Origin of the sequence: Mycolicibacterium llatzerense, assembly GCF_000878195.1 — a bacterium.
GTDB lineage: Bacteria > Actinomycetota > Actinomycetes > Mycobacteriales > Mycobacteriaceae > Mycobacterium > Mycobacterium llatzerense.
This window is the reverse complement of record NZ_JXST01000025.1, coordinates 56,015-97,514: the sequence shown is the minus strand read 5'-3', so window position 1 is coordinate 97,514 and position 41,500 is coordinate 56,015. Positions and strand designations below refer to the sequence as shown.

Sequence of the window (41,500 nt, the reverse complement as noted above, 5' to 3'; positions counted from 1 at the left end):
ACCTGGCGCACGGCACCCCGGTGCTGGCGGCGGGCGGCATCGGCGACGGCCGCGGCCTGGCGGCGGCGCTGACTCTCGGCGCCGCGGGCGCCATGATCGGCACCCGGTTCGAAGCCACTCACGAGTCGCTGCTCAGTGCCGCCGAGTCGAAGGTCATGCTGAAGGCGACGGCCGAAGACACCACCACCGGCCGCGCCATCGACATCGCTGCCCGGCCCCTCGAAACGCGGTGGCCGGCTACGTATCCGGCGCGGACGCTGCGCAGCGTCTTCACCGACCAGTGGCAGGACCGGGACGCCGAACTGGACGCGGATCCCAAGGCGCAAGAGGAGTTCCGCGACCGGGCGGCCAAGATGGATCTGGACTACGTCCCTATCTGGGCCGGCGAAGCCCTCGACCTGATCGATGAGCTCGAACTGGCCGCTCCCCTGGTACAGAAGATCGCCCATGATGCCGAACAAGCTCTGACCCGAGCCCACACCTACATCCGCTGATGCCCGAAGGCGACACCGTCTGGCATACCGCAGCAGTGCTCCGCGAGGCACTGCAGGGAAAGACGCTGACGCGCTGCGACATTCGCGTCCCGAAGTTCGCGACCGTCGACCTCAGCGGACAACAGGTCGACGAAGTGCTCAGCCGCGGCAAGCACCTGTTCATCCGCACCACCGGGGCCAGCATCCACTCGCACCTCAAGATGGAGGGCAAGTGGCAGGTCAACACCAGGCCCAGAAGGCCGGATCATCGGACGAGAATCATCCTGGAAAACAACGACATTCAAGCGGTGGGCACCGAGCTCGGCACCTTGGAGATTCTCGAAAGAGACCACGACCAAGACGTCGTCAAACACCTCGGACCGGATCTCCTTGGCCCGGACTGGGATCCACACAGAGCAGCACAGAACCTCACCCAGGACCCGGAACGTCCACTGCACGAAGTGCTGCTCGACCAACGCAACCTGGCCGGCGTCGGCAACGTCTATGCCAACGAGCTGTGTTTCATCGTCGGCCGCCGCCCCACGGCCTTGGTCAGCACAGTGAAAGACCCGCTGCGACTGGCGCAGCGGGCCCGGGACATGTTGTGGTTGAACAGGAACAGGTGGAACCGGACTACAACGGGCGATACCCGACCCGGCCGTCAACTCTGGGTGTACGGCCGGGCCGGGCAAGCGTGTCGCAGGTGCGGGACGCTGATCGAATCAGGCGACCGAGACCGGCTCGCGAACCTCGGGAACCTCGCTGACCGGATCACCTTCTGGTGCCCGCTTTGTCAGCCATGAGTCCGGCAGGGCCAGGCGGCAGATCTTCTTGACCACCGAGAAGAACTGCGTGTGGAGCGGGCCGGAGTTGTAGGGCAGGTCGTACTTCTCGCACAGCGCCTTGACCTCCGGGGAGATTTCCGCGTAGCGGTGCGCCGGGACGTCGGGGAACAGATGGTGCTCGATCTGGAACGACAGGTTGCCGCTGAAGATGTGGAACCACTTGCCGCCGGACAGGTTTGCCGAACCCAGCAGCTGGCGGTAGTACCACTGGCCGCGGGTCTCCGCCTTGGTCTCCTCGATGGTGAACTCGTAGGTGCCCTCGGGGAAGTGACCGCAGAAGATGATGGCGTACGACCACACGTTGCGCATCAGGTTGGCGGTCATGTTGCCGGCGAACACGAACGGCAGGAACGGTCCGGCGAGCAGCGGGAAGGCGACGTAGTCCTTCAGCGTCTGGCGACTGACCTTGGCCCACATCTCACGCAGCATGTCCTTCTTGTCCCGCAGCTTGATCTCGCCGGAGCGGATCCGCTCGGTCTCCAGCTCGTGCAGCGCGACGCCGTACTGGAAGAACACCATCAGCAGGAAGGCGTAGACCGGGTTGCCCAGGTAGTACGGGGTCCACTTCTGGTCTTCGCTCATCCGCAGCACGCCGTAGCCGATGTCGCGGTCCAGGTCGACGACGTTGGTGTAGGTGTGGTGCATGTAGTTGTGCGAGTGCCGCCACTGGTTGGACGGGCAGGCCGAATCCCACTCGAAATTCTGGCCGCGCAGCGCCGGGTCGCCCATCCAGTCGTACTGGCCGTGCATGACGTTGTGGCCGATCTCCATGTTGTCGAGGATTTTCGACAGGCCGAGCATCACGGTGCCGACGGGCCACGCCGGGGGCAGGAACAGCAGCGCACGGCCACCGATCTCCAGCTTGCGCTGCATGGCGATGATGCTGCGGATGTAGTCGGAGTCACGGTCGCCGAGGTCGGCGAGGTGGCGCTCACGGATGGCGTCGAGCGCGCGACCGAAGTCGTCGAACTGCTCGGCGGTCAGGGTGTTGGGACGTTGAGCCATGGGTTCGTCTCCTTGAGTGCGTGGGCTGGTGGGGTGGTTCAGAGATCGATCTGGACGTCGCCGCACGGGGCGGTCACGCAGATTTCGATGATTTCGTCGGGGGCGGTCGAGACCGCGCCGGTGATCAGGTTCTTCACGGGGCCGCTGATCTTCGTGCGGGTGCAGGTGTGGCAGATACCCATCCGGCAGCCGCTGGTCGGGTTCAGGCCGGCGGCTTCAGCCTGCTCGAGGATGGAGCGACCGTCGTCGACGATGTCGACGTTGCTCTCGGTGAAGGCGATGTTGCCACCCGACGCCTCTGTCGGGACGGCGATGACCGGGGGCACGAAGCTCTCGGACTGGGCACCCGGCAGCAGGTCCTTGACCGCGTCGACCAGGGCCGGCGGGCCACAGACGAACACGGCATCGGGGTCGGGCATTGCGGCCGCCAGGTGGTCCGACCCGAAGTGGCCGCTCAGGTCACCGCGGTTCGACCGGGTGAAGCTGTGCAGCACCTTCACGCCCGGGGTGGCCGCCAGCTCGGTGGCGTAGGCAGCCTCTTCGGGGTTGCGGGCGTAGTGGATGAACGCGACCTCGCCGTCGTAGTTCTCCTCGCGCAGGGTGCGCAGCATCGACAGCACCGGCGTGATGCCGCTGCCGCCCGAAACCAGCAGGATGCGACGCGGTCGAACGGTCGGCATCACGAAGTCGCCGCCGACGGAGTCGAGGTGGACGACCATGCCGGGCTCGGCGTGCTCGTACAGGTGGGTGGAGACCAGGCCGCCGTCGTGCAGGCCGACGGTCAGCTCGATGACCGGGCTGCCCTCGGAGTTGGCCGGCGAGTAGCACCGGGTGCGGCGGCGGCCGTCGATCTCGACGGTCAGGTTGATGTGCTGGCCGGCTTTGAAGCCCTGCCAGGCGTCGTTGGGCTGCAGCGTCAGGGTCACGCTGCGCGGCGTCTGCCGACGGACCGCGACCACCTTGGCGCGGGCATCGTTGACAGTCCAGGTGCGGTCGAAAACCTCGGTGTACCGGTCCACGCCGTGCGGGCCGGTGAGGATGCCAACCAGGGCGGAGCGCCGAACTCGGCGGCTCAAAGTTTCGGTGAACATGTGTACACAGTGACCGATTCCAAGCGTTCGCGTCAAGACTTAAAGCGCAGTTTGTTGCTGGGATCACACAGTGAACATCTGTATGCTTGTGCCATACACAAGCGTTTCAATCTGCGGCAATGCCACGCTGTGTAAACTTTGTTCGGTGAACAGTCGTACCCCTGGTTCACGCGACCGGAGGTCGAGCCGCTCATCAAGCTCTCGCGTCCAGGACAACCTGTCGCGCGAAGAGCGCAAAGAAGCAACCCGCCGCGCCATCATCACGGCTGCCCTCACACTGCTCGAAGAGGACAGCTTCAGCGCGCTCAGCCTGCGTGAGGTCACCCGCGAGGCCGGCATCGTGCCCGCCGCCTTCTACCGGCACTTCGAGACGATGGATGCGCTCGGCCTGGTGCTCATCGACGAGTCCTTCCGCGCTCTCCGCGAGATGCTCCGCGGTGGCCGCGCCGGCCAGCTCGACCCCAAGCGCTTCATCGAGTCCTCCGTCGACATCCTCTTCAACAGCGTTGCCGAACGACCCGAGCATTGGCGCTTCATCAGCCGGGAACGCAACAGCGGCGTCACCGCGCTGCGCTACGCCATCCGCACGGAAATCCGGTTGATCACCTCGGAGCTCGCGATCGATCTGGGTCGGCTGCCGGGACTCACCACCTGGAGCGCCGAGGACCTGAACATCGTGGCCGGACTGTTCGTCAACACGATGATGACCACCGCCGAGTCCATCGACGACGCCAATGACGCGAAGGCGCTGGACGACGTCAAGCGGACCGCACGCAAGCAGCTGCGAATGATCGCCGTCGGCGTGGCCGGGTGGCACAGCGCCTGAACAAGGCCGCAAACTCGCTCGACGAAAGTGTGGGAATCACCCTCGCTGGTTGCTCCTAGTTGTTGGGAAAGCCATGATGAGATTCCTGCCATTCGCCAGGAGTCAGCTGGGAGCTCGATGTGACCACTGCATATGCGAGGTCGGCGGCAGCCGACGATGACGCCACGCTGGCGCTCGCCGCCGCATCGGGCGACCGGATGGCATTCGCGGCAATCTACGACCGTTACGCCAATCGCTTGTACGACTTCTGCGTCGGCATGTTGCGCGATCGCGACGCCGCCGCGGACTGCGTCCAGGACGTCTTCGTCACTGCCGCCAGTCGGCTCGATCAACTCCGCGAGCCCGACCGGCTGCGGTCGTGGCTGTATGCCGTCGCCCGCAATGAGGCACTGTCGCGAATCCGGGACCGCCGCCGCGAACAGCCCAGCGACGAGCTGCCCGAGATCGTCAGTGGGGAACCGGATCCGGCGACCCTTGCCGCGCGCAGCGAGCTGGCGAATCTGATCAGCGACGCCTGCGGCGGGCTGACCGATCGCGATCAGCTGGTGCTGGAACTGTCCTACCGCCAAGGGCTGAGCGGGCCCGAACTTGCTGACGCACTGGGAGTTTCACCGAGAAACGCCAACACATTGGTCGAGCGGTTGCGCGACACCATCGCGCGGTCTCTCGGCGCGCTGCTAATCTGCCGGCAGGTGCGTACCGACCCGTCCCGGTGTCCCGAACTCGCCGCGATCCTCGCTGATTGGGACGGCCAATTCACCGTACTGACGCGCAAGCGCGCTGCCCGCCATATCGACGGTTGCGCAGTCTGCGAAGAGCAGCGCGCCAAGATGGTCAGCCCCGCCACACTCCTCGGCAGCGCTCCGCTGCTCATCCCAGCGCCCGAGTGGCTCCGCGAGGCCACGTTGGCCCACGCCGGCAACGTTTTGCCCACGACGCCCCGCTCGGCAGCCGGGCCACCCCAAACGGGCAATTCGTGGTGGCCCCCGCATGACGTGGACGTCTCCGACCTGCCGCCGACGTCCGTTGAGAAACCCTCGGCGACAACAAATTCGAGGCCGGGTTATCTGCGGCGCCATGCGATGGCGGTGACCGGGGTGGCCGCCATCGTGGCGGCCGGCGGTGCGGTCTATCTCAGCATGCCCCAGGTCTTCAACGTCGACCCGATGAGCGTCACCGGCCACTCGACTTCATCGTCACCGACATTCCCATCAGTGCCGAACACTCCGTTTGACGCACCGCTCAAGACTGCTCCTCCCAGCCCGACGGGCCCGTCGGGCAACCCCGAGCGGACCGCGCCTCCGGGCAATCCGACGGGACCGATTGAGCCTCCGCCCGTTGAGACTGAACCATCCACTCCCCCAAACAACCCCGCTGCACCGGTAGTGCCTCCGCACCACTCCGGCAACCCAGCTGGACCGGTGCAACCCCCGAGCACCGCGCCGGGCCCGGTCATTCCGCCGCCCAACTCCGGCGGCCCTGTCACGCCCCCGGGCAATTCCGGCGGGTCGACGGCGCCCTCGGGCGGTGACGAGGGGCCGGTCACGCCGCCGAAGTCCGGTCCGGTCGTCGATCCCGGCCCGCCCAAAGGGCCGGTGACTCCGCCGAAATCGTCGAACGGACGGGCGCCTGCTCCCGGCCACGTCCCGCCGCGACAGGAAGGCGGGTCGAACAGCTGCACACCGCCCGCGTGCATCCAGCCCAGCGGTCCACTCGGATAACCCGAAAGCGGCCCGCCATCAGCGATGGCGGGCCGCTTTCGGTTCGGATCTTTCAGTTGACGGTCACCATCGGATGGGGCACGCCGACTGGGTTCTGGAGGTAGACCTGCCTGGTGTAGTCGCCCAGCCAATTGCCGTTGGGGTGGAAACCCGGCGCACCGTACAGCGAGCAGATCTGGTCCATCTCCTTTCCTGGCACGACCTCCAGCCGGTATGCGCCGCGGACCGCGCCCGCCGCGTATGCCCCCGGGTTCGTGAGGCAGGACTGCTTGAAGGCGTCGAACTGGGCGTCCGCCTGTGCCAGCGGGGACAGTGCTGTCGCGCCGGCAGCGATGATGCCGGACGCAATGACGAACTTGGCGGTCGCGACGAGGGCGCGCCTCTGGGTTGATGCGGTGCTGGCCATGATGGTCTCCTTCGACTTACCCGGCCCCGGTGGGCCGCGTTCACCTACTAGGAGCGCGGGGCTGCCGGAATTCCCACACTTTTTCGGGGAGACCTTTGGACGCCGCGAGCGGTCATGAAAAAAGTGTGGGAATCGTCGCGACACCGTCCTCCTACCAGTGAACACAGGCCACGAGGCCAGACAACACAGCTGGAGGAAGCCATGCCACACAACAACACCCACGCACGAAAGCTGCCGCTGATGGCAGTCGCACTGCTGATCGCGACACTGGGGCTCGAGACCGCAGCGACCGCCGGGGCAGTCGACAACAATCAGGGCGAGGGCGGCTTCCTCACCTGCTACAAGGAGATGATCAGCCACGCGCCCCACGATCCGCCCACCCAAGACGATGCCGACGTGGCCACACACGACTGCTGCATCAACACCGGTGGAACGTGGAGTACGGGCGACTATCACCACGGCTTCTGCATCTGGCCGCCCGCCGACTCGCAATCCGGCCACCAAACCAAGCCCCGCCCGACTCCCCTCCCCCGCAGCGCGCCGATGCCGACCCGACAGCTGTCGTGACGGCGCGACGGGGTTAACGTCAGGAACATGCCGCCGCTGTCACTCACCTACCCCCGCCCCGATATCGCTGTGCTGACGCTGGACCGTCCAGAGAAACTCAACGCGCTGAGCTTCGAACTCGTCGAAGCCCTGCACAGCACCCTCGACGACATCCACCGGAACAACGAGTGCCGCGTCGTCGTACTCACCGGCGCCGGCCGCGGATTCTGTTCGGGCCTGGACCTTTCCGACCCCAACCCGTCGGAAGCCGGTGGCGGACTGGAATTTCCGCGTTCGGGCATGCGCTGGCAGGAACGTATCGCCGAGCTGACCACCCGTATCCAGAATCTGCGCCAGCCGGTGATCGCCGCGGTCAACGGGCCCGCGTACGGCGGTGGCTTCGCCATCGCACTGGCCGCCGACATCCGGATCGCCGGGCCGGGCGCACGGTTCTGCACCCAGTTCATCAAGCTGGGCATCGGCGGCTGCGACATCGGGGTGAGCTACACGCTCCCCCGGATCGTCGGTGCCGGGCAGGCGTTCGACCTGATCCTGACCGCCCGGACGGTGGCGGCCGACGAAGCACTGCGCCTGGGGCTGGTCTCACGGCTGTCCGCGGACGACGTCGTCGCCGACGCCCTGGCCATCGCCGAAACCCTCTGCAGCTACGGCAAGTTCGGCGTCGAGTCCACCAAGCAGGTGCTGTGGGCCAACCTCGAAGCCCCCAGCCTGCAGGCCGCGCTGCACGTGGAGAACCGCAGCCAGATTCTCGCCGCCTCAGCCCAGATCGATTTGGCGGCAAAGGCGTTCGGCGACCGATAGGCGGCTATGCCACCAGCGCGGGACTCGCGGGCACGCGCTTCTTCAGTCGCGCCACCCGGTGCAGCTGACCGAAGATGTTCAGCGAGGTCAGCATCGGGATGCCCCCGATGAAGGTGCGAAACGAGGGATGGCCGCCGTGGACCTGCAGCTCGTAGAGGCACCCGACGACGTAGAAGAAGCCCATGGTGAACAGAAGCGCTGGTATCGCGTAAGCGAGCGGTGAGCCGGCGTCGGATACCAGTTCCTTTGCGTAGTCGATCTCGTCCTGCGACATCGGTTGACCTTTACGCACTTTGGCCAGTACCGCTTTGTGAGCACCCACCTGTTCGCCCAATGCAGCAGGTGGGCGCCGCTCCAGACGGCGGACGTACACGAAGACACACGCGAGGAGGATCAGCGCCAGCAGCCCCGCAAGGATGGTGAGACCGCCCCACAGCTCGATGCCCGTCATGCGTCTCCTCCGTGGCTTCGCGCGCCTGCACTTGATCCACTGACCGCGGGGTCCCCGTCCTCCCACAGCAGCAGCTGACGCACCGCCTGGCGTGACCCGTAGGGCTGCAGCATCTGACTGGCCGGGCGTGGCCGCACTTTCAGCGGCCACCAGAACCACCGCCCGAGCAGCACCGCGATGGACGGCGTCATGAACGACCGCACGATCAATGTGTCGAACAGCAGGCCCAGGGCGATCGTGGTGCCGATCTGGCCGAGCACCCGTAGGTCCGCGAACACGAACGACGCCATGGTGGCGGCGAACACCAGCCCGGCCGAGGTCACCACCGCACCCGAGCCGGCCATCGAGCGGATGATGCCGGTGTTGATGCCGGCGTGGATCTCTTCTTTGAACCGCGAGACGAGCAACAGGTTGTAGTCCGATCCCACCGCCAACAGCAGGATGACCGCCAGCGCCAAGACAATCCAGTACAGCTCGATACCGAAGATGTCCTGCCAGATCAGTACGGACAGCCCGAAGGAGGCCCCCAGCGACAGCGCCACGGTGCCCACGATGACCAGGGCGGCGACGATGCTTCGGGTGATGAACATCATGACCAGCAGAATCAAGCTCAGCGCCGCGATGCCGGCGATCATCAGGTCGTACTTGGCGCCCTCCTGAATGTCCTTGTAGGTGGCCGCGGTACCGGCAAGGTAGATCTTCGAGCCACCCAGCGGCGTGCCTTTGACAGCCTGTGCCGCGGCGTGCCTGATGGCGGCGATATGCGAAATACCTGCCGGCGTAGCGGGATCACCTTCGTGGGTGATGATCATGCGGGCGGCCTTGCCGTCCGGGGACATGAACAGCTTCATCCCGCGCTGGAACTCGGGGTTGGTGAATGCCTCCGGTGGAAGATAGAACGAGTCGTCAGTTTTCGACGCGTCGTACGCCTGGCCCAGCGCGGTCGCGTTCTCCAGCGACGCGGCGGCCTGATTGTTCAGACCTGAGTTCGTGGCGTAGTTCGTCATCGTCAGTTCGCGGTTGGTCTGCTGACTGGCGATCTGCGGCGGGATCAACGCAAGCAGTTTCGGTTGCAGCGCATCGAGTTTGGCGATGCTGCCCGCGACATCACCCAGTTGATCGGTCAGGTCGTCGATACCGTCGAGAGAGTCGAACACCGACCGCAACGCCGCACAGACCGGGATGTCGTAGCAATGCGGCTCCCAGTAGAAATAGTTGCGCAGCGGCCGGAAGAAGTCGTCGAAGTTGGCGATCTTGTCGCGTAAATCCTTGGCGGTCGCGACGGTCTGCTGGAATGCCTGGGCCTGTTCGTGGGTGATACCACTGGATTGCTGTTGCAGCGAATACTGTTGGCGCAGAATGTCGATCGACTTGTTGATCACGTCGACCTGCTTGAGCAGGTCGGCGCTGCGAGCCTGCTGAAAGGGCAGGTTGTTGATCTGACCAGCGTTACCGGCGCTGATCAGGAACGGTATCGACGAGTGGTCCAGGGGCGTCCCGAGCGGCCGGGTGATCGACTGCACCTGCGCGACGCCGTCGGTGTGGAAGACGGCTTTCGCCACGCGCTCCAACAGGATCATGTCGGTGGAATTGCGCAGATCGTGGTCGGCTTCGATCATCAGCAATTCGGGATTGAGTCGGGCCTGCGAGAAATGGCGTTCGGCGGCGGCGTAACCGATGTTGGCGGGCGCACTGGCCGGCATGTAGGGCCGGGTGTCGTAGCTGGTCTTGTACCCGGGCAGGGCGATCAGGCCGATGAGGGCCACGGCGACGGTCACCACCAGGATGGGGCCGGGCCAGCGCACGATGGCCGTGCCGATGCGCCGCCAGCCCTGGGTCTGCAGCTGGCGCACGGGTTCGAAGAGACCGAAATGCCGGCCGATGCACAGCATCGCGGGCGCGAGCGTCAACGCGGCGACCACCGCGACGAGAACACCTGTGCCGGCGGGAATTCCGAGACTCTGGAAGTACGGCAGCCGGGTGAACATCAGGCAGAACACCGCGCCGGCGATGGTCAGGCCCGATCCCAGGATGATGTGCGACGTCCCGCGATACATGGTGTTGTACGCGGCGACCCGATCCTGCCCGGCGTATCTGGCTTCGTGGAACCGGCCGAGAATGAAGATCGCATAGTCGGTGCCGGCAGCGATGACCAAGAGCGTCAACAGGTTTGTCGAGTACGTCGACAGCTCGATGATGCCGGCGTTGGCCAGCGAGGCGACGACGCCGCGCGACGCCGTCAGTTCCATCATCACCGTGAAGATCACCATGATCACCGTGGTGAACCGGCGGTAGAGCGAGAACAGCATCACCATGATCACGCCGATGGTGATCAGGGTCGTCTTCAGCGTCCCATGGCGGCCCACCTCGAACTGGTCGGTGATCAGCGGCGCGGCGCCGGTGAGGTACACCTTCAGACCTGTTGGCGGCGGGGTGTTCTCGATGATCCTGCGGACGGAGTCGACGGACTCATTGGCCAGCGACTCACCCTGATTTCCGGCGAGATACACCTGCACCAGTGCGGCCTTGCCGTCGGCGCTCTGCGAACCGGCCGCCGTCAGCGGGTCGCCCCAGAAGTTCTGCACATGCTGGACGTGTTTGGTGTCGGCGGTGAGCTTGTCGATCAGGCCGTCGTAGTAGTGATGCGCGGCAGCACCCAACGGCTGGTCGCCCTCGAGGACGATCATGGCCGAGCTGTCGGAATCGAACTCGTGGAAGACCTTGCCGATCTGCTTCGCCGCCTGCAGCGATGGCGCGTCGGTCGGACTCAGCGACACGTTGTGAGATTCGGCCACCGTCTCCAGCTGTGGCACAAAGACATTCGTGACGACGGCCAGGGCCAGCCAGAAGGAGGCGATGAGCACTGAATACCGCCGGATGAAGTTCGGCACCCGGTTCGCGCTCATCCGGATTTGTCCAGACAGTAGGTGAAGGCGTGCACAGTGTTCACCGTTCTCTCGTCCTTGACGGCGTCATCGATGGTGATGCGGCAGCCGATCGAGTCGCTGTCGCCTTGCGCCTGGAGGTTGACGAACACCGCAGGCTGCGTGGTGGTGGTGTCGTAGGTCCACGGCAACCTGACAGTGTCGGCGCGCTGTGGCCGGGCATCGACGTCCAGGTAGGTGACGGTGGCGACGGTGCCCGGCGGTCCGAAGACCTCCATCACCACATGTTTGGGGTTGAACGGCACGACGTCGTTCACCGCACCGCTCGGGGTCGACGTGACGTCCTGCGACGCGAAGATGCCGTGCAGTCGGTACACCGCGAATCCGGCGACCACGACCACCACCACGGCCACCACATACATCCAGTGCTGACCGAGTCGGCGTCTGATCGAAAACCGCTGCATCCGTGGACCTTTCGCACGGGTGGGCGCGAACTGCGCGGAACGTCTCTGCTGCGTGGCTAATCAAGAAGGTTGACGGTATGACATTAGACCCGCCGGGGCTATAATTCAACACGTAAAGAATTCTGTGAATGGGGAGTCGAATGACCCAGCGAACCTCCCGCGGTGGACGCCGTCCGGGACCTAACGGCACCCGCGAGGCGATCGAGGAAACCGCACGAAAGCTGTTCGCGGAGTTGGGGTACGAGCGGACCTCGCTGCGCCAGGTCGCGTTGCAGGCCGGCGTCGACCCCGCGTTGGTCAGCCATTTCTACGGCAAGAAGCTCGACCTGTTCCTCACGGTCGTCGAACTGCCGGTGGAACCCTCGGTGATCATCGGCCGGGTACTCGACGGCGACAAGGACACGGCAGGACTGCGATTGGCGACGTTCATCCTCGAGGTTCTCGACGACGAGGTCCGGCGACGGCCCATGATCGGCATGGTGCGCGCCGCCACGGCCGAACCAGCGGCGGCGAAGCTGGTGCGGGACTTTCTCGCCCGCAAGATCATTGCACCCATCGCCGAAGGGCTCGGCTCAGCGGACGCCGACTACCGCGCCGCCCTGGTCATGTCGCAGGTCAACGGCTTCGCGCTGGCGCGGTACGTCATCGGCCTCGAACCGCTGGCCAACCGCTCCAACGAGCAGCTCGCCGCCGACCTCGGCGTCACGTTGCAGCGCTACCTGCTCGGCGATCTCGCACCGAGCGCACACTAGAGGAGTCAGACGTGGCTATGCGCTGCGGTCCACGCCGGCAGCGGATCTGCGTACCGCAGCCACGCGCTCGTGCCGTCGGCAATTTCGTCGTCGGTGAGCAGCGCTGAGTCGAGAAGCGCTCGCACCTTGCCGGTTTCGAGGCGGATGCCGATGAAGACGATCTCCTGACCGGGCTCGATCTCGGTGCTCGTCCAGTACTGAGCGGGTTCGATGGTGAGGTTGGGTCCAGCCTGTGACCAGATGGCGGCGATGTTCGGTCGGGTGGCGATCCAGCAGAAGCCCTTGCTGCGCAGCAGTCCTCGCACCTGATCGAGGGCATCGGCGAGGCGCTGCGGATGGAACGGCCGGTCGGCGCGGAACGTCATGCTGCTGATGCCGTATTCCTCGGTTTCCGGCGTGTGCCCATTGGCGATCTCTTCATCCCATCCCGGCGCCTCGGCGGCAAGTTCCGGATCGAACAACCCGGTGTCCAAAACGGTTGCCAGCGGCACGATCCCGTGCTCGGTGCGCTCGATCCGCGCCTTGGGGTTGAGTCGTCGCACGACGGCCTCGACGGTCGCTATCGTCTTGGCGCTGACCAGATCGGTCTTGTTGACCAGGATGACGTCGGCGAACTCGACCTGATCGACCAGCAGATCGGCGATGTTGCGTCCGTCGCCGTCGCCCACCGCCAGATTGCGTTCGGTGAGGGCTTCCCCGCGCGCCAACTCCGGCAGGAAGGTGCAGGCATCGATGACGGTGACCATCGTATCCAGGCGGGCGAGCTCGGACAGCACGAAGCCGTCCTCGAATTCCCAACTGAAGGTGGCGGCCACGGGCATCGGTTCGGAGATGCCCGTCGATTCGATCACGATCTGATCGAATCGCCGCTGGCGAGCCAGATCGGCGACGGCGGTGATGAGGTCTTCACGCAGGGTGCAGCAGATGCATCCGTTGGTGAGTTCGACCAGCTTCTCTTCGGTCCGGTCGAGGTGGCCTTGACCTGCGATCAGGGCCGCGTCGATGTTCACCTCGCTCATGTCATTGACGATGACCGCGACGCGGCGGCCGTCCCGGTTGGCGAGGATGTGGTTGAGCAGCGTGGTCTTGCCGGCTCCCAGGAAGCCTGAAAGCACGGTCACCGGGATGAGATCAGCAGAGGTCGAGGGCATGACCTTAATGGTAATCATTTTCATTAAGGAACGCGAGCCGGCACGATTCCCGCCCGAGAAATAATCCGGACCGTAGTCCGGTTGGACACCTTCAGAGGCCGGAACGCCGGCGCTCGGACCAAGAACAAAGGACAGGCACATGACCACCGCAACCACTCCCCTCGGCGTCGGCACCTGGGCGATCGACACCGCCCACTCCACGGTCGAGTTTTCGGTACGCCACCTGATGGTCAGCAAGGTCCGCGGCAAGTTCGAGAACTTCAGCGGCGCCATCACCGTCGACGCCGACGGCACCCCGTCGGTCACCGCCGAGATCGACGTGACGTCGCTCAACACCGGCAACGAACAGCGCGACGGCCACGTCAAGTCTGCCGACTTCTTCGACGCCGAGAACCACCCGGTGGCGACCTTCGCATCGACCTCGGTTCGGCAGAACGGTGCCTCCTACCTACTGGACGGCAACCTGACCATCAAAGGCAACACCCGCCCGGTCACCTTGGGCCTGGAGTTCAATGGCGTGAGCCCCGGCATGGGCGCCGGCGAGGTCTCCGGTTACGAAGCGTCAGTTGTCATCAACCGCAAGGACTTCGGCGTCGACCTCGACCTGCCGATGGAGACCGGTGGCGCCGTCGTAGGCGACAAGGTCACCATCACCCTCGACATCGAAGCCGTCAAGCAAGCCTGATCAGAAAGGCAACGCCGGGCCGGGTTCCCAAGCCTGTCACCCGGCCCGGCGTTGCCCCATCCCGGTGATGCGGACTCACTCCGGCCAGGCGTTGTTCTCAATGAGGTCAACGAAATTCGTCCGCTGGAACGACGGGTCGAAGTGCGCGAGCACATCGTCGTTCATCGTGCCGAACGTGGTGTCCGGACGATTGACCATGCCGTCGTTGAATGCCCGAAGGATGCGGTTCTTGAAGTCGGGGCGCGGATGCGCCGCCACCACCTCGGCCCGTTGTGCGTCGGTGATCTCGTCCAAACCCATTCCCAGCACATCGGTTTCGACGCCGAGACTCACCACGGCAACCTCGGGTGCCAGGTGGTGCGGCACTTCCGGAGTGGTGTGCAGCGCGATCGCCAGCCACACGTTAGTCGCTTCCTGCTCGGTACGGCCGAAGTCCAACAACAGCTTCCGAGCCATTGCCGCGCCATCGATCTCGAACCGCTGGTGCTTGGTGCCATGCGCCGCCGTCAGGCCCAGGTCATGGAACATGCCGCCGACGTAGGCAAGTTCCGGATCGACCTCCAGCTCGCGCGCAGCCGCTTTCAATGAGCCCCACAGGAACACGCGGCGGGAATGGTTGAACAACGTTTCGTCGGTCGCCTGCCGAACGATCGAGGTGGCCTCCCGGACCAACTCGGTGTCCGGAATCGTCACTCCTGCAATCACTTCAGCCATGATGTGTCACTCCCATCGGGATTAATTGGACACATTCCATTTTGCCCGCCGGCTAGCCGCGGTCACATGGCACAAGCGGCCACGCAGCCCTCAGTTCAGGACACCGGTCAGACGTACTTCTCGTGCACGTAGCACCATCGCCAGTTCTCACCCGGTTCAAAAGACTGCACGATCTCGTGCCCCGGCGTCTGCGCATGAGCGCTCGCGTGGCGCATCGGCGACGAATCGCAACAGCCGACGTGGCCGCACGTCAGACACAACCGCAGATGGACCCAGCGGGTACCGGCCGCGATGCAGTCCTGACACCCCTTCGTCGTCTGCGGGGTGACCAGGCGGACGTGCTTCAGGTGGGAGTCGCCGAAGATGGATGCCACAGCTTCCACGGTAGCCCCGTCGGGTAAGTAGTCCACCTGGCGGCTCCGCCCGAAAGCTGATGAACTAGAGCTTCTTCGGGACTGGGGGCGGACTCTGTGACACAGCACTATGACGTCGTCGTCGCCGGTGGTGGCCCGTCGGGCTCCGCCGCGGCATGGCAGGCGGCGCAGGTAGGCGCCAAGGTGCTGGTCGTCGACAAGGCCGAGTTTCCCCGGGATAAACCGTGTGGTGACGGCTTGACCGCCCGCGCCGTCAGTTATCTGCAGAAGATGGGCCTGGCAGACGAAGTCGCCACCTTCCACCGGGTCAACCGGGTCACGGTGTTCAGCCCGAGTCGGTGGGAGATGTCCTTCCCGAGGCGCCCCGGTATGCCCGATCACGGACATACCGTCAGCCGCACCCACTTGGACAACGTGTTGCTCAGGCACGCCGAGAAAGCTGGAGCGGAAGTTCGCGAGGGCGCCGAAGTGGCAGGACCGGAACTCGATGCCGACGGTCGTGTGGTCGGCGTGGTCCTCAAGACCGGGGAGAAGATCTCGGCAGATGCGGTCATCGCCGCAGACGGTGCGTACTCACCGATCAAGCGCGCGCTGAACATCGAATCGGAGTACAACGGCTACTCGGCCATCGCGATCCGCTCGGAGATGCACGTCAACCGGCCGGACACCGATTCGCTCGACATCTACCTCAAGCTGCAGTTCGAGGGCGATCAGTTGCCCGGCTACGGCTGGGTGTTCCCGATGGGCGACGGCGTGTTCAACATCGGCGTGGGCTATGTCAACTGCTTCCGAAACTGGCACGCGATCAACGCCACCCAGCTACTCGGCGAGTTTCTGCGTTCCCTGCCGCGTGATTGGGACCTGCCGCCGATTGCCGACTTGAAGAAGAGCAAGAGCGTGCGGGCGTGGCGACTGCCGATGGGTTTCACCGCATGGCCACCGTGGCGTCCGGGCGTCGTCTTCACCGGCGACGCACTCGGTGCCGCCAAACCGGTTTCGGGCGCAGGCATCTCGAAAGCGCTCGAATCCGGATTGCTCGCCGGGGAAAGCGTGATCGCGGCCCTGCTGAACGGCGGCCCCGACGATTTCACCAACTACACCCAGCGCTTGGAGGCTGCCTGGGGCAGGGAGTACCGAATGGGCCGCTTCGGACACAAGCTCGCCGGTATCCCTGCCATCCCGAACGCAGGCATCAAGCTCCTCGACAAGGGGCTCGTCCGCGACTGCGCTCTCAGGGTGATGTACGGAAAATCGCACGGTCCCCTGCATACATACTGACAGCTGGCTGCGGCCCTACCTCGGTGTCCCGCCACCGTCGACGATGACGACCTGCCCGGTGATGTAACTGCCTGCGCCCGAACACAACAGCAGCGCCGCGCCCACCAATTCATCGGGGTTGGCCAAACGCTTCAACAGGGTGTTGGAGGCCATCGCGTCGATGGCTGACTGCGGGTTGTTGCGCACCATGTCGGTGTCGACGGGGCCGGGCGCGATGGCGTTGACGCGGATGCCGTCGGCCGCGAAACCGGCCGCCATCGACCGGGTGAACGACAGCAACGCCGACTTGCCCGCGGCATACATCGACACGAACGGCGCGAACTGGAACGCGCCGATCGACGACATGTTCAGCACCGCCGCGGCCGGGCTGGCCTTCAAGTGCGGCAACGCTTTCTGCACCAGGAACACCGGACCACGCAGGTTCGAGTCGTACGACTTTGCCCACGCCTCGGGCGTCATCTCCCCCAGCGGCTGGGCGAGCGCGTTGGCCGCGTTGTTGACCAGGACGTCGATGCCACCGAACTCCGCGACGGTGGCCGCCACCAGCCGGTCGAGATCGTCCAGGCTGCCCATGTTGGTGGGCACGCCGATCGCCTTTCCACCCAGACCGCGCAGGTGCTCGGCCGCAGCCCCGCACGCGTCGGGCTTGCGGCTCGCCACCACCACATTCGCACCGGCCAGCACGAACCCCTCGGCCATCGCGAGGCCGATGCCGCGCGTCCCGCCCGTCACGATGACGGTGCGGCCGGTCATGTCGAACAGGCGGTCAAACGTGCTGCGGTCCATGGCTAGCAGTAGAACACAGGGGTTGGACGCGTTGACCCGGCCCACTCCACTGAGCGGGCACGGCGCCACCGAACCGGTCTCGGCGTGTCCTGCCCGGGGTGCCAGCTCTGTTGTGACACTTGCGGTTTGGACCCGTCAACTTTCCTGCGCGAGTTGTGTGGAGACAGCTCCACGGCGCCGCCGTTCCCCCGATCTAGGGCCCAGCCGCCAACGTCCGCTGACTGACGAACTCCCGCTCAACCCCGGTCACCGGATCGGTGAACGCCAGCCGGTGGGCCAGCAGCTGCAGCGGCGTCGAGAAGTCCCCGGCGGCGACATCAAGCACCGTGGGATACAACGGATCCCCGTCGATGGGAAGTCCGAGCGAGTTCATGTGCACCCGCAGCTGGTGCGTACGGCCCGTCGACGGCGTCAGCTGGAACAACCCCGAACCCAACGGCGCGACCGCCGTCACCGCGTTCACGTCACCGGGCTCCACGACGGCCTGTAAAGACCCGCGCCGCTTCACAATTCGGTTGCGCAACTCGACGGGCTCGGCCAATGTCCCGGCTGACGACCGGGCCAGATACGTCTTGGACACCCCACCTGAGGCGAACATCGTCTGATAGGCCCCGCGCACCTCGCGCCGCGCCGTGAACACCAGCACGCCCGCCGTCAGCCGGTCCAGCCGGTGCGCAGGCGAGAGCTCCCACAAACCCAAGGCTCGGCGCAGCCGCACCAGGGCCGTCTGCACCACGTGCCCGCCGCGGGGCATGGTCGCCAGAAAGTGCGGTTTGTCGATTACGACGATGTTCTCGTCGCGGTACAGCACCGGCACGTCGAACGGCACGACGACCTCGTCGGGCAGGTCCCGGTACCAGTAGATGAACGCGCCGGCGGGCAGCTCGGTGACCTGGTCCACGACCGACCCGTCAGCGCAAACCACTTCGCCGGCAAGCACTTTCGCGGCTGCCTCATCGCCGAACCGGGACCGCAGCTCGGCCAGCACCGGCCCACCGTGCAGCCGTAGCCGGGAAGGCCCGATCCCCTCGTATCCGGGACGGACAGGCAGGCTCAATCGAGCGGCACCGGCTCGAGAATCTCCGCACGGGATTCCGGAGCCGCGGCGCGCAGCGCGTCGGCCGATTCGTCGTCGGGCTGGGTCTGCGACAGCACCTCGGCCTCGACGCGCGCCAGGTAGGTCGCGACCTCACGGTCGATGTCCTCGGCACTCCAACCCAGCACCGGCGCAATGACTTCCGCGACCTCGCGGGCGCAGTCCACGCCGCGGTGCTGGTACTCGATGGAGATTCGCATGCGGCGCGCCAGGATGTCCTCGAGGTGCAGCGCACCCTCGGCCGCGGCGGCGTACCAGGCTTCGACCTTCAGGTACACCGGCGCCTCGGTGATGGGCTCCAGCAGCTCGGGGCGGTCGGCGGCCATGTCCAGCACCTCGCCGATCAACGAGCCGTAGCGGTCCAGCAGGTGCCGCACCCGGTAGGGATGCAGGCCGTAGTGCTGGCCGACGTGTTCGGTCTGGTTGATCAGCGCGAAGTAGCCGTCGGCGCCGAGCAGCGGGACCTTCTCAGTGATCGACGGCGCCACCCGCGTCGGCACGAACTCGCTGGCCGCGTCGATGGCGTCCTCGCCCATGACGCGGTAGGTGGTGTACTTGCCGCCGGCGATAGCCACCAGGCCCGGGGCCGGCACCGCGACCGCGTGCTCGCGGGACAGCTTGGAGGTCTCCTCGCTCTCGCCGGCCAGCAGCGGGCGGAGGCCCGCGTAGACGCCGTCGATGTCGTCATGGTTGAGCGGAGTGGCCAGCACCTTGTTGACGTGCCCGAGGATGTAGTCGATGTCGGCCTTGGTCGCCGCCGGGTGCGCCAGGTCCAGGTTCCAGTCGGTGTCGGTGGTGCCGATGATCCAGTGCGTGCCCCACGGGATCACGAACAGCACCGACTTCTCGGTGCGCAGGATGATCGCCACCTCGCTGACGATCCGATCCCGCGGCACGACGATGTGCACGCCTTTGGAAGCGCGGACCCGAAACCGCCCGCGCTGCTTCGACAGCGCCTGAATCTCGTCGGTCCACACGCCGGTGGCGTTGACCACGACGTGGCCGCACACCTCGGTCACCGCACCGGTCTCGGAGTCGCGGATGCGGACGCCGGTGACCCGGTCACCTTCGCGCAGCAGCGCCACGACCTGGGTCGAGGTGCGGACCACCGCGCCGTAGTGCGCCGCGGTGCGGGCGACCGTCATGGTGTGCCGCGCGTCGTCGACGACGGTGTCGTAGTAGCGGATCGCGCCGACCAGCGAGCTGCGCTTGAGCCCGGGCGCCAGCCGCAGCGCCCCGGCCTTGAGCAGGTGCTTCTGCGCGGGCACCGACTTGGCGCCGCCCAACTGGTCGTACAGGAAGATGCCGGCGGCGATGTACGGGCGTTCCCAGATCCGCTTCGTCAGCGGGAACAGGAACGGCAGCGGCTTCACCAGGTGCGGCGCCAAGGTGGTCAGCGATAGCTCGCGTTCATACAGCGCTTCCCGGACCAGACCGAACTCGAGCTGCTCCAGGTAGCGCAGGCCGCCGTGGAACATCTTGCTGCTGCGGCTGGAGGTGCCGGAGGCGAAGTCCCGCGCCTCGACCAGGGCGACCTTCAGCCCGCGCGTCGCGGCGTCCAGCGCCGCGCCGGCACCGACGACGCCGCCACCGATCACGATGACGTCGAACTGCTCGGAACCCAGCCGGTTCCAGGCGGTCTCGCGCTGCGCGCGGTTCAGCAGGGTCTGCCCATTGCCTGGACCGGGAATCGGGTCACTCACGGCGGAACTCCTCGTGGTTACTCGTCGGTAGGCCTTGCATGGTCGAGCCTACGTGGTCGGCCCCGGTTCGTGCGTCAGTCCAGATCGTCGTGAGCCATGAGCCGGCGGGCCGTTTCGATGATCGAGCCCGACAGCGACGGATAGACCGACAAGGTCTGCGCCAGATCGGTCACCGAGATCCGGTTCTGTACCGCCAGGGCAATCGGCAGGATCAGCTCGGAGGCGATCGGCGCGACCACCACGCCGCCGATCACCACGCCGGTGGCCGGGCGACAGAAGATCTTCACGAAACCGTGCTCGAGCAACGACATCTTGGCCCGCGCATTGGTGTTCAGCGGCAGCATCAGGGTGCGGGCCGGGACTGTGCCGGCGTCGATCGCCGATTGCGGCACTCCGACCGCGGCGATCTCCGGGCGAGTGAAGACCGCAGCCGCAACCGTGCGCAGCTTGATCGGCGAAACCCCTTCACCCAGTGCGTGATACATCGCGATGCGGCCCTGCATGGCGGCCACCGAGGCCAGCGGCAGCAGGCCGGTGCAGTCACCGGCGGCGTAGATGCCCGACGCCTTGGTGCGCGACACCCGGTCGACGGTCAGGTAATTACCGGGCCCGAGCTCGATGCCCACCTTCTCCAGTCCCAGGCCCGAAGTGTTGGGTACCGAACCGATGCTCATCAACGCATGGCTACCCTCCACGACGCGACCATCGGCCAGGCTCACCTTGACGCCTTTTTCGGTACGGACCACCGAGTCGGCGCGGGCGTTCTTGACCAACGTCACACCGCGCTCGGAGAACACCTCCTCGAGCACCGCAGCGGCGTCGGAGTCCTCGTGCGGCAGGATCTGGTCGCGGCTGGCCACCACCGTGACCTTGACGCCCAGTTCGGTGTAGGCATTGCAGAACTCGGCACCGGTGACACCGGAACCCACGATGATCAGGTGCTCGGGCAGGTCGGTGAGGTCGTAGAGCTGACGCCAGTTCAGGATGCGATCCCCGTCGGGTACCGCGTTGGGCAGCACCCGGGGGCTGGCGCCGGTGGCGATCAGCACCACGTCGGCCTTCAGCACGCCGGACCGGCCGTCGGGTGTGGTGACTTTCACCCGGTGGTGCGCCATGCCGGGGATGCTGTCGACGAGCTCGCCGCAGCCTGCCACCACGTTGACACCCGCGCGCAGCAGCTGCCCGCCGATGTCGACCGACTGGCTGCGGGCCAGCGTCTTGACGCGGTTGTTGATCTGCGGCAACGAGATCTTGGCGTCCTCGATCTTGATGTCGAAGCCCAGCCCGTCGGCGCGGCGCAGCTCGGTGCGCACGCCGGTGGAGGCGATGAAGGTCTTGGACGGCACGCAGTCCCACAGCACGCAGGCGCCACCGATACCGTCGCGGTCGACGACGGTGACTTCAGTTGCCTCAGGGCCATAACCGGCAGCAACCAGGGCTGCCTCATACCCGGCGGGACCGCCGCCGATGATCACGATGCGGGTAACCACGGCTACATCTAACCCTGAGTTGGGTGTTGGTCGCCGGACAACAAGCCGTACGCTTGCCAGGTGCCGCTCTACGCCGCTTACGGATCGAACATGCATCCGGAGCAGATGCTGCAGCGGGCCCCTCATTCCCCGATGGCGGCCACCGGTTGGCTGCACGGCTGGCGGCTCACGTTCGCCGGCGCGGACATCGGCTGGGAGGGCGCGCTGGCGACGCTGGTCCAGGATCCCATGTCCAAGGTTTTCGTCGTGCTTTACGACATGACCCGCGAAGACGAGGAACGCCTGGACCGCTGGGAAGGCTCAGAGCTGGGCATCCACAAGAAGATCCGGTGCCGGGTGAACCGGGTGTCGTCGGACACGTCGACCGAACCGGTGCTGGCGTGGCTGTACGTGGTCGACGCCTGGGAAGGTGGGCTGCCGTCGGCGCGCTACCTGGGCGTGATGGCCGAAGCCGCCGAGATCGCCGGCGCCCCCGCCGACTACGTCCACCACCTCCGCACCCGCCCGTCCCGCAACATCGGCCCCTAACCTCCCGCGAGCGTGCGTGTTTGCCGGCGACACGCCGTCTCTCTCGTGCATTTTCGTCGCGCTCACCGTTGATGAGCGCGACGAAATAGTCAGGCGGTGAGCGCTGATCCGCCTCATCCACAGTTCGCGATCCATCCACAGATGGCGCGCGAGCACTGTTGACGAACGCGAGGCGACTCCAGGATCGGGGTCATGAATGCCGATCTCGAAGCGCTGCTGGACGCCCAAAACGGGGTGGCCACCAGCGGGCAAATCCTGACTCTGCAGTCCAGGCGGGAGTTCAACGACGATCTGAGAACCGGAGCGCTGCAACGCATCTGGCAGGGAATCTATTCACGCGGCGTGCCTGATGACTGGACCCGGCTACGCGGACTCGACCTCTCCGCCGGTGCCGTTGTTCCCATCTGCCTCTGCACCGCGGCGGCGCTTTACGGCTTCGACACCGAGAACCCGAAGGACCTGCACGTCCTCAATCCCCCGCATCACCAATTACGGAACGCGGACGGGTTGGTGGTGCATCGCCGCGACGGCGCGCCGATGGCAGAGGTCCGTGGCCGGCCGGCCACCACCGCAGCATGGACCGCCATCGAAGTCGCCCGCTCGCTACGTCGGCCGCGGTCGCTGGCCACTTTGGATGCGGCGTTGCGGTCGGGCACGTGCGACCGCCTGGAACTTGCCCGCGCACTGACGAAACAGGCGGGACGCCGGGGAGTCGTTGTCGTCCGTGAACTGCTGCCGTTGGCAGATCCACGCGCCGAGTCTCCGATGGAGAGCGAAGCGCGGCTCGTGATCATCGACGGTGGCCTGCCCGCGCCGGTACTCCAATACGAACTCATTGACGGTCGTGGGCAACTGCGGCGCCTCGACTTTGCCTGGCCCGACTACCGGGTGGCCGCGGAGTACGACGGAATGGATTGGCACAGCGGCGCTGATGCGATGCTGGCCAACCGGAACCGAACGTCAGCACTGATGGACATCCGGTGGACTGTGGTACCGATCGTCTTCGAGGACGTCCGGCGTCGGCCCGACGATCTGGTATCCCGGATTGCCATGCAGTTGCGTCACGCTCGGGCCGCGTGACAGTGCCCAAAATGCACCGAAATTGCAGCGTGTCGGACGCAAACACGCACGCTCGCGGTTAAAGGTTGGCGGCCTGCTCGATGATGTTGACCAGCACCCGGACGCCGACGCCGAGGGCGCGTTCATCGAGATCGAAGGTCGGCTGGTGCAGGTCGAGCTGCGGGCCGACGCCGGGCCACACGCCGAGGCGCGCCATGGCTCCCGGCACCTCCTCCAGGTACCACGAGAAATCTTCTCCGCCACCGGATTGCTTGGTGTCCGCCAGAGAGTCCGGGCCAAGCGCTTCGATGGCGTGAGTCATGATCCGGGTGGACAGTTCTTCGTTGACCACCGGCGGGACGCCGCGCCGGTACAGCACCGTGTGATCCACGTTGAGCGGCGCCAGTAGTGACGAAACGATCTCGCGGACAATCGATTCCATCTCGACCCAAGCGTCACGGCTGGCGGTGCGGATGGTCCCGGCCAGGGTTCCCGTCTGTGGAATGGCGTTCGACGCGAACCCGGCGTTCACCGCACCCCACACCATGACGGTGCTGTGCCGCGGATCGACCCGACGGGACAGGATGCCGGGCACCCCGGTGATCAACGTGCCGAGTGCATAGACCAGATCGCCGGTCAGATGGGGGCGCGAGGTGTGCCCACCCGGCGAGTGCAGGGTGATCTCCATCTGGTCGGCGGCCGACGTGATCGGCCCCGGGATGGTGGCGACCTTGCCCACTTCCAGTCGCGGATCACAATGCAGCGCAAAGATTCTCGATACCCCGGCCAGCGCACCCGCAGAAATGGCGTCCAGTGCACCGCCGGGCATCAACTCCTCGGCGGCCTGGAACACCAGGCGCACGCCGACGGGCAGCGTCGGCGCCGACGCCAGCGCCAGGCCGGTACCCAGCAGCACCGCGGTATGGCCGTCGTGGCCGCAGGCGTGTGCCACGTTAGGGATTGTCGACGCGAACGGCAGGCCGGTGCGCTCATCCATCGGCAGCGCATCCATGTCGGCACGCAGGGCGATGCGCGGCTGGTCCTCGGGACCGAAATCGCAAGTCAGACCGGTACCGCCGGGCAGAATCTTCGGGTTCAACCCGGCCTCGGCCAGTCGCGTCGCGACGAACTTGGTGGTCTCGAACTCCTGCCGGCCCAACTCCGGGTTGGCGTGCAGATGCCGCCGCCACCCGACCAGGTCACCGTAGTTCGTGGTCAGCCAGCGCTCGGCGTGGTCCGAGAGGCTCATCCGCGCCCTGCCTTCACTTGTTGCTGAACCGCTGCCCGGTCCGCCATCTTCTGCAAAACCCGGGTTCGCTCATCAGGCGCCTGCGCCAGCGCAACCACGGTGCGCGCCAACATGATCGCCCCTTCGGTGACAGCCCTGTCCGCACTCGGTCCGGCTGCGGCCGCGGTGAACTCCGGCTGGTGGATCGACGCCCCGTTGGCCTCGATCCCGACCACCGGGTGAATACCCGGCATCACCTGCGTGACGTTGCCCATGTCGGTACTACCAAGGGGTACAGAGACTTCCAGGTCCATCGGCAGCGGGGTACGGCCCAGCCGCTCCATCTCGGCGCGGAACACCGCGGTCAACCACGGGTCGGGCGTCAGCGCGTCGTACCGGGGCGACACCTCGGTGACCTCGTGCGTGCAGCCCGCCGCCAATGCGCCGGCCGCGAAGCAGGAGAACATCCGTACTTCCAGCTCGTCCAGCGACGCCGAGTCGGTGGCCCGCATGGTGTACAGCAATTCCGTATGCGCCGGAATGACATTCGGGGCCTGACCGCCGTCGGTGACGATGCCGTGCATCATCTGGCCGGGCGTCAACTGCTGACGCAACAGCCCGATCGCGACCTGAGCGACCGTGACCGCATCGGAGGCGTTGATACCCAGATACGGCGCGACAGCGGCATGCGACTCGCGCCCGCGGTAGGCCACCGACACCTCGGACAGCGCCAGGGAGCGCGCGCCCGCGATATCCACCGGGCCGGGGTGCAGCATCACCGATGCCGCGACATCATCGAACACGCCGGCATTGAGCAACAGCGCTTTTCCGCCGCCGGCTTCTTCGGCGGGCGTGCCGATCAAGGCCACAGTGATGCCGATCTCGTCGGCGACCTCGGCCAGCGCCAGCGCCGTGCCGACCGCTGACGCGGCAATGATGTTGTGCCCACACGCATGTCCGATACCGGGCAGCGCGTCGTACTCGGCACAGATGCCGATCACCAGATCGCCACTGCCGTAGTCGGCGCGGAACGCGGTGTCCAGACCGCCGGCGGCCGCGGTGACCTCGAAGCCACGCTCGGCGACGAGCGCCTGGGTCTTGGCGCAACTGCGAAGCTCGGCGAAGGCCAGTTCCGGCTCGGCGTGAATCGAGTGGGACAGTTCGATCAGATCGGCACGGCGACGCGCGACGGCATCGGTGACCGTCTGCAGTGCGTCGCCAGTGAGCATCATGGAAGTATCGCACCGGCCCGTTCGGGCGCGGCTGGCAACTAAGGTGGACGCCGTGACCGATCCGCAGGCCACCCCTGACTTCGCCGCCGCGCAGGCCGCCGCCGCCATCCGTGACCGCACCGGAATCTCGCACTTCGACGTGGCTGTCGTGCTGGGTTCGGGCTGGGCCCCCGCTGCCGCGGTGCTGGGCGAGCCGATATCCGCCATCGCCATGGCTGACCTCACCGGATTCACCCCGCCGACCGCTTCCGGACACGGCGGGCAGGCTCTGGCGCTGCAGGTCGGCGGCCGCAACGTGCTGGTGCTGTTGGGCCGCATCCACGCCTATGAGGGCCATGACCTGCGCCATGTGGTCCACCCGGTGCGCACTGCCATCGCGGCCGGTGCACGGACCGTGGTGCTGACCAACGCCGCCGGCGGCCTGCGTCCCGAGTACTCGGTCGGCCAGCCGGTGCTGATCAGTGACCACCTGAACCTGACGGCGCGCTCACCGCTGGTGGGCGCGCAGTTCGTCGACCTGGTCGACGCCTACTCGCCGCGGCTGCGGGCCCTGGCCCGCGCGGTCGACCCGTCACTGACCGAGGGCGTGTACGCCGGCCTGCCCGGCCCGCACTACGAGACGCCCGCCGAAATCCGGATGCTGCGCACCCTGGGGGCCGACCTGGTCGGCATGTCGACGGTGCACGAGACCATCGCCGCCCGCGCCGGCGGCGCCGAGGTGCTCGGCATCTCGATGGTCACCAACCTGGCCGCCGGCATGACCGGCGAGCCGCTGAGCCACGCCGAAGTGCTGGAGGCCGGACGCCAGTCCGCGACCCGGATGGGGACGCTGCTGGCCGAGGTGCTGGCGCGGCTGTAATAGGGCGGCGCCAGACTCAGGTGCAGTGCCACCGCCCCAGCGAAAAGCCGATTTGCGCGTTTCGCAAAATGCTATGAGGCCTCATAGCAACCCAATTGGTAGATAAGGGTCTCATCGATTGCAGCGGGCTCGTCTGCGTACGCCGCCAAAGCTCGAACCGCATCCAGGTTCGGGATGTCGAAATCAAAGGGCTCAACAGGAATGTCATCATCCACGTTCAGAATTGCGCGAATCGCAGCAACTGTTAGGCGCGGCAGATGCGTTTCCTGCACAAGTCGCTCCGTCGTACGGTCAAAGCCCTGAAGCCACCACGACAGCATTATGGCTCGGTTCGCAACTCGGCAGCCTGCGTCGCCAGCCCCATGGCCGCATTCACCATGTCATCCCAGCTTGTTTGCAACATGCCAGCCACGCCGCCCCCATAGGTCTCGTCGTACCCCCCGACTTCCACAATAGAGGTGGTGGCACTGTGCGCACTTCACCAAATTCGGCACGAGCACAATGGCCCTGTGACCATCACACCCCTTGCCTTCGGCACCGCCGGCCTTCGTGGCCCGATGCGCGACGGCCTCGACGCCATGAACGTCACCACCGTCAGCCGGGCGACGTGGGCCGTCGCGAAGGTGCTCAAGGACCGTTGCCTGGGCGGGTCGACGGTCGTCGTCGGTCGCGACGCCCGCCACCACTCCGACGAATTCGCCACGGCGACGGCGGAAATCTTTGCCGCCGAGGGATTTTCCGTCGTTCTCCTCCCCCACCCGGCACCTACGCCCGTCGTCGCCTACGCGGTGCGCCAGCTCAATGCCGTTGCCGGCGTACAGATCACCGCGTCGCACAATCCGCCCGCCGACAATGGCTACAAGGTGTACTTCGACGGCGGCATCCAGATCGTCCCCCCGACCGACAGCGACATCGAAACGGCGATGCGCCAGGCGCCGTCGGACATCGCCCGGCAGCCGGTCACGCCCACCGATGACACCCTCATCGAGCAGTACGCGCGACAGGCCGGGTCCCTGCGCAAGACCGAAGGCGACGTCCGGGTGGCACTGACCGCCATGCACGGCGTCGGAGGCGCGCTGGCAGTCGACGTCCTGAACCGAGCCGGCATCGCCACTATCCACACGGTGGCAACACAATTCGACCCTGACCCCGACTTTCCGACGGTCGCGTTCCCCAACCCCGAGGAGCCTGGCGCCACCGACTTATTGGTCACGTTGGCCGCCGAGAACGACGCCGAAGTCGCCATCGCCCTTGACCCCGATGCCGACCGCTGCGCCGTGGGCATCCCGACCACTGACAGTTGGCGCATGCTGTCCGGCAACGAAACCGGTTGGCTGCTGGGCGATTACCTGCTGTCGGACCTCACTCCGAACCAAGCCACAGACACCGTCGTTGCCAGCTCGATCGTCTCGTCGCAGCTGCTCGCCAACATCGCCGCCGACTACGGGGCCCATCACGTCGAAACCCTCACCGGCTTCAAATGGCTGGCTCGCACCGACAAGGACATCCCCGGCGCCATACTGCGATACGCCTACGAAGAGGCCATCGGCCACTGCGTCGACCCCGATACCGTGCGCGACAAAGACGGCATCAGCGCGGCGGTGGTGTTCTGCGATCTGGTTGTGGCACTGCGCAATCAAGGCCAGACGGTCCAGGACCGATTGGACACACTCGCCGCGAAGCACGGCGTACACGTCACCGGCGCGGTATCGGTGCACACCGGCGCCGACGCGGTGATGGCCCGCCTGCGCGCCGAGCCACCGACCGAGATCGCCGGTATCGCTGTCAGCGCCGAGGACTTGGCCAAGCTTCGGGGTCAACGCCGCACCGACGCGCTGATCTTCACCGGCGACGGCCTGCGAGTAGCGGTGCGCCCGTCGGGCACCGAACCAAAAGTCAAGGGCTACCTGGAGATCAGCAGACCGCCCGCTGGGGACGTATCTGCCTCGCGGACTGCCGCCGAATCAGAACTGGCGAGAATCAAAGCCGCTGTGACGGGCCTGCTGGCGCCACGTTGAGCGCTCGACCTATCCACCTGACTTCTTCGCCCGGAACCCGTCAGCGTGGGTTGACATTGTCAACCCACGCTGACGGGTTCCGATCGCAAGTGTTGCAGGAGAGGACGACACGCCGCCCCGCGCGACGCGCCCAACATCACCTTCAGCGCGGCCCGAACTGCCGGTCTCCGGCATCGCCCAAGCCCGGCACGATGTAGGCGTCTGCGTTCAACGAAGCATCAATGGTGGCCGTGAACAACCGCAACGACGGAACTGTCTTCTCCACCAACGCAATTCCCTCCGGCGCGCAAACCACACACACGGCGGTGATGTCATCGGCGCCGCGGTCCAGCAGCAACTGCAGCGTGTGTGCCATCGAACCGCCCGTGGCCAGCATCGGGTCGAGCACCATCACCGGCCGGCCGCTCAGGTCCGCGGGCAGCGACTCGAGGTACGGCGTCGGTTGGTGCGTCGTCTCGTCACGGGCCATGCCGACGAAACCGACCTGAGCCTCCGGAATCAGCGCGTGCGCCTGGTCGACCATGCCCAGACCGGCCCGCAGCACCGGGACCAACAAGGGCGGGTTCGACAGCCGCGACCCGGTGGTCAGCGCCACCGGGGTCTGAACCGGCAGCTCGTCGCAGGCCAACGAACGCGTGGCCTCGTAGACGAGCATCAACGTCAGATCGCGCAGCGCCGCCCGGAACCCGGCGTTGTCAGTGCGCTCATCGCGCAAGGTGGTCAGCCGCGCGGCGGCCAACGGATGATCGACGACCCGGACGTCCATGCACGCCAACATTAGTGGAACCGAACGGGCCTGACGCCCGTCTAATCCACATGACCCGAAATCTGACCGCGGATCCGTCGGCTCTGCACGCCCTTGCCGCGGACTACCGCGGCCACAGCACCGAACTGGCGGCGCACGCCGCGAACCTGGCCGCCATCGCGGGACAGTTCGACGTGTTCGGCCCGGTCGGCGCGGCCTTCGCCGCCGCCCTGGCACAGGCCACGCACCATCAGGCCCAACTGGCGCACCGCCTCAGTGCGCACCTCGACACCGGTAGCGAGGCGGCCGTCGCCACCGCGGACGGCTTCGTCGACGCCGACCACAGCGTCGGTAGCCGGATCGGAGCCTGGTGATGATCGGCTCGCTGACATCCGCGCTGGCCGCCCCGATCCGTGAGGTGCAGGCCCTCCTGGGTCCCGGTTTCCCCGGCCCCGACCCGGCCGACGCCCTGCGCACGGTGCAGTCCGGGCTCGACGGCGTCGCCACCGCTGCCGACAACGCGTGGCAGCAGACCCAAGGCCAGTGGACCGGCGCCGCGGCGGGCAGTGCGGGTCAGTTCGCGAATGCAGCCGTCACGGCCATCGTGGCGATGGCGATGACCGCCGGGCAGCTGAGCACCCACACGCAGCAGGCCGCTGCCGCGGTGTCCAGGGCGCGCGAACGACTCGACACCATCCTGCGCAATTTCGAGACCAGAGCGGCCGAACTCGAAGCCACCCTGGAATCCCCCGCCGACGCCGCGGCGCTCATCGACGAAGCCAGCCGCGCGCTCGACGAGGCCATCACCGTCGTCGACGAGCTGCATACCGAACTCGCCGCACAGGCCGAGCAGGTCACCGCCACGGCGGGCACTCCTCCGCCCCAGAACGGATCGCCCTGGGAGGCAAGCGGATCCGGCGCGGGCACCGGATCCACTGCGGGCACCGGCGCGGGCATGAGCCTGCCGAGCCTGGGCACGCCGGCCGGTCAAGGCGCCGATTGGGCGAGCGGACTCGCCGCGCCCGCGGCCCACGCCGCCCAGGCCGCGCTCACCCACCGCCGGCCGCCCGACCCCGGGAAGTTCGGCGCCGGCGAAGCCGTCACGCTGCCCGACGGCAGCACCGCCACCGCGCCCAACAAGGTCGCGGCCGACGCGGTCCGCCACGCCCTCACCCAACTCGGCGTGCCCTACGTGTGGGGTGGCACGACACCCGGCGTCGGACTGGACTGCAGCGGCCTGACGCAGTGGGCCTACCGCGAGGCCGGCCTCGACCTCCCGCGGCTGGCGCAGGAGCAGGACATCGGCGCCGCCGTCGACCGCGGCTCGCTGCGCCCGGGCGACCTGGCGGTGTGGGACGGTCACGTCGCGATGATCGTGGGAAACGGCCTCATGGTGGAGGCAGGCGACCCCGTCCAGCTGTCCCCGATCCGCACCACCAACCTCGATCAGGGTTTCCACGGCTTCTTCCGCCCGACCGCATGACCACCGAATGACAGCAGCATGACCACCGCCGAATACGACGACGCGATGGCACGTGCGCGCACGACGCTGGCGGTGCTCAAACGCGCGGCCGCGGAACTGTCCACGCCGGGGCGGGACCCCGACGCCGCGGCCACCGTCCTGCGCCATCTACGCAACGACCTGTACCGACCCGACGCCCCCAGCATGGCCCCAGCCACACGTCGATAGGCTGTGCCGCATGGCTGCTGACATCGTGCCGGTTCGGCTCGGTTTGACCCATGGCGATCTGTACACCCTGTGGGCGCCGTTGTGGCGTGACTCGGACGACGAGTGGGAAGCGTTCCTCGGCGACGACGACGCCCTCTTCGGGTTCGACTCCGTCGCTGACCTGGCCGCCTTCGTGCGGACCAACACCGACAACGACCTCGCTGACCACCCGAAGTGGCAGGCGCTCGGCGAGGCCAACGCCCACCGCCTGAACCCGGACGAGAGCCACCTGCACGACCTCGTCGGCGTGCCGGAACTGGTCGCCGAGAAGCCCACCGACGAGTCCGTCACCTCGCTGCGGCGCACGCTCCAGGTGGTCGGCGCGCTCGGCTCGGTGTGCGATCTGATCGCGGTGGCGAAGTTCTTCAACGGCAACCCCGTGTTGTCGACGCTCGGCGGCGGCGCCGAGGCCTTCTCGGGCCGCGCCGGCCGCAAGCGCTGGGCGGACATCGAGGCCGCCGTCGGCCGTAGCTGGGATCACGTGCTCGATGCCATCGACGAGCTGGTGACCACCCCCGAGGTCGACGCCAAGGCCGCGGCCAAGGCCCAGGCCGAGCTCGACGAGCCCGCACCTGAGCCCGAGGAAGACGAACTCGACGAGGCCGAAGCGGCAGCCGAGGACTCCGAAGACGAGGTCATCGAGGGCGAGGTGGACACGGATTCCGAGGAGGCGGCCCTCACCGTCCAGGCGGAGCGCCAGCTGCTCGGCAGCGACGAGGACTTCTGGGAGCGCGTCGGCATCGACCCGATCCGCATCATGACCAAGGGCGGCACCTTCTACACGCTGCGGTGCTATTACAACGATCAGCCGCGGTTCCTCGGCCGTAACGGCCGCATCAGCGTGTTCGGCTCGGAGCGCACCCTGGCCCGCTACCTGGCCGACGAGCACGAGAGCGACCTGTCCAGCTTCGAGGCCTACGCCGACATCCGCACGGCGGCCACCGACGGCTCGCTGCAGATCCGCGTCACCGAGGACAACGTCTACGTGCTCAGCGGGCTGTCCGACGACATCTCCGACGGCCCCGACGCCGTCGACCGCGAGCAGCTCGACCTGGCGGTCGAGTTCGCCCGCGACGTCTGCGACTACGCCGACGACGGCACCGCCGACAAGGCCCTGACCACCAGCCAGCCGCTGGGCAAGTTCGTGGGCCACGTGCTCGAGCCCGAGACCGTCGGCGCCCCGTCGAAGCCGTACGCCGAGGCCGTCGCCCAGTGGGAGACCCTCGAGCGCTTCGTCGAGTCCCGACTCCGCCAGGAGTAGTCCGGACGGCGATGAGTTCCGGGGATGCCACCGGTCTGCACTGACATGACCCAGACCGGCACCCAGCCCATCGTCCGAAATCTCGTCGTACCCGGCGCGACCCTGCACTACGAGGTGCGCGGCAGCGGGCCGGTGCTCGCCGTCATCGGTTCCCCGATGACGGCGTCCGAGTTCGCTCTCGTCGCCGACGTGCTGGCCGCCGACCACACCGTCGTCACGTACGACCCACGCGGGCTCGGCGCCAGCCCCATCGACGATCCCGCACAGGATTCGACGCCAGAGCTGCGGGCCGCCGACGTCGCCGCGATCCTCGATGACCTCGGCACCGGTCCGGCCGACGTGTTCGGCTCCAGCGGCGGCGCGGTGACCGGTCTGGCGCTGGCCACGAGGTACCCCGGCCGGGTGCGGACACTGGTCGCGCACGAGCCACCGCTGCTGGAGCTGCTGCCCGCATCGGAAGCCTCCAAGCAGCGCGCCGCGACGCAGGACATCATCGCCACCTTCCACAGCGACGGACCCGGCGCGGCGATGGCGAAGTTCATGGCCACGGCGGGCTTCGATCAGTCCGAGGACGGGGCTCCTGGGCAGCCGGGACAGCCCTCGCCAGACGAGATGACAAAGCAACTCGCCGACCTGGCCCGGTTCTTCAACCACGAATTGCTGTGCACCACAACGTATGTGCCGGACCTCGACGCGTTGAAAGCAAGCCGGGTCATCGTCGGCATCGGCGCCGATTCCGAACATCTCATCACTCACGGCACCTCGATGGCGCTGTGCCACCTGCTGGACATCGAACCCGCCATCTTCCCCGGCGATCACGGCGGGTTCATGAGCGCGCCCGACGAGTTCGCGGCCGCACTGAGGGCCGTTATGCCCGACTGAAAATCCCAGGTCACCCGGCCACCACGCACACTCCCGGCCGACACCCGGCACAACCGCGTTGCAATATTAGTTAGCAAGGCGTAAGAATTTCCCAAGAATCCGCTGAGTCAGCGGAGCCGCCTGCCGAGGGCAGGTGAGGCAGCGGCCTGATCGTCGGGGTTTCGGTCAGCGGGTTGAGCGGAAGGTGGTCGGGTGCGGTCGTTTTCGATGGGACGCCTGGTGAAGAAGGTCTGGATACCGCTTCTTCTGGTGGTCGTGTTGGCGGTGTCGGGCCTGGTGGTGTCGCGCCTGCACGCGAAGTTCGGGTCCGAGAACCTCAATGCCCATGCCGGTGCGGGGATCGAAATCGTCCAGTTCAACCCCAAGGTCGTCGTGTACGAGGTCTACGGACCACCCGGGAGCTCGGCCGACATCAGCTACTTCGATCCGGACGCCAACGTGCACTCGGTCACCGCGACACTGCCGTGGTCGGTCACCCTGTCCACCACGCTGCCGACGGTCAGCGCGAACTTGATGGCCCGCAGCGACGGTGAGCAGAGCAGCGACCACATTGGTTGCCGCGTCACCGTCAACGGCACCGTCCGTGAAGAGAAGTCAGCCGATGGCGTCAACGCCCAGACCTACTGCTTGGTGAAGTCCGCATGACCGAAACACTTGAGACCCAGCACAGCACGACAGCCAAGCGGCCCAAGTTCGCCCATGCGCTGCGCATCCTGTCGGTGCCGATCATCCTGTTCTGGATCGCGATCGCCGTTCTGGTGAACGTGATCGCACCGCCGCTGGAGGTCGTCGGCGAGCTGCACGCCGCGCCGATGGCGCCCGAGGACGCCCCGTCGATGCACGCGATGAAGTTGATGGGCAGCAACTTCAAGGAGTTCAACTCCAACAGCACGATCATGGTCGTGGTCGAGGGCAAGGAGCCGCTCGGCCCGGACGCCCACAAGTACTACGACGAGATCATCCGCAAGCTGCAGCAGGATCCCGAGCACATCCAGCACATCCAGGATTTCTGGGGTGACACGCTGACGGCGGCAGGCGCGCAGAGCGCCGACGGCAAGGCGTCCTACGTGATGATCAACCTCGCCGGCGAGCAGGGCATGACGCTCGCCAACGAAGGCGTGGACGCCGTCCGCAAGGTCATCGAGGAGACCAAGGCCCCACCGGGGGTCCAGGCGCACGTCGCCGGTCCCGCCGCACTGACCGACGACATGCACGTCATCGGCAACGCGAGCCTGATCATGATCACGCTGATCACCCTCGCCGCGATCGCCGGCATGCTGCTGGTGGTCTACCGCTCGGTCAGGACCACCCTGGTCCAGCTGTTCCTGACGTTCCTGGCGCTGCTGACCGCTCGCGGTGTGGTGTCGGTGCTCGCCACCCACGACGTGTTCGGGTTGACGACCTTCGCGGGCAACATCCTGACCATGCTGGCCATCGCCGCCGCCACCGACTACGGCATCTTCATCTTCGGCCGGTATCGCGAAGACCGCGGCATCGGGCTGGACCGGGACGACTCGTACTACGCCACCTTCAAGTCCGTCGCACCCGTGATCGTGGGTTCCGGACTGACCATCGCCGGCGCGACGTACTGCCTGAGCTTCTGCCGCCTGCCCTACTTCACCACCATGGGCGCTCCGGTCGCGATCGGCATGCTCGTCGTGGTGGCGATCTCGGTCACGCTCGGCCCCGCCGTCCTGTACCTCGGCAGCCGAGTCGGCATGTACGAGTCCAAGAGGCCACCGCAGAGCAGGTTCTGGCGGCGCATCGGCACGGCCGTGGTGCGTTGGCCCGCACCGATTCTGGTGGCCAGCCTGTTCGTCGTGCTGGTCGGCGTCGTCGCCATCCCCGGCTACAAGCCGGCCTACAACGACCGCTACTACCTGCCCGACAACGCCCCGGTCAACATCGGCTTCGCCGCCGCCGACCGGCACTTCACGCAGGCCCGGATGAACCCCGACATCCTGATGGTCGAGTCCACCCACGACATGCGCAATCCCGCCGACATGCTGGTGCTGAACAAGATCGCGAGCAACGTGATGCACACCGACGGCATCGCGATGGTGCAGAGCATCACCCGGCCGCTGGGAATTCCCATCCAGCACAGCTCGATTCCGTTCCAGACGAGTATCTCGGGCCAGACCAGCAACATGAACCTGCCGTTCCAGCGCAAGCAGCTGGAGGACCAGCTCCGGATGGTCGACGCCACCAACGTGTCGATCAGCATCCTGGAGAAGCAGTACGCGCTGTCGCTCGAGCAGACCAAGCTGACCCAGGACTCGGCCGCCAAATCCCAAGCGCTCCTGGAAGTCACCGAGGAGATGCGCAACAACATCGCGAACTTCGATGACCAGTTCCGGCCGATGCGCAACTACTTCTACTGGGAACCGCACTGCTTCGACATCCCGATGTGCGCCGCGGTGCGCTCGGTGTTCGATTCCCTCGACGGCATCGACGAGCTGACCGACCGGACCGGCGACGTCCAGGTCAACACCGACAAGCTGGCCGACCTGGCACCCAAGCTGACGGCACTGCTCCCCCAGACCATCGCGTCGATGAAGACCAGCAGGGACCTGTCGCTGGCGTCGTACAACTCGCAGAAGGCCCTCATCGACCAGATGCAGGCCATGAACGACACCGCGCTGTCGATGGGTGCCGCCTTCGACGGCGCCAAGAACGACGACCTGTTCTACCTGCCGCCCGAGGCCTTCCAGAACCCGGACTTCCAGCGCGGGCTGAAGATGTTCATGTCGCCGGACGGCAAGTCCGCGCGCATGTTCGTCACGCACCAGAGCGACCCGGCGACCGTCGACGGGATCAACCGCGTCGAGTCCGAGCGCAAGGCCGCGCAAGACGCCTTGAAGATGTCGTCACTGTCGGACGCCAAGATCTACCTCGGCGGCGTCGCGGCGACCTACCGGGACATGGCCGACGGCGCCCGCTACGACCTGATGATCGCCGTCATCTCCTCGCTGACGCTGATCTTCATGATCATGCTCATCCTGACGCGCAGCGCCGTCGCGGCGTTGACGATCGTCGGCACCGCGGGCAGTTCCATCGCCGCGTCGTTCGGCATCTCGGTGCTGATCTGGCAGGACCTGTTCGGCATCCAGGTGCAGTGGCTGGTCATGCTGATGTCGGTCATCATCCTGTTGGCCGTCGGCTCGGACTACAACCTGCTGCTGGTGTCCCGGTTCCAGGATGAGATCCACGCCGGCCTCAAGACCGGCATCATCCGGTCCATGGCCGGCACCGGCGGTGTCGTCACCTCGGCCGGACTGGTGTTCGCGGCCACCATGGCCGGCATGATGGCCAGCAAGCTGATCGTGCTGGCGCAGATGGGTTCGACCATCGCCATCGGCCTGCTGATCGACACCTTCATCGTGCGGTCGCTGCTGATGCCGTCGATCGCGGTGCTGCTCGGACGCTGGTTCTGGTGGCCGCAGGTGGTCCATCCGCGGGGCAAGTACAACTTCGAGAAGTTCGTGCCGAAGTCGTTCCAGCAGGCGCAGCAGCCCGAGCCGGCAGGTGCGGCAGCCGGGCGGTCCGGCTTCGTCGACGACACCCCGACGGACAGCTACCCGACGAGCACGGCGTAACGCGGTTTGATGACGTCGTCGATGATCGCCAGCCGCTCATCGAACGGGATGAAGGCCGACTTCATCGCGTTGATGGTGAACCGCTGCAGGTCGGTCCAGCCGTAGCCGAACGCGTCCACCAGGTGCGCCATCTCCTGAGTCATGGTGGTGTCGCTCATCAGGCGGTTGTCGGTGTTGACGGTGACGCGGAAGCGCAGCCGGGCCAACCGGTCGAACGGGTGCTCGGCGATGCTCGGCGCCGCGCCGGTCTGCACATTGCTGCTCGGGCACATCTCCAGCGGAATTCGCTTGTCCCGCACGATATTCGCCACCCGGCCGAGCCGGAAGGCACCGTCCGGCCCGGCTTCGATGTCGTCGACTATGCGTACCCCGTGGCCCAGCCGGTCGGCGCCGCAGTAGGCGATGGCCTCGTGGATGGACGGCAGGCCGAAGGCCTCACCGGCGTGAATCGTGAAGCGCGCGTTGTTGCCCCGCATGTATTCGAAGGCGTCGAGGTGGCGGGTCGGAGGGTAGCCGGCCTCGGCACCGGCGATGTCGAACCCGACCACGCCGCGGTCGCGGAACCGGATGGCCAACTCGGCGATCTCGCGGGACCGGGCGGCATGCCGCATCGCAGTGACCAGGCAGCGCACCGTCGCTGCCTGCCCTGCGGCTGCTGCGGCTTTCTCCCCGTCCGCGAACCCCGCCAGCACCGCGTCGACGACCTCGTCCAGCACCAGACCTTCGGCGATGTGCAGCTCGGGCGCGAACCGGACCTCGGCGTAGACGACGTTGTCGGCAGCAAGATCCTCGACGCACTCGTAGGCGACGCGGTACAGCGCGTCGGTGCTCTGCATGACGCCGACGGTGTGCGCGAACGGCTCCAGGTAGCGGACCAGCGAGCCGCTGTGCGCCTGGGTGCGGAACCACATCGCCAGTTCATCGACGTCCATGGTGGGCAGGTCGCCATAGCCGCTCTGCTCGGCCAGCTCCACCACCGTGGCGGGGCGCAGGCCGCCGTCGAGGTGATCGTGCAACAGGGCTTTCGGTGCTTGCTTGATCTGATCCAGCGTCAGGGTCATGCGTCCATCTTGCGCCCGATGATGGCTTTTAGCCCGCGGGTTCCGTGGCCGGCAGCAGTCGTGTCCGGAACAGGTCCAGTACCTGGTCCAGCGCGGCTCGGGTGGCCTGGCCCGGCTCGTCGATCAGGTGCTCGGTGACCACCGAGTGCGGTGACAGCCGCGCATCCGGGTTGGCGTCGGCATCCTCGAGTTCGACGGCGATGAAGGCGTCACCCAGCTGCTCCCGCAGGAAGTCGAAACGCGCTGCCGGGACCAGCTTGTCGCTCTTGAATCGCATACCGATGACGTTGAGCCCACGGGCGCACCGGCCCTTGACGACCTCCAGGTCGGCCGGCGAGATGTCGATGTTGTGGCGCTGTTTGGCGGTGAGGCCGATCGGCATCGACGGCTGGGACAGCACCGGGGCGAGGATGACGTCGTCGGTGGCCATCGCCAGGGCGTAGCCGCCGGTGAAGCACATCCCGATCGCGCCGACGCCGGGGCCGCCGCAGCGTTCGTGTTCGGACCGCGCCAATGCCCGCAGCCAGTCGACCACCGGCGACGTCTTGCCGGTGGCGAGGATGGTGAACTCCTTGCTGACGCATGCGGGCAACACCGACGCCATGCCTTTGAGCGCGGCCATGTTGCTCGCGTTGGGATCCAGGCCCGGAATGCCGAACAGGTGAGGCAGGACGGCGGTACAGCCGATATCGGCGACCTTGCGGGCGAAGTCGAGAACCTTGGGCGTGATGCCCGGAATCTCGGCGATCACGATGACGGCCGGACCGGTACCGCGGCGGTAGACGGTGCGGGTCGTGCCATCGTGGGTGAACTCGGTGCGCTCGAAGTCGCGGAGGTCATCGTCAGCCATGCGGTCGACCCTAGCGGCGCAGACGGGTCAGAGCCATGGATGCCGCTTTCGCCCAAGGCGAATCAGCCGCGGCCTACTCGACGCGGTCGAGCACCACGGGCCGCTGCGCCGGCGCCGCGTCGTCCACGGACCAGCCGCCGTCGAGTTCGGCCAAGGCTGACGGCAGCCGCTCGGGGGTCTCGGTGTACAGCGTGAACAGCGTCTCGCCGGCAGCGACGGGCTCGCCGCTGCGCCGGTGGAGGTACAGCCCCGCCCCGGCCTGCACGGGGTCGCCGGGCTGGGCCCGGCCCGCGCCGAGCCGCCACACGGCCATCGCGACCGCCATGGCGTCGATGTCGCCCATCACCCCACCGCGGGTCGCCACCACCGTCTCGGTGTGCGTGCCCATCGGCAGCGGCGCCTCGGGATCGCCGCCCTGCGCCGCGATCAGCTGCCGGAAACAGTCCATCGCGGTGCCATCGGTCAGAGTCTGCGCCGGGTCGACGTCGTCGATACCGGCGACGTCCAGCATCTCGCGGGCCAGCGCGACGGTCAGCGTGACGACGTCGTCCGGACCGCCGCCGGCCAGCACGTCCAGCGACTCGGCGACCTCGATCGCGTTGCCGACCGCACGACCCAACGGCCGGTCCATGTCGGTGAGCAGCGCCCGGGTCGGAACGCCGTAGGCGACACCGAGGTCGACCATGGTGCGCGCCAGCTCGCGCGACTCGCCCTCGGTCTTGAGGAATGCGCCGCGACCGACCTTGACGTCCAGCACCAGCGAGCGGGCGCCCTCGGCCAGTTTCTTGCTCATGATCGAGCTGGCGATGAGCGGCAGCGATTCGGTCGTACCGGTGACGTCGCGCAGGGCGTAGATCTTGCGGTCTGCGGGCGCCAGGTCCCCGGCCGCGAAGATCGCTGCCCCGATATCGGAAAGCTGTTGGCGGATAAGGTCTTTGGACAGTTCGGCGGTGAACCCCGGAATCGCTTCGAGCTTGTCCAGGGTGCCGCCGGTATGCCCGAGGCCGCGGCCCGCCGCCTGCGGGACGGCGCCGCCGCAGGCCATGACGACGGGGACCAGCGGGATGGTGATCTTGTCGCCGACGCCGCCGGTCGAGTGTTTGTCCACCAGAGCCAGCGGCCGGCCGGCACGCCGCAGGTCGGTGAAGTCGAAGCGCTCGCCCGAGCCGACCATCGCCGCGGTCCAGCGGGCGATCTCGGCCGGCGTCATGCCGCGCAGGAAGACGGCCATCAGCAACGCCGACATCTGCGCGTCGGCCACCCGGCCGTGGGTATAGCCGTCGATCACCCAGTCGATCGCGGCGTCGGACAGCACGCCGCCGTCGCGTTTGGTGCGAATGACTGTCGGAGCATCGAGATGCGACCCGTGGTTCTGCGCGTCCGACGACACGATGACGTCCTCCTGCCGGCGACCCAGGCCGCCCCGTCGAGCTGGTTACCGGCCGGTAACCAGAAGTGTTGCCCCGCTTGGCGTTACCGGCGGTTCAGGTCATCGGGCCCGAAGGCGTCGGGCAGCAGTTCGGCCAACGCCCGCGGACCCGATGCGTGGTCGATCAGCATGGCCGGTCCGCCGTGCTCGAGAAGCACTTGCCGGCACCGCCCACACGGCATCAGCACCGCCCCGGAACCGTCCACGCACGCCAGCGCGAGCAGTCGTCCGCCGCCGCTGGAATGTAGGGCACAGACCACAGCACACTCGGCGCAGAGGCCAAGGCCATATGAGACATTTTCCACATTGCAGCCCACCACGATTCGACCATCGTCGATCAGCGCCGCCGCTCCCACCGGGAAGTTCGAGTACGGTGCGTAGGCATCACCGGAAACAGCTATTGCCTTGTCCCGCAACAGCTTCCAGTCAATTTCTGACATCACCGACACCCCGTTCCCGGCGCCCCGAAACCACCTCGAAGACCGTCCCGACCACCCAGTAAGTTAATGTAGGCAAACCTAATTTCTGACGCGGGTTCGCCATTCCCCCCACACCGTAGTTCTGACTGTGCGCAAATTGGGATTAGAGTCGCCCCGAGGTTTGGGCTCGGCACGCGAAAAAGTTGCTGCCGGGTCATGCGTCCACCGACGGCGTTGGAGGTCGAAATGAGTACAGCGGCAGCCGCGGATTCCATACCCGCGCCGCGTTCATCCCCGCAGAAGCGGCGGAGCCTGTATCGCGGAGACCCGGGCATGTGGTCCTGGGTACTACACCGCATCACCGGTGCCACCATCTTCTTCTTTCTGCTGGTCCATGTTCTGGACACGGCACTGGTCCGGGTCAGCCCCGAGGCCTACAACGAGGTGATCAACACCTATAAGACGCCGATCATCGGGTTCATGGAGATGGGCCTGGTCGCGGCGGTGCTCTACCACGCCCTCAACGGCGTGCGAGTCATCCTGATCGACTTCTGGCAGCAGGGACCCAAGTACCAGCGGGTCATGCTGTGGACCATCCTGGCCATCTGGATCGCGGTCGTCATCGCCGCAGTTGGGGTAGAGGGCATGCACATGGTTGAGCACTACGGGTGGCTCAAGTGACCACGCATACCGATTCCGGCGCCGCTGAGGCGCGCCGCGGAGGACGTCCGGCCCCGGTCCTGGAGCGCGAGTACGACCGCCCCGCCGCCCTCGACCACCCGCGCGCTCCCCGGCGCCCCCGCGGCATCCCGTACTTCGAGAAGTACGCCTGGCTGTTCATGCGCTTCTCCGGGGCGGCACTGGTGCTGCTCGCCCTCGGGCACCTGTTCATCGGGCTGATCTGGGCGAACGGCGTCTATCGCATCGACTTCAACTACGTCGCGCAGCGGTGGGCCTCGCCGTTCTGGCAGATCTGGGACATGGCCCTGCTGTGGCTGGCGCTGGTCCACGGCGCCAACGGCATGCGCACCATCATCGGT

The 41,500-nt window shown here is 66.7% G+C and carries 43 protein-coding genes (1 of these 43 only partly in view); 22 read left to right on the top strand and 21 right to left on the bottom strand.

What is annotated here, in order from left to right:
* Positions 1-494 (top strand): nitronate monooxygenase (locus TL10_RS18275; RefSeq protein WP_043986717.1); only part of this gene is annotated, 494 nt, incomplete at its 5' end.
* Positions 494-1,276, top strand: a complete 783-nt coding sequence (gene nei2, locus TL10_RS30235; RefSeq protein WP_082067992.1) for an endonuclease VIII Nei2 — start codon at positions 494-496, stop codon at positions 1,274-1,276. The genes TL10_RS18275 and nei2, both read left to right, overlap by 1 nt.
* On the opposite strand, the gene TL10_RS18265 is transcribed toward nei2, so the two are convergent.
* Both TL10_RS18265 and TL10_RS18260 read right to left on the bottom strand, forming a co-directional pair.
* Positions 1,196-2,323: a fatty acid desaturase family protein gene (locus TL10_RS18265; RefSeq protein WP_043986714.1), complete on the bottom strand. Its 1,128-nt coding sequence runs from the start codon at positions 2,321-2,323 to the stop codon at positions 1,196-1,198. The two genes, nei2 and TL10_RS18265, sit on opposite strands and share 81 nt — an antisense overlap.
* Positions 2,324-2,361: 38 nt before the next feature.
* Complete coding sequence (locus TL10_RS18260) at positions 2,362-3,414, bottom strand: ferredoxin reductase (protein WP_043986713.1); 1,053 nt, start codon at positions 3,412-3,414, stop codon at positions 2,362-2,364.
* 145 nt (positions 3,415-3,559) lie between these two features.
* Here TL10_RS18260 and TL10_RS18255 point away from each other — a divergent pair, with 145 nt between their 5' ends.
* Together TL10_RS18255 and TL10_RS18250 are read left to right on the top strand one after the other, a co-directional pair.
* On the top strand, positions 3,560-4,240 hold the full coding sequence (locus tag TL10_RS18255) for a TetR family transcriptional regulator (protein WP_043986712.1): 681 nt from the start codon (positions 3,560-3,562) through the stop codon (positions 4,238-4,240).
* A gap of 119 nt (positions 4,241-4,359) precedes the next feature.
* A complete protein-coding gene (locus tag TL10_RS18250; RefSeq protein ID WP_043986711.1) occupies positions 4,360-5,961 on the top strand; it encodes an RNA polymerase sigma factor in 1,602 nt (533 codons plus the stop codon).
* 52 nt (positions 5,962-6,013) lie between these two features.
* On the opposite strand, the gene TL10_RS18245 is transcribed toward TL10_RS18250, so the two are convergent.
* Positions 6,014-6,367, bottom strand: coding sequence for a hypothetical protein (locus tag TL10_RS18245; RefSeq protein WP_043986710.1), 354 nt, complete (start codon positions 6,365-6,367; stop codon positions 6,014-6,016).
* 201 nt (positions 6,368-6,568) lie between these two features.
* On the opposite strand from TL10_RS18245, the gene TL10_RS18240 reads away from it, so the two are divergent.
* Together TL10_RS18240 and TL10_RS18235 are read left to right on the top strand one after the other, a co-directional pair.
* Complete coding sequence (locus TL10_RS18240; protein ID WP_043986709.1) at positions 6,569-6,934, top strand: hypothetical protein; 366 nt, start codon at positions 6,569-6,571, stop codon at positions 6,932-6,934.
* A 27-nt stretch (positions 6,935-6,961) separates the two neighbouring features.
* Positions 6,962-7,735, top strand: a complete 774-nt coding sequence (locus TL10_RS18235) for an enoyl-CoA hydratase/isomerase family protein (RefSeq protein WP_043986708.1) — start codon at positions 6,962-6,964, stop codon at positions 7,733-7,735.
* A 4-nt stretch (positions 7,736-7,739) separates the two neighbouring features.
* Here TL10_RS18235 and TL10_RS18230 read toward each other — a convergent pair whose 3' ends face one another.
* The 3 genes from TL10_RS18230 to TL10_RS18220 are packed head-to-tail and all read right to left on the bottom strand — an operon-like array spanning position 7,740 to position 11,535.
* Positions 7,740-8,186: a hypothetical protein gene (locus tag TL10_RS18230; protein ID WP_043986707.1), complete on the bottom strand. Its 447-nt coding sequence runs from the start codon at positions 8,184-8,186 to the stop codon at positions 7,740-7,742.
* On the bottom strand, positions 8,183-11,092 hold the full coding sequence (locus TL10_RS18225; RefSeq protein WP_043986706.1) for an MMPL/RND family transporter: 2,910 nt from the start codon (positions 11,090-11,092) through the stop codon (positions 8,183-8,185). Before TL10_RS18225 ends, TL10_RS18230 begins: the two co-directional genes overlap by 4 nt.
* Complete coding sequence (locus TL10_RS18220; RefSeq protein WP_110789126.1) at positions 11,089-11,535, bottom strand: MmpS family transport accessory protein; 447 nt, start codon at positions 11,533-11,535, stop codon at positions 11,089-11,091. The genes TL10_RS18225 and TL10_RS18220 overlap by 4 nt, the downstream gene beginning before the upstream one ends.
* A gap of 140 nt (positions 11,536-11,675) precedes the next feature.
* On the opposite strand from TL10_RS18220, the gene TL10_RS18215 reads away from it, so the two are divergent.
* Positions 11,676-12,287 (top strand): TetR/AcrR family transcriptional regulator, encoded by a 612-nt coding sequence (locus tag TL10_RS18215; protein ID WP_043397554.1) that lies wholly within the window; start codon positions 11,676-11,678, stop codon positions 12,285-12,287.
* A 5-nt stretch (positions 12,288-12,292) separates the two neighbouring features.
* On the opposite strand, the gene TL10_RS18210 is transcribed toward TL10_RS18215, so the two are convergent.
* The gene (locus TL10_RS18210) at positions 12,293-13,438 is read right to left on the bottom strand and encodes a GTP-binding protein (RefSeq protein ID WP_043986705.1); all 1,146 of its coding nucleotides are present in this window, start codon (positions 13,436-13,438) and stop codon (positions 12,293-12,295) included.
* Between the two features lie 139 nt (positions 13,439-13,577).
* On the opposite strand from TL10_RS18210, the gene TL10_RS18205 reads away from it, so the two are divergent.
* Positions 13,578-14,123, top strand: coding sequence for a YceI family protein (locus TL10_RS18205; protein ID WP_043986704.1), 546 nt, complete (start codon positions 13,578-13,580; stop codon positions 14,121-14,123).
* A 75-nt stretch (positions 14,124-14,198) separates the two neighbouring features.
* On the opposite strand, the gene TL10_RS18200 is transcribed toward TL10_RS18205, so the two are convergent.
* Together TL10_RS18200 and TL10_RS18195 are read right to left on the bottom strand one after the other, a co-directional pair.
* Entirely contained in the window at positions 14,199-14,837 is a 639-nt protein-coding gene (locus TL10_RS18200; protein ID WP_043986703.1) for an HD domain-containing protein, read from the bottom strand.
* Between the two features lie 107 nt (positions 14,838-14,944).
* Entirely contained in the window at positions 14,945-15,211 is a 267-nt protein-coding gene (locus TL10_RS18195) for a UBP-type zinc finger domain-containing protein (protein ID WP_043986734.1), read from the bottom strand.
* A 96-nt stretch (positions 15,212-15,307) separates the two neighbouring features.
* Between TL10_RS18195 and TL10_RS18190 the strand changes: the two genes are divergently transcribed.
* The gene (locus TL10_RS18190; RefSeq protein WP_043986702.1) at positions 15,308-16,489 is read left to right on the top strand and encodes a geranylgeranyl reductase family protein; all 1,182 of its coding nucleotides are present in this window, start codon (positions 15,308-15,310) and stop codon (positions 16,487-16,489) included.
* Positions 16,490-16,504: 15 nt separating this feature from the next.
* Here the strand turns inward: TL10_RS18190 and TL10_RS18185 are convergent, their stop codons facing one another.
* The 4 genes from TL10_RS18185 to TL10_RS18170 form a co-directional block, all read right to left on the bottom strand.
* A complete protein-coding gene (locus TL10_RS18185) occupies positions 16,505-17,275 on the bottom strand; it encodes an SDR family NAD(P)-dependent oxidoreductase (protein ID WP_043986701.1) in 771 nt (256 codons plus the stop codon).
* A 193-nt stretch (positions 17,276-17,468) separates the two neighbouring features.
* Positions 17,469-18,332, bottom strand: a complete 864-nt coding sequence (locus tag TL10_RS18180) for a pseudouridine synthase (RefSeq protein ID WP_082067991.1) — start codon at positions 18,330-18,332, stop codon at positions 17,469-17,471.
* Positions 18,329-20,074, bottom strand: coding sequence for a glycerol-3-phosphate dehydrogenase/oxidase (locus tag TL10_RS18175; RefSeq protein WP_043986699.1), 1,746 nt, complete (start codon positions 20,072-20,074; stop codon positions 18,329-18,331). Before TL10_RS18175 ends, TL10_RS18180 begins: the two co-directional genes overlap by 4 nt.
* Before the next feature lie 74 nt (positions 20,075-20,148).
* Positions 20,149-21,564, bottom strand: coding sequence for an NAD(P)H-quinone dehydrogenase (locus tag TL10_RS18170; RefSeq protein ID WP_043397580.1), 1,416 nt, complete (start codon positions 21,562-21,564; stop codon positions 20,149-20,151).
* Between the two features lie 60 nt (positions 21,565-21,624).
* On the opposite strand from TL10_RS18170, the gene TL10_RS18165 reads away from it, so the two are divergent.
* Complete coding sequence (locus TL10_RS18165) at positions 21,625-22,092, top strand: gamma-glutamylcyclotransferase family protein (protein WP_043397583.1); 468 nt, start codon at positions 21,625-21,627, stop codon at positions 22,090-22,092.
* Positions 22,093-22,284: 192 nt separating this feature from the next.
* The gene (locus TL10_RS18160) at positions 22,285-23,172 is read left to right on the top strand and encodes a type IV toxin-antitoxin system AbiEi family antitoxin (RefSeq protein ID WP_043986698.1); all 888 of its coding nucleotides are present in this window, start codon (positions 22,285-22,287) and stop codon (positions 23,170-23,172) included.
* A 58-nt stretch (positions 23,173-23,230) separates the two neighbouring features.
* On the opposite strand, the gene TL10_RS18155 is transcribed toward TL10_RS18160, so the two are convergent.
* Together TL10_RS18155 and TL10_RS18150 are read right to left on the bottom strand one after the other, a co-directional pair.
* The gene (locus TL10_RS18155; RefSeq protein ID WP_043397588.1) at positions 23,231-24,400 is read right to left on the bottom strand and encodes a M20 family metallopeptidase; all 1,170 of its coding nucleotides are present in this window, start codon (positions 24,398-24,400) and stop codon (positions 23,231-23,233) included.
* On the bottom strand, positions 24,397-25,611 hold the full coding sequence (locus tag TL10_RS18150; RefSeq protein WP_192830258.1) for a M20 family metallopeptidase: 1,215 nt from the start codon (positions 25,609-25,611) through the stop codon (positions 24,397-24,399). The genes TL10_RS18155 and TL10_RS18150 overlap by 4 nt, the downstream gene beginning before the upstream one ends.
* On the opposite strand from TL10_RS18150, the gene TL10_RS18145 reads away from it, so the two are divergent.
* Positions 25,610-26,470, top strand: a complete 861-nt coding sequence (locus TL10_RS18145) for a purine-nucleoside phosphorylase (protein WP_423136069.1) — start codon at positions 25,610-25,612, stop codon at positions 26,468-26,470. The two genes, TL10_RS18150 and TL10_RS18145, sit on opposite strands and share 2 nt — an antisense overlap.
* 71 nt (positions 26,471-26,541) lie before the next feature.
* On the opposite strand, the gene TL10_RS18140 is transcribed toward TL10_RS18145, so the two are convergent.
* Entirely contained in the window at positions 26,542-26,790 is a 249-nt protein-coding gene (locus TL10_RS18140; protein ID WP_043986697.1) for a DUF7683 domain-containing protein, read from the bottom strand.
* A gap of 141 nt (positions 26,791-26,931) precedes the next feature.
* Between TL10_RS18140 and TL10_RS18135 the strand changes: the two genes are divergently transcribed.
* Positions 26,932-28,488 (top strand): phospho-sugar mutase, encoded by a 1,557-nt coding sequence (locus tag TL10_RS18135; protein WP_043986732.1) that lies wholly within the window; start codon positions 26,932-26,934, stop codon positions 28,486-28,488.
* 142 nt (positions 28,489-28,630) lie between these two features.
* Here TL10_RS18135 and upp read toward each other — a convergent pair whose 3' ends face one another.
* The gene (gene upp / locus TL10_RS18130; RefSeq protein WP_043986696.1) at positions 28,631-29,254 is read right to left on the bottom strand and encodes a uracil phosphoribosyltransferase; all 624 of its coding nucleotides are present in this window, start codon (positions 29,252-29,254) and stop codon (positions 28,631-28,633) included.
* Positions 29,255-29,304: 50 nt separating this feature from the next.
* Between upp and TL10_RS18125 the strand changes: the two genes are divergently transcribed.
* The 7 genes from TL10_RS18125 to TL10_RS18095 all read left to right on the top strand — a co-directional run bounded on the left by TL10_RS18125 (position 29,305) and on the right by TL10_RS18095 (position 36,701).
* Positions 29,305-29,607, top strand: a complete 303-nt coding sequence (locus TL10_RS18125; RefSeq protein WP_043986695.1) for a type VII secretion target — start codon at positions 29,305-29,307, stop codon at positions 29,605-29,607.
* Positions 29,607-30,716, top strand: a complete 1,110-nt coding sequence (locus tag TL10_RS18120) for a C40 family peptidase (protein WP_043986694.1) — start codon at positions 29,607-29,609, stop codon at positions 30,714-30,716. Before TL10_RS18125 ends, TL10_RS18120 begins: the two co-directional genes overlap by 1 nt.
* A gap of 18 nt (positions 30,717-30,734) precedes the next feature.
* Positions 30,735-30,923 carry a hypothetical protein gene (locus TL10_RS18115; RefSeq protein WP_043986693.1) on the top strand — a complete coding sequence of 63 codons (189 nt, stop codon included), beginning with the start codon at positions 30,735-30,737 and terminating at the stop codon, positions 30,921-30,923.
* A gap of 10 nt (positions 30,924-30,933) precedes the next feature.
* On the top strand, positions 30,934-32,223 hold the full coding sequence (satS, locus tag TL10_RS18110) for a protein export chaperone SatS (protein ID WP_043986692.1): 1,290 nt from the start codon (positions 30,934-30,936) through the stop codon (positions 32,221-32,223).
* Between the two features lie 45 nt (positions 32,224-32,268).
* Positions 32,269-33,105, top strand: a complete 837-nt coding sequence (locus tag TL10_RS18105; RefSeq protein ID WP_043986691.1) for an alpha/beta fold hydrolase — start codon at positions 32,269-32,271, stop codon at positions 33,103-33,105.
* 207 nt (positions 33,106-33,312) lie between these two features.
* Entirely contained in the window at positions 33,313-33,750 is a 438-nt protein-coding gene (locus TL10_RS18100; RefSeq protein ID WP_043986731.1) for an MmpS family transport accessory protein, read from the top strand.
* Complete coding sequence (locus TL10_RS18095) at positions 33,747-36,701, top strand: MMPL/RND family transporter (protein WP_043986690.1); 2,955 nt, start codon at positions 33,747-33,749, stop codon at positions 36,699-36,701. The genes TL10_RS18100 and TL10_RS18095 overlap by 4 nt, the downstream gene beginning before the upstream one ends.
* Here TL10_RS18095 and TL10_RS18090 read toward each other — a convergent pair.
* The 4 genes from TL10_RS18090 to TL10_RS18075 form a co-directional block, all read right to left on the bottom strand.
* Entirely contained in the window at positions 36,680-37,762 is a 1,083-nt protein-coding gene (locus TL10_RS18090) for an adenosine deaminase (RefSeq protein WP_043397608.1), read from the bottom strand. The genes TL10_RS18095 and TL10_RS18090 overlap by 22 nt on opposite strands.
* A 28-nt stretch (positions 37,763-37,790) precedes the next feature.
* A complete protein-coding gene (locus TL10_RS18085; protein WP_043986689.1) occupies positions 37,791-38,612 on the bottom strand; it encodes a dienelactone hydrolase family protein in 822 nt (273 codons plus the stop codon).
* 73 nt (positions 38,613-38,685) lie between these two features.
* Entirely contained in the window at positions 38,686-40,002 is a 1,317-nt protein-coding gene (locus TL10_RS18080) for a thymidine phosphorylase (RefSeq protein WP_082067990.1), read from the bottom strand.
* Between the two features lie 83 nt (positions 40,003-40,085).
* Positions 40,086-40,481, bottom strand: coding sequence for a cytidine deaminase (locus TL10_RS18075; protein ID WP_043986729.1), 396 nt, complete (start codon positions 40,479-40,481; stop codon positions 40,086-40,088).
* A 225-nt stretch (positions 40,482-40,706) separates the two neighbouring features.
* Between TL10_RS18075 and sdhC the strand changes: the two genes are divergently transcribed.
* Together sdhC and TL10_RS18065 are read left to right on the top strand one after the other, a co-directional pair.
* Positions 40,707-41,141: a succinate dehydrogenase, cytochrome b556 subunit gene (gene sdhC, locus TL10_RS18070; protein ID WP_081936740.1), complete on the top strand. Its 435-nt coding sequence runs from the start codon at positions 40,707-40,709 to the stop codon at positions 41,139-41,141.
* A protein-coding gene (locus TL10_RS18065) for a succinate dehydrogenase hydrophobic membrane anchor subunit (RefSeq protein ID WP_043397617.1) crosses the window boundary here: on the top strand, positions 41,138-41,500 show its 5' portion. Its footprint extends 120 nt past the window's final position; the window shows 363 of its 483 coding nt (coding positions 1-363); the start codon lies at positions 41,138-41,140; its stop codon lies beyond the right edge, outside the window. Before sdhC ends, TL10_RS18065 begins: the two co-directional genes overlap by 4 nt.

Bases quoted from the DNA above. Each gene is read 5' to 3' on its own strand.
- nei2 (WP_082067992.1), top strand. From the start codon at position 494: ATGCCCGAAGGCGACACCGTCTGGCATACCGCAGCAGTGCTCCGCGAG.
- TL10_RS18265 (WP_043986714.1), bottom strand. From the start codon at position 2,323: ATGGCTCAACGTCCCAACACCCTGACCGCCGAGCAGTTCGACGACTTC.
- TL10_RS18260 (WP_043986713.1), bottom strand. From the start codon at position 3,414: ATGTTCACCGAAACTTTGAGCCGCCGAGTTCGGCGCTCCGCCCTGGTT.
- TL10_RS18245 (WP_043986710.1), bottom strand. From the start codon at position 6,367: ATGGCCAGCACCGCATCAACCCAGAGGCGCGCCCTCGTCGCGACCGCC.
- TL10_RS18240 (WP_043986709.1), top strand. From the start codon at position 6,569: ATGCCACACAACAACACCCACGCACGAAAGCTGCCGCTGATGGCAGTC.
- TL10_RS18235 (WP_043986708.1), top strand. From the start codon at position 6,962: ATGCCGCCGCTGTCACTCACCTACCCCCGCCCCGATATCGCTGTGCTG.
- TL10_RS18230 (WP_043986707.1), bottom strand. From the start codon at position 8,186: ATGACGGGCATCGAGCTGTGGGGCGGTCTCACCATCCTTGCGGGGCTG.
- TL10_RS18225 (WP_043986706.1), bottom strand. From the start codon at position 11,092: ATGAGCGCGAACCGGGTGCCGAACTTCATCCGGCGGTATTCAGTGCTC.
- TL10_RS18220 (WP_110789126.1), bottom strand. From the start codon at position 11,535: ATGCAGCGGTTTTCGATCAGACGCCGACTCGGTCAGCACTGGATGTAT.
- TL10_RS18215 (WP_043397554.1), top strand. From the start codon at position 11,676: ATGACCCAGCGAACCTCCCGCGGTGGACGCCGTCCGGGACCTAACGGC.
- TL10_RS18210 (WP_043986705.1), bottom strand. From the start codon at position 13,438: ATGCCCTCGACCTCTGCTGATCTCATCCCGGTGACCGTGCTTTCAGGC.
- TL10_RS18205 (WP_043986704.1), top strand. From the start codon at position 13,578: ATGACCACCGCAACCACTCCCCTCGGCGTCGGCACCTGGGCGATCGAC.
- TL10_RS18200 (WP_043986703.1), bottom strand. From the start codon at position 14,837: ATGGCTGAAGTGATTGCAGGAGTGACGATTCCGGACACCGAGTTGGTC.
- TL10_RS18185 (WP_043986701.1), bottom strand. From the start codon at position 17,275: ATGGACCGCAGCACGTTTGACCGCCTGTTCGACATGACCGGCCGCACC.
- TL10_RS18160 (WP_043986698.1), top strand. From the start codon at position 22,285: ATGAATGCCGATCTCGAAGCGCTGCTGGACGCCCAAAACGGGGTGGCC.
- TL10_RS18155 (WP_043397588.1), bottom strand. From the start codon at position 24,400: ATGAGCCTCTCGGACCACGCCGAGCGCTGGCTGACCACGAACTACGGT.
- TL10_RS18145 (WP_423136069.1), top strand. From the start codon at position 25,610: ATGGAAGTATCGCACCGGCCCGTTCGGGCGCGGCTGGCAACTAAGGTG.
- TL10_RS18150 (WP_192830258.1), bottom strand. From the start codon at position 25,611: ATGATGCTCACTGGCGACGCACTGCAGACGGTCACCGATGCCGTCGCG.
- TL10_RS18140 (WP_043986697.1), bottom strand. From the start codon at position 26,790: ATGCTGTCGTGGTGGCTTCAGGGCTTTGACCGTACGACGGAGCGACTT.
- upp (WP_043986696.1), bottom strand. From the start codon at position 29,254: ATGGACGTCCGGGTCGTCGATCATCCGTTGGCCGCCGCGCGGCTGACC.
- TL10_RS18125 (WP_043986695.1), top strand. From the start codon at position 29,305: ATGACCCGAAATCTGACCGCGGATCCGTCGGCTCTGCACGCCCTTGCC.
- TL10_RS18120 (WP_043986694.1), top strand. From the start codon at position 29,607: ATGATCGGCTCGCTGACATCCGCGCTGGCCGCCCCGATCCGTGAGGTG.
- TL10_RS18115 (WP_043986693.1), top strand. From the start codon at position 30,735: ATGACCACCGCCGAATACGACGACGCGATGGCACGTGCGCGCACGACG.
- satS (WP_043986692.1), top strand. From the start codon at position 30,934: ATGGCTGCTGACATCGTGCCGGTTCGGCTCGGTTTGACCCATGGCGAT.
- TL10_RS18105 (WP_043986691.1), top strand. From the start codon at position 32,269: ATGACCCAGACCGGCACCCAGCCCATCGTCCGAAATCTCGTCGTACCC.
- TL10_RS18100 (WP_043986731.1), top strand. From the start codon at position 33,313: ATGGGACGCCTGGTGAAGAAGGTCTGGATACCGCTTCTTCTGGTGGTC.
- TL10_RS18095 (WP_043986690.1), top strand. From the start codon at position 33,747: ATGACCGAAACACTTGAGACCCAGCACAGCACGACAGCCAAGCGGCCC.
- TL10_RS18090 (WP_043397608.1), bottom strand. From the start codon at position 37,762: ATGACCCTGACGCTGGATCAGATCAAGCAAGCACCGAAAGCCCTGTTG.
- TL10_RS18085 (WP_043986689.1), bottom strand. From the start codon at position 38,612: ATGGCTGACGATGACCTCCGCGACTTCGAGCGCACCGAGTTCACCCAC.
- TL10_RS18075 (WP_043986729.1), bottom strand. From the start codon at position 40,481: ATGTCAGAAATTGACTGGAAGCTGTTGCGGGACAAGGCAATAGCTGTT.
- sdhC (WP_081936740.1), top strand. From the start codon at position 40,707: ATGAGTACAGCGGCAGCCGCGGATTCCATACCCGCGCCGCGTTCATCC.